54 protein-coding genes, 1 tRNA gene, 1 pseudogene and 1 riboswitch (2 of these 57 only partly in view) are annotated in these 56,380 nt (G+C 73.3%); of the genes and pseudogenes, 29 read left to right on the forward strand and 27 right to left on the reverse strand.

Annotated elements, in window-relative coordinates; translation table 11 throughout:
* Together dnaK and ABZ478_RS12305 are read right to left on the reverse strand one after the other, a co-directional pair.
* Positions 1-60 carry the start of a molecular chaperone DnaK gene (dnaK, locus tag ABZ478_RS12300; protein WP_359547931.1) on the reverse strand. The gene continues 1,779 nt to the left of window position 1, outside the view, so 60 of the gene's 1,839 nt are visible here — the first part of the coding sequence; it begins with the start codon at positions 58-60; its stop codon lies beyond the left edge, outside the window.
* 94 nt (positions 61-154) lie between these two features.
* Complete coding sequence (locus ABZ478_RS12305; RefSeq protein WP_359547933.1) at positions 155-1,174, reverse strand: MraY family glycosyltransferase; 1,020 nt, start codon at positions 1,172-1,174, stop codon at positions 155-157.
* 193 nt (positions 1,175-1,367) lie between these two features.
* Between ABZ478_RS12305 and ABZ478_RS12310 the strand changes: the two genes are divergently transcribed.
* The 5 genes from ABZ478_RS12310 (at position 1,368) to ABZ478_RS12330 (ending at position 8,506) form a co-directional block, all read left to right on the forward strand.
* Complete coding sequence (locus ABZ478_RS12310) at positions 1,368-3,650, forward strand: (Fe-S)-binding protein (protein ID WP_359547936.1); 2,283 nt, start codon at positions 1,368-1,370, stop codon at positions 3,648-3,650.
* A 180-nt stretch (positions 3,651-3,830) separates the two neighbouring features.
* Positions 3,831-5,129, forward strand: coding sequence for a VCBS repeat-containing protein (locus tag ABZ478_RS12315; protein ID WP_359547939.1), 1,299 nt, complete (start codon positions 3,831-3,833; stop codon positions 5,127-5,129).
* Between the two features lie 196 nt (positions 5,130-5,325).
* On the forward strand, positions 5,326-6,798 hold the full coding sequence (locus tag ABZ478_RS12320; protein WP_359547941.1) for an FG-GAP and VCBS repeat-containing protein: 1,473 nt from the start codon (positions 5,326-5,328) through the stop codon (positions 6,796-6,798).
* A gap of 24 nt (positions 6,799-6,822) precedes the next feature.
* Positions 6,823-7,848 (forward strand): Yip1 family protein, encoded by a 1,026-nt coding sequence (locus tag ABZ478_RS12325; protein ID WP_359547944.1) that lies wholly within the window; start codon positions 6,823-6,825, stop codon positions 7,846-7,848.
* 202 nt (positions 7,849-8,050) lie between these two features.
* Positions 8,051-8,506: a hypothetical protein gene (locus ABZ478_RS12330; protein ID WP_359547946.1), complete on the forward strand. Its 456-nt coding sequence runs from the start codon at positions 8,051-8,053 to the stop codon at positions 8,504-8,506.
* Between the two features lie 73 nt (positions 8,507-8,579).
* On the opposite strand, the gene ABZ478_RS12335 is transcribed toward ABZ478_RS12330, so the two are convergent.
* Positions 8,580-9,089 carry a phosphoribosyltransferase gene (locus ABZ478_RS12335; RefSeq protein WP_359547949.1) on the reverse strand — a complete coding sequence of 170 codons (510 nt, stop codon included), beginning with the start codon at positions 9,087-9,089 and terminating at the stop codon, positions 8,580-8,582.
* 13 nt (positions 9,090-9,102) lie between these two features.
* On the reverse strand, positions 9,103-9,678 hold the full coding sequence (gene dcd / locus ABZ478_RS12340; protein WP_359547952.1) for a dCTP deaminase: 576 nt from the start codon (positions 9,676-9,678) through the stop codon (positions 9,103-9,105).
* Between the two features lie 523 nt (positions 9,679-10,201).
* On the opposite strand from dcd, the gene ABZ478_RS12345 reads away from it, so the two are divergent.
* A tRNA-Gly gene (locus tag ABZ478_RS12345) sits at positions 10,202-10,275 on the forward strand.
* Positions 10,276-10,470: 195 nt separating this feature from the next.
* Here ABZ478_RS12345 and ABZ478_RS12350 read toward each other — a convergent pair.
* Positions 10,471-12,441, reverse strand: coding sequence for an Ig-like domain repeat protein (locus tag ABZ478_RS12350; protein WP_359547954.1), 1,971 nt, complete (start codon positions 12,439-12,441; stop codon positions 10,471-10,473).
* 483 nt (positions 12,442-12,924) lie between these two features.
* On the opposite strand from ABZ478_RS12350, the gene ABZ478_RS12355 reads away from it, so the two are divergent.
* Complete coding sequence (locus ABZ478_RS12355; RefSeq protein ID WP_030736617.1) at positions 12,925-13,128, forward strand: cold-shock protein; 204 nt, start codon at positions 12,925-12,927, stop codon at positions 13,126-13,128.
* Between the two features lie 90 nt (positions 13,129-13,218).
* On the opposite strand, the gene ABZ478_RS12360 is transcribed toward ABZ478_RS12355, so the two are convergent.
* A complete protein-coding gene (locus ABZ478_RS12360) occupies positions 13,219-13,962 on the reverse strand; it encodes a DUF4232 domain-containing protein (protein ID WP_359547955.1) in 744 nt (247 codons plus the stop codon).
* Between the two features lie 213 nt (positions 13,963-14,175).
* On the opposite strand from ABZ478_RS12360, the gene ABZ478_RS12365 reads away from it, so the two are divergent.
* The 5 genes from ABZ478_RS12365 (at position 14,176) to ABZ478_RS12385 (ending at position 19,626) form a co-directional block, all read left to right on the forward strand.
* The gene (locus ABZ478_RS12365; RefSeq protein WP_359547957.1) at positions 14,176-15,621 is read left to right on the forward strand and encodes a helix-turn-helix transcriptional regulator; all 1,446 of its coding nucleotides are present in this window, start codon (positions 14,176-14,178) and stop codon (positions 15,619-15,621) included.
* Between the two features lie 129 nt (positions 15,622-15,750).
* Positions 15,751-16,335, forward strand: a complete 585-nt coding sequence (locus ABZ478_RS12370) for a sigma-70 family RNA polymerase sigma factor (RefSeq protein ID WP_359547960.1) — start codon at positions 15,751-15,753, stop codon at positions 16,333-16,335.
* Positions 16,336-16,358: 23 nt separating this feature from the next.
* Positions 16,359-17,084 carry an anti-sigma factor gene (locus tag ABZ478_RS12375; RefSeq protein ID WP_359548329.1) on the forward strand — a complete coding sequence of 242 codons (726 nt, stop codon included), beginning with the start codon at positions 16,359-16,361 and terminating at the stop codon, positions 17,082-17,084.
* A gap of 149 nt (positions 17,085-17,233) precedes the next feature.
* Complete coding sequence (locus tag ABZ478_RS12380; RefSeq protein WP_359547962.1) at positions 17,234-18,904, forward strand: sulfite oxidase; 1,671 nt, start codon at positions 17,234-17,236, stop codon at positions 18,902-18,904.
* 68 nt (positions 18,905-18,972) lie between these two features.
* On the forward strand, positions 18,973-19,626 hold the full coding sequence (locus ABZ478_RS12385; protein ID WP_359547963.1) for a fasciclin domain-containing protein: 654 nt from the start codon (positions 18,973-18,975) through the stop codon (positions 19,624-19,626).
* 164 nt (positions 19,627-19,790) lie between these two features.
* Here the strand turns inward: ABZ478_RS12385 and ABZ478_RS12390 are convergent, their stop codons facing one another.
* Together ABZ478_RS12390 and ABZ478_RS12395 are read right to left on the reverse strand one after the other, a co-directional pair.
* A complete protein-coding gene (locus ABZ478_RS12390; RefSeq protein ID WP_359547966.1) occupies positions 19,791-20,078 on the reverse strand; it encodes a hypothetical protein in 288 nt (95 codons plus the stop codon).
* 110 nt (positions 20,079-20,188) lie between these two features.
* A complete protein-coding gene (locus tag ABZ478_RS12395) occupies positions 20,189-20,338 on the reverse strand; it encodes a hypothetical protein (RefSeq protein WP_359547969.1) in 150 nt (49 codons plus the stop codon).
* A 262-nt stretch (positions 20,339-20,600) separates the two neighbouring features.
* Here ABZ478_RS12395 and ABZ478_RS12400 point away from each other — a divergent pair, with 262 nt between their 5' ends.
* Positions 20,601-21,659, forward strand: a complete 1,059-nt coding sequence (locus tag ABZ478_RS12400) for a helix-turn-helix domain-containing protein (protein WP_359547972.1) — start codon at positions 20,601-20,603, stop codon at positions 21,657-21,659.
* A gap of 63 nt (positions 21,660-21,722) precedes the next feature.
* Here ABZ478_RS12400 and ABZ478_RS12405 read toward each other — a convergent pair whose 3' ends face one another.
* The 3 genes and pseudogenes from ABZ478_RS12405 to ABZ478_RS12415 form a co-directional block, all read right to left on the reverse strand.
* A complete protein-coding gene (locus ABZ478_RS12405; RefSeq protein ID WP_359547974.1) occupies positions 21,723-22,928 on the reverse strand; it encodes an FAD-dependent oxidoreductase in 1,206 nt (401 codons plus the stop codon).
* Between the two features lie 93 nt (positions 22,929-23,021).
* On the reverse strand, positions 23,022-23,966 hold the full coding sequence (gene sigJ, locus ABZ478_RS12410) for an RNA polymerase sigma factor SigJ (protein WP_359547977.1): 945 nt from the start codon (positions 23,964-23,966) through the stop codon (positions 23,022-23,024).
* A gap of 77 nt (positions 23,967-24,043) precedes the next feature.
* Positions 24,044-24,175 (reverse strand): annotated as a pseudogene (locus ABZ478_RS12415) (DNA-binding response regulator); the annotation flags it as partial.
* Between ABZ478_RS12415 and ABZ478_RS12420 the strand changes: the two are divergent.
* Entirely contained in the window at positions 24,135-24,278 is a 144-nt protein-coding gene (locus ABZ478_RS12420) for a hypothetical protein (protein WP_359548360.1), read from the forward strand. The pseudogene ABZ478_RS12415 and the gene ABZ478_RS12420 sit on opposite strands and share 41 nt — an antisense overlap.
* A 33-nt stretch (positions 24,279-24,311) precedes the next feature.
* Here the strand turns inward: ABZ478_RS12420 and secD are convergent, their stop codons facing one another.
* The 4 genes from secD to ABZ478_RS12440 all read right to left on the reverse strand — a co-directional run bounded on the left by secD (position 24,312) and on the right by ABZ478_RS12440 (position 28,896).
* Entirely contained in the window at positions 24,312-26,543 is a 2,232-nt protein-coding gene (gene secD, locus ABZ478_RS12425; protein WP_359547980.1) for a protein translocase subunit SecD, read from the reverse strand.
* 114 nt (positions 26,544-26,657) lie between these two features.
* On the reverse strand, positions 26,658-27,185 hold the full coding sequence (locus ABZ478_RS12430) for a hypothetical protein (RefSeq protein ID WP_359547982.1): 528 nt from the start codon (positions 27,183-27,185) through the stop codon (positions 26,658-26,660).
* A gap of 95 nt (positions 27,186-27,280) precedes the next feature.
* Positions 27,281-27,940, reverse strand: a complete 660-nt coding sequence (locus tag ABZ478_RS12435; RefSeq protein ID WP_359548330.1) for a response regulator transcription factor — start codon at positions 27,938-27,940, stop codon at positions 27,281-27,283.
* Between the two features lie 2 nt (positions 27,941-27,942).
* Entirely contained in the window at positions 27,943-28,896 is a 954-nt protein-coding gene (locus ABZ478_RS12440; RefSeq protein ID WP_359548332.1) for a sensor histidine kinase, read from the reverse strand.
* Positions 28,897-29,201: 305 nt separating this feature from the next.
* On the opposite strand from ABZ478_RS12440, the gene ABZ478_RS12445 reads away from it, so the two are divergent.
* The 5 genes from ABZ478_RS12445 (at position 29,202) to ABZ478_RS12465 (ending at position 31,976) form a co-directional block, all read left to right on the forward strand.
* Positions 29,202-29,528: a TraR/DksA C4-type zinc finger protein gene (locus ABZ478_RS12445; protein WP_359547985.1), complete on the forward strand. Its 327-nt coding sequence runs from the start codon at positions 29,202-29,204 to the stop codon at positions 29,526-29,528.
* A 114-nt stretch (positions 29,529-29,642) separates the two neighbouring features.
* Positions 29,643-30,014 carry a TraR/DksA C4-type zinc finger protein gene (locus ABZ478_RS12450; protein WP_359548338.1) on the forward strand — a complete coding sequence of 124 codons (372 nt, stop codon included), beginning with the start codon at positions 29,643-29,645 and terminating at the stop codon, positions 30,012-30,014.
* On the forward strand, positions 30,011-30,835 hold the full coding sequence (locus tag ABZ478_RS12455; RefSeq protein ID WP_359547988.1) for a rod shape-determining protein: 825 nt from the start codon (positions 30,011-30,013) through the stop codon (positions 30,833-30,835). Before ABZ478_RS12450 ends, ABZ478_RS12455 begins: the two co-directional genes overlap by 4 nt.
* A gap of 44 nt (positions 30,836-30,879) precedes the next feature.
* Complete coding sequence (locus ABZ478_RS12460; RefSeq protein WP_359547991.1) at positions 30,880-31,506, forward strand: hypothetical protein; 627 nt, start codon at positions 30,880-30,882, stop codon at positions 31,504-31,506.
* 149 nt (positions 31,507-31,655) lie between these two features.
* Positions 31,656-31,976, forward strand: a complete 321-nt coding sequence (locus ABZ478_RS12465) for a GYD domain-containing protein (RefSeq protein WP_359547994.1) — start codon at positions 31,656-31,658, stop codon at positions 31,974-31,976.
* 21 nt (positions 31,977-31,997) lie between these two features.
* Here the strand turns inward: ABZ478_RS12465 and ABZ478_RS12470 are convergent, their stop codons facing one another.
* Complete coding sequence (locus tag ABZ478_RS12470) at positions 31,998-32,690, reverse strand: TNT domain-containing protein (protein WP_359547996.1); 693 nt, start codon at positions 32,688-32,690, stop codon at positions 31,998-32,000.
* 218 nt (positions 32,691-32,908) lie between these two features.
* A complete protein-coding gene (locus tag ABZ478_RS12475) occupies positions 32,909-33,682 on the reverse strand; it encodes a VOC family protein (RefSeq protein ID WP_359547999.1) in 774 nt (257 codons plus the stop codon).
* A 134-nt stretch (positions 33,683-33,816) separates the two neighbouring features.
* Here ABZ478_RS12475 and ABZ478_RS12480 point away from each other — a divergent pair, with 134 nt between their 5' ends.
* The 3 genes from ABZ478_RS12480 to ABZ478_RS12490 all read left to right on the forward strand — a co-directional run bounded on the left by ABZ478_RS12480 (position 33,817) and on the right by ABZ478_RS12490 (position 38,631).
* Positions 33,817-35,370, forward strand: a complete 1,554-nt coding sequence (locus tag ABZ478_RS12480) for a M1 family metallopeptidase (protein WP_359548001.1) — start codon at positions 33,817-33,819, stop codon at positions 35,368-35,370.
* A gap of 172 nt (positions 35,371-35,542) precedes the next feature.
* On the forward strand, positions 35,543-37,477 hold the full coding sequence (locus ABZ478_RS12485; RefSeq protein WP_359548003.1) for a peptidoglycan recognition family protein: 1,935 nt from the start codon (positions 35,543-35,545) through the stop codon (positions 37,475-37,477).
* Positions 37,478-37,641: 164 nt separating this feature from the next.
* Positions 37,642-38,631: an NAD-dependent epimerase/dehydratase family protein gene (locus ABZ478_RS12490; protein ID WP_359548006.1), complete on the forward strand. Its 990-nt coding sequence runs from the start codon at positions 37,642-37,644 to the stop codon at positions 38,629-38,631.
* A gap of 38 nt (positions 38,632-38,669) precedes the next feature.
* Here the strand turns inward: ABZ478_RS12490 and ABZ478_RS12495 are convergent, their stop codons facing one another.
* Positions 38,670-39,782: a HAMP domain-containing sensor histidine kinase gene (locus tag ABZ478_RS12495; protein ID WP_359548009.1), complete on the reverse strand. Its 1,113-nt coding sequence runs from the start codon at positions 39,780-39,782 to the stop codon at positions 38,670-38,672.
* 1 nt (position 39,783) lies between these two features.
* Positions 39,784-40,521 (reverse strand): response regulator transcription factor, encoded by a 738-nt coding sequence (locus ABZ478_RS12500; protein ID WP_359548012.1) that lies wholly within the window; start codon positions 40,519-40,521, stop codon positions 39,784-39,786.
* A 105-nt stretch (positions 40,522-40,626) separates the two neighbouring features.
* On the opposite strand from ABZ478_RS12500, the gene ABZ478_RS12505 reads away from it, so the two are divergent.
* The 3 genes from ABZ478_RS12505 to ABZ478_RS12515 all read left to right on the forward strand — a co-directional run bounded on the left by ABZ478_RS12505 (position 40,627) and on the right by ABZ478_RS12515 (position 42,749).
* A complete protein-coding gene (locus ABZ478_RS12505) occupies positions 40,627-41,346 on the forward strand; it encodes a glycosyltransferase family 2 protein (protein WP_359548015.1) in 720 nt (239 codons plus the stop codon).
* A gap of 63 nt (positions 41,347-41,409) precedes the next feature.
* Entirely contained in the window at positions 41,410-42,021 is a 612-nt protein-coding gene (locus ABZ478_RS12510; RefSeq protein WP_359548018.1) for a TIGR04282 family arsenosugar biosynthesis glycosyltransferase, read from the forward strand.
* Positions 42,018-42,749 carry a methyltransferase domain-containing protein gene (locus tag ABZ478_RS12515; RefSeq protein WP_359548020.1) on the forward strand — a complete coding sequence of 244 codons (732 nt, stop codon included), beginning with the start codon at positions 42,018-42,020 and terminating at the stop codon, positions 42,747-42,749. Before ABZ478_RS12510 ends, ABZ478_RS12515 begins: the two co-directional genes overlap by 4 nt.
* Before the next feature lie 346 nt (positions 42,750-43,095).
* Here the strand turns inward: ABZ478_RS12515 and ABZ478_RS12520 are convergent, their stop codons facing one another.
* Positions 43,096-44,331 (reverse strand): molybdopterin-dependent oxidoreductase, encoded by a 1,236-nt coding sequence (locus ABZ478_RS12520; RefSeq protein WP_359548022.1) that lies wholly within the window; start codon positions 44,329-44,331, stop codon positions 43,096-43,098.
* Positions 44,332-44,528: 197 nt separating this feature from the next.
* On the opposite strand from ABZ478_RS12520, the gene ABZ478_RS12525 reads away from it, so the two are divergent.
* On the forward strand, positions 44,529-45,830 hold the full coding sequence (locus ABZ478_RS12525) for a hypothetical protein (protein WP_359548341.1): 1,302 nt from the start codon (positions 44,529-44,531) through the stop codon (positions 45,828-45,830).
* Between the two features lie 46 nt (positions 45,831-45,876).
* Here the strand turns inward: ABZ478_RS12525 and ABZ478_RS12530 are convergent, their stop codons facing one another.
* From ABZ478_RS12530 to ABZ478_RS12555, 6 genes are all read right to left on the reverse strand, one after another.
* Complete coding sequence (locus ABZ478_RS12530; protein ID WP_359548025.1) at positions 45,877-46,821, reverse strand: MIP/aquaporin family protein; 945 nt, start codon at positions 46,819-46,821, stop codon at positions 45,877-45,879.
* Positions 46,822-46,922: 101 nt separating this feature from the next.
* Positions 46,923-47,588: an SDR family NAD(P)-dependent oxidoreductase gene (locus ABZ478_RS12535; protein WP_359548026.1), complete on the reverse strand. Its 666-nt coding sequence runs from the start codon at positions 47,586-47,588 to the stop codon at positions 46,923-46,925.
* A gap of 84 nt (positions 47,589-47,672) precedes the next feature.
* The gene (locus ABZ478_RS12540; RefSeq protein ID WP_359548028.1) at positions 47,673-48,389 is read right to left on the reverse strand and encodes a DUF4328 domain-containing protein; all 717 of its coding nucleotides are present in this window, start codon (positions 48,387-48,389) and stop codon (positions 47,673-47,675) included.
* Between the two features lie 26 nt (positions 48,390-48,415).
* Positions 48,416-49,708, reverse strand: coding sequence for a hypothetical protein (locus ABZ478_RS12545; RefSeq protein WP_359548030.1), 1,293 nt, complete (start codon positions 49,706-49,708; stop codon positions 48,416-48,418).
* Positions 49,709-49,762: 54 nt separating this feature from the next.
* Positions 49,763-50,260, reverse strand: coding sequence for a SigE family RNA polymerase sigma factor (locus ABZ478_RS12550; RefSeq protein ID WP_359548033.1), 498 nt, complete (start codon positions 50,258-50,260; stop codon positions 49,763-49,765).
* Positions 50,261-50,569: 309 nt separating this feature from the next.
* On the reverse strand, positions 50,570-51,256 hold the full coding sequence (locus ABZ478_RS12555) for a DUF6445 family protein (protein WP_359548035.1): 687 nt from the start codon (positions 51,254-51,256) through the stop codon (positions 50,570-50,572).
* Between the two features lie 284 nt (positions 51,257-51,540).
* On the opposite strand from ABZ478_RS12555, the gene ABZ478_RS12560 reads away from it, so the two are divergent.
* Entirely contained in the window at positions 51,541-52,296 is a 756-nt protein-coding gene (locus ABZ478_RS12560) for a DUF4142 domain-containing protein (RefSeq protein ID WP_359548343.1), read from the forward strand.
* Here ABZ478_RS12560 and ABZ478_RS12565 read toward each other — a convergent pair.
* Positions 52,293-53,939: an alpha-amylase family glycosyl hydrolase gene (locus tag ABZ478_RS12565; RefSeq protein ID WP_359548036.1), complete on the reverse strand. Its 1,647-nt coding sequence runs from the start codon at positions 53,937-53,939 to the stop codon at positions 52,293-52,295. The two genes, ABZ478_RS12560 and ABZ478_RS12565, sit on opposite strands and share 4 nt — an antisense overlap.
* A 258-nt stretch (positions 53,940-54,197) precedes the next feature.
* Here ABZ478_RS12565 and ABZ478_RS12570 point away from each other — a divergent pair, with 258 nt between their 5' ends.
* Both ABZ478_RS12570 and ABZ478_RS12575 read left to right on the forward strand, forming a co-directional pair.
* Positions 54,198-55,130, forward strand: coding sequence for an LAETG motif-containing sortase-dependent surface protein (locus ABZ478_RS12570; RefSeq protein WP_359548039.1), 933 nt, complete (start codon positions 54,198-54,200; stop codon positions 55,128-55,130).
* Between the two features lie 137 nt (positions 55,131-55,267).
* Positions 55,268-55,473, forward strand: a riboswitch (cobalamin riboswitch).
* Positions 55,474-55,501: 28 nt separating this feature from the next.
* On the forward strand, positions 55,502-56,380 hold the 5' portion of the coding sequence (locus ABZ478_RS12575; protein WP_359548041.1) for a HoxN/HupN/NixA family nickel/cobalt transporter. Its footprint extends 207 nt past the window's final position; only the first 879 of its 1,086 coding nucleotides appear in the window; its start codon is at positions 55,502-55,504; its stop codon lies beyond the right edge, outside the window.

Consider the following 56,380-nt stretch of genomic DNA (forward strand, 5'->3'; position numbering starts at 1 on the left):
CTCCAGAACGCTGACGACGGAGTTAGTCGTGCCCAGGTCGATGCCGACCGCACGTGCCATGGTTGATTCCTCCAGCTGACTTGAGTGGAACAGGCTCAAGTGTGCATGAGCGGGCCCGCGCGGTCAACAGACCTGAGTCAACAGGACTCAACTCTTATCCGTTCCTTACACGCAACCGCCCGCTGACCTGCGTCGATACCGTCCGCCGGGGCGGCTGGACAGGGATGCGAAGGAGTACGACGACGGCGAAGACCACCCCGCCGACCACCCACAGCACCGCCCCGTCCCCGGTCCACCCCGTGTGCACGAGCACCCCCACGAGCACGGAGGAAAAAGACCCGGCACCCAGCAGCACGACCGCCCCCGGCGGGGTCGGCCCGAGCCGTCGCAGCCGGTGAGCCAGATGGTCCGGGCCCCGCCTGAGCAGCGGGCGGCGGGAGGTGAGCCGGGCGAGGACGACCAGCAGGAAGTCCGCGGCGGCCACGGCGCTCAGGCTGAACACCACACCCGCGCTCTGCTCGAGCCCGTACCCCGCGCGCGTGAAGACAACGGCCGAGGAGAGCAGGAATCCGGTGAAGAGCGATCCGCAGGCCCCGAGCCCCACGCGCGCGGGATGCCAGTTGTGCATCAGGAAGCCGGTCAGCGCGGCGGCGAACACACTGAGCAGCACCGCGAGCCCGTCCATCAGCTCCGCCGCGGCGCAGACCCCCGCCCCGAAGGCGGTGACCACCCCCACGGTCCCGGCCAGCCCGTCGGCGTGGTCGAGCCCCTTGAAGGCGAGGGTGGCGAAGACGATCCAGCCCACGGCCAGGAGGCCGCCCCAGGCGCCCGTCTCGTCGTACGGCACCACACAGGCCGCCGCCACGGCCGCGCCGGCGACCACCACCCGCGCGCGCAGCCGCCACACGTCGGCGACCAGCCCCAGTAAGGCGATCCCGGCGGCGACGGCCAGCAGCCGGCCGACCCCGTCCCCGAACGGCGCGACCCCGAGCCACTCCCCCGCCCAGGCGACCAGGCAGGTGACGGCCACGACGGCCACTCCGCCGAGCACCGGAAGGGGCCGCTGCCGCCGCCGGTCCACGATTCCCGCGCGCAGCGCGGGCATCCGGAGCAGCGCCGCGAGCACGGCGGTGAGGAGGAGGGCGGCGCAGGCCGCGGCGATCCCGTAGAGCACGGCTCTAAGTTAGGCGCGAAAGTAGCAATTCGGTACGAATAACACGATCAGATTGCCACTCGGCTGAGGCACACCTCAGCGATCCAGATCACCTCGCGCCTGGCTACAGTGCGAGTAAAGATGCGGGTAGTCTCGAACGGACTGCATAAGTTACCGCTTAGTAATTTCCCTCGCAGGCCCGAGGAGCCCCGAAATGCAACTCGCCGCGATCATCGTGTCGCTGGTTCTGATCGTGGTCGGCGTGGCCCTGTTCGCCCGCGCCCTCCTGCAGATCTACAACTTCATGCGGCTCGGCCAGAACGTGCCCGCGGGCACCCGAACCGACGAGCCCGGCCGGCGCACCGTCACCGTGGTCAGGGAGTTCCTCGGCCACACCCGGATGAACCGCTGGGGCATCGTCGGTGTCGCGCACTGGTTCGTGGCGGTCGGTTTCTTCTCGCTGCTGCTGACGATCGTCAACGCCATCGGCCAGCTGTTCCAGGCCGACTGGATCCTGCCGGTCATCGGCGACTGGGCGCCGTACAACGTCTTCGTCGAGTTCATCGGCACGATGACGGTGCTCGGCATCCTCGCCCTGATCGTCATCCGGCAGCTCAGCCACCCGCGCAAGCCGGGCCGCAAGTCCCGCTTCGCCGGCTCCAACTTCGGCCAGGCGTACTTCGTCGAGGCCGTCATCCTCATCGTCGGCGTCTGCATCTTCATGCTGCACGCGCTGGAGGGCGCCCAGCACCACGTGGACGGCTACGAGGCCTCGTTCTTCATCTCGTACCCGGTCGTCCACTGGCTCGAGGGCATGGACGTCTCCACGCTCCAGAACCTCACCTACTTCTTCGCGGGCCTGAAGATCGCGACGTCCTTCATCTGGATGATCACCGTCGCCCTGAAGACCGACATGGGCGTGGCCTGGCACCGCTTCCTCGCCTTCCCGAACATCTGGTTCAAGCGCAACGCCGACGGCGGGACCTCCCTCGGCGCCCTGCTCCCGATGACCTCCGGCGGCGAGCCGATCAACTTCGAGGACCCGGGCGAGGACGACGTCTTCGGCGTGTCCCAGGTCGAGCAGTTCTCCTGGAAGGGCCTGCTGGACTTCTCCACCTGCACCGAGTGCGGCCGCTGCCAGTCGCAGTGCCCCGCCTGGAACACCGGCAAGCCGCTCTCCCCGAAGCTGCTGATCATGTCGCTGCGGGACCACGCGCACGCCAAGGCGCCGTACCTGCTGGCCGGCGGCGGCAAGACCATGGAGGGCGAGGAGAAGGCCTCCGAGGAGCAGCTCAAGGACGTGCCCGCCGCCGCTCTCGCGGAGGCCGAGCGCCCGCTGATCGGCACCGCCGAGGAGAACGGCGTCATCGACCCCGACGTCCTGTGGTCCTGCACCACCTGCGGCGCCTGCGTCGAGCAGTGCCCCGTCGACATCGAGCACGTCGACCACATCGTCGACATGCGCCGCTACCAGGTCATGATCGAGTCGGCGTTCCCGTCCGAGGCGGGCACGATGCTCAAGAACCTGGAGAAGAAGGGCAACCCCTGGGGCCTGGCCAAGAAGCAGCGCCTGGAGTGGCTCAAGGAGCTCGACTTCGAGGTCCCGGTCGTCGGCAAGGACATCGAGGACCTCACCGAGGTCGAGTACCTCTACTGGGTCGGCTGCGCCGGCGCCCTGGAGGACCGCGCCAAGAAGACCACCAAGGCCTTCGCCGAGCTGCTGCACATCGCGGGCGTGAAGTTCGCGATCATGGGCGGCGACGAGAAGTGCACCGGTGACTCCGCCCGCCGCCTGGGCAACGAGCCCCTGTTCCAGGAGCTCGGCATGGAGAACGTCATGGCCCTGAACACGGCGTTCGGCGAGGAGCTGGACGACGACGGCAAGGTCACGGCGGAGTCCAGGAAGCCGAAGTCGGCGAAGCGGATCGTCGCCACCTGCCCGCACTGCCTCAACACCCTCGGCAACGAGTACCCGCAGCTCGGCGGCGACTACGAGGTCATCCACCACACCCAGCTGCTCCAGCACCTGGTGGACGAGGGCAAGCTCGTCCCGGTCACCCCGGTCGAGGGCATCATCACCTACCACGACCCGTGCTACCTGGGCCGCCACAACAAGATCTACACGCCCCCGCGCGAGATCATCGGCAAGGTCCCGGGCCTGCGCAACGAGGAGATGCACCGCCACAAGGAGCGCGGCTTCTGCTGCGGCGCCGGCGGCGCCCGGATGTGGATGGAGGAGCGGATCGGCAAGCGCATCAACAACGAGCGCGTCGACGAGGCCCTCTCCCTCAACCCGGACATCGTCTCCACCGCCTGCCCGTTCTGCCTGGTCATGCTGACCGACTCGGTCAACGGCAAGAAGAACGACGGCAAGGCCAAGGAGTCCATCCAGGTCGTGGACGTCGCCCAGCTGCTCCTCGACTCCGTCAGGACGCCGGTCGACCCGGCGGGCGAGGCGGAGACGGAGAGCGAGCCGGAGCCCGAGCCGGTGAAGTGACCACCCGCTGAACAGCCCACGGCGCCCCGCGGACCGCACGGCGGTCCGGGGGGCGCCGTGGTGTCCGCGGACCGCCGCGGCCGCACCGCCGTGGCCGATCCGCCACCCCGCCCCTCACCCCGCCTCTCGAACGCGTGCATGATTGCGAGGTTGTCGTCGGAGAGCCGGGAGAGGTGCGCGGTGCGCGTGCGCAGACGTGGGATCGGTACCGCGGCCACCGCCGTCCTCTGCGGCACCCTGCTCCTCGCCGCCTGCGGCCCGGGCGGCGCCGACGGCGGGACCGGGCCCACACCCGCCCGGATCGCCGACGCCCCCGCCGAACGCCCCGTCCCGCACGGTGAGGGGAGCGACGTCCCCGACGACTTCAACGGCGACGGCCACCGCGACCTCGTCCTCGACGACCTCGTCAAGGAGGACAGCCACGCCGACGACGCGGGCATCGGGATCGTCTACGGCGGCCCGCGCGGACTCACGCCCGGCGCACGGCAACTGCTCACCCCGAGGAAGCAGGCAGCCCCCACGAAGGGACGGCCCCCGGCCGTCTTCGACGCGGAGGAGGGCTGCGACCTGGACGGCGACGGCTTCACCGACCTGATCGTCTCCACCGACCCGCCCTACGACGGCCAGGGCCGGCCCCCGGTGCCGCTGCAGGTGCTGTTCGGCTCTCCCGCCGGACTGACCGGCCGCGCCGTCGAGCTCACCGTCCCGGCCCGCGCCCGCTTCGGCAACGACTGGCCGGACCAGCCGGTCTGCGGCGACTTCGACGGGGACGGCAGGAAGGACCTGGTGCTGCACGCGTCCGGGGGCAGGCTGTCGTACCTGCGCGGCCCGTTCAGCCGGACCGGCGCCCCGCACGCGGCCGGCGCGCCGGTCCCCTCCCCCGGCGAGGTACCCGCCGGCCCCGCGGCCGACGTCGACGGCGACGGCTACGACGACCTCGTGGTCCGCGCCACCGAGGGCACCGGCACCGCCGCGGTCGTCCTCGGCGGCCCGGCCGGCCCCGTCCGCACCGGCACCCGCCTGCCCGCCGGCGTCGACGTGGCCCTCGGCCGCTTCGGCCGCGGCAAGGCGCTGGACGCGGCGGTCGGCGGCACGGCGGAAACGTCCCTGCGCTACGACCTCCCGGCCCCCGCGGCCCGGGTGGCCCTCGCCGTGCCCGGCTCGATGCTGGACGCCGCGGACTTCGACGGCGACGGCCGCGACGAACTCGTCTCAAGCGGCTCCCGGCTGCGTGTCCTGCGGGCGGGCACGGCCGGGCTGTCCGGAAAGGACGCGGTCACCCTCGCGCCGCCCGGGCCCGGCACCACCCGGGTCCTCACGGCCGGCGACTTCGACGGGGACGGACGGGCCGACCTGGTCGTGCGGACGCACCGGGGCGGGACGAAGGACACCGTCGCCGTGTACCGGGGCTCGGTGAAGGACCTGCTCGACCGCGAGCCCGCGGTGACCTTCTCCAGCTCGGAGTTCCTGGCGATGTGATCCGGGCCGGCGCGGTTCCCCGGCGGCCCCGGAAAGTGACAGGGCTCACGCACAACCCTTGCGCCCCGAGGCAGGTCTCCTCTGCGCCGAACGCTCCGTGAACCGCGGGACAACCCGCGGCGAACCCGGACGGTCCGCACCCCATCGACTGCGGATGCCCGCCAGGCGTCCCCCGCATGCAGCAGGAGAAACCCGCATGCACAAGCCTCTGCGACTCGCCCTCGCGACGGCCACCGCCGCCGCGCTGACGGGCGGGCTGCTCACGTTCTCGGCCGTGACCGCCACGGCCGCGGACTCCACCGTCGTCCCGCAGGCCGACTTCAACAACGACGGGATCGGCGACACGGCCTTCTCCGCGGACGGCGCGTACGTCAGCGGCAAGAAGGGCGCCGGCCAGCTCGTCGTGCTCTACGGCTCCAAGAGCGGCGTCTCGTCCGCCAAGCGCTCCACGATCAGCCAGAACACCGCCGGCAATCCCGGCTCCGCCGAGACCGGCGACCACTTCGGCTCCGAGACCGCGTACGCCGACTTCAACAACGACGGCTACGACGACCTCGCCGTCGGCACCCCCGGCGAGGACGTCGGCGGTGACACCGACGGAGGCGGCGTCGCCATCCTGTGGGGCTCCGCCGCCGGCATCACCGGCAAGGGCGTCTCGGTCGCCGACCCGGCCCCCTCCGCACACGACTACTGGGGCAAGAACCTCGCCGCCGGCGACTTCGACGGCGACGGCCGGGCCGACCTGGCCGTCGGCAGCTCCACCGCCACCATCTACGTCCTCAAGGGCGGCTTCAACACCTCCGGCACCCCCGGCGGCAAGTACACGGTCAAGCCCCCGATCATGGGCACCGACGCGAACGGCCCGCTCAACCTGACCGCCGGCGACATCAACAACAGCGGCCAGACCGACCTGGTGGTCGACGGTTTCGAGACCGGCACCGCCGACGGCTGGAACCGCAACTACTACATTCCGGGCGGGGCGAGCGGCCTCCACATGTCCGAGGCCATGCCCCTGAAGCCGGGCGTGATCACCGCGATCGGCGACATCAACGGCGACCACTACGGGGACATCGTCAGCGGCGCCTACTGGAACACCACCACGGAGACCGGCACGGCCGTCCCGGACTCCGGCAAGGGCGGCAAGGTCTGGGTGACCTACGGCTCCGACGGCGGCCCCTCCAACGCCACCGGCATCACCCAGGACACGGGCAACGTCCCCGGCACCGCAGAGGGCAACGACTTCTTCGGCTACGAGCTCGACCTCGGAGACGTCAACGGCGACGGCTTCCTCGACCTCGCGATCGGCGTGGCCGGCGAGAACATCGGCAGCGCCGCCAACACGGGTACGGTCACCGTCCTCTACGGCACCCCGGACGGCCTGAACACCAACTCCGGCGCCCAGTCCTTCGCCCAGTCCACGGCGGGCGTGCCCGGCAGCGACGAGGACGACGACTACTTCGGGCAGGACGTCAAGCTCGACGACGTCACCGGCGACGGCAGGGCCGACCTGATCGTGGGCTCCAGGGAGAACGCCGACAACGGCGCGGTGACCTACCTTCCCTCCAACGGCACCAAGATCTCCACGACCGGCTCGCGCGCGATCGCCCCGAGCACCTCGGGCGTCTCGACCACGGGCACGCCGTTCTTCGGATCCAACTTCGCCGACTGACCGACCCTGACGGTCCCTTAGGGGATGTCACAGGTCGGCCGCAAAGCCGGGCCCGGACGCCCGGGCCCGGCACGTCGGTCCCCGGGACCAGGTACGTTCGATGACGTGGCTGGATTCAGGAGCGGACGTGGGGGCCGAGACAACCGCACCCCCCAAGGACAGCAGGCGCCGCAGGGACCGTCGTACGGACAGGGGCGGCCCGGCGGGCCCTCGCAGGGGCGGCAGGGACCGCCGCACGGACGGGCCGCGGGCCCCTCGTACGGCTATCCGGCGGCACCGCAGCCGCCGTACCCGCAGCAGGGGCAGCCGTACGGGTACCCGGGGCCGGCCGGCGACGGTCCGGAGTACTTCGGCGACGGCGGCCACCCGGGCGCCGGACCCGGCGGATACGACCCGTACGCGGCGAACAACCCGGGCCACACCCAGGCGTTCTCGGTCGACGAGGCCGCCGGCTACACCCAGGGCTCGACCTACCACGCCGGCGCGGCCGCGCCGTCCGGCCCGATCGGCCCGCCCCTGCACTGGAAGGAACTGCTGAAGGGCGTCGTCCTCGCCCCGAACCGGACGTTCCTGCGGATGCGGGACTACACGATGTGGGCCCCGGCCCTGATCGTCACCTTCCTCTACGGCCTGCTCGCCGTCTTCGGCTTCGACGGGGCCCGCGCGGACGCGATCAACGCGACGCTGTCCAACGCGATCCCGATCGTCCTGGTCACCGCGGTGGCGATGGTGCTGAGCGCCTTCGTCCTGGGCGTGGTGACCCACACCCTGGCCCGCCAGCTCGGCGGCAACGGCGCCTGGCAGCCCACGGTCGGCCTGTCCATGCTGATCACGTCCCTGACGGACACCCCACGCCTGGTCTTCGCCATGTTCTTCGGCGGTGACGCCGGCTTCGTCCAGCTGCTCGGCTGGGCCACCTGGATCGGCGCGGGCGCCCTGCTCACCCTGATGGTGTCCCGCTCGCACGACCTGCCCTGGCCGAAGGCGCTGGCCGCGTCCGCCATCCAGCTGATCGCACTGCTGTCGATCGTGAAGCTGGGCACGTTCTAGCCGGCCCGTCCGCTTCCGGAAGGCCCCCGCGCGGTCCCCCGCCGGGGGCCTTTCGCGCGCACCCGGCGCATTTCCCCGGTGAGGCTGTCCGGGGGAAAAGAGAGGCACCGCAGCGTGCCCGGTGATCGTTCGCCGCCCGCCGTGGCCATCCTGTCCACCGAAGCCAGGAATTCGGCATCAGGGACGACGAAAGGTTGGTCGAGTGAAGTTCGCCAAGCGATGTGCCGCGGTCAGCGCCGCTGTGACGGCGGCGGTTCTCTTCAGCGCCGGCGGCGCCCAGGCAGACGGTGTCGGGGACGCCCTTCCGCTGTTGCGCAACGTGACACTCCTGCAGATCTCCTACCCCTCGATGGACCAGGTCCGGACGGGCGACGCCGCCACCAGGGCGCTGAAGGCCGCCAAGGACGACGACCCGGGCACGATCACCGTCAACTGCAACCAGCAGCAGCAACAGCAGCAACAGCAGGCCGCCGCGGACCCCGCCGCCGCCAAGGCGCTGAAGACCACCAAGGCCACCAAGAACGCCAAGGCCACCAAATCCACCAAGTCCACCAAGTCCACCAAGGCCCTGAAGACGGTCAAGAAGGACGACGGGAACACGGTCACCATCGACTGCAACCAGCAGCAGCAACAGCAACAGCAGCAGGCCGGGCAGTGACGACGGCGCTCTGACGGCACGGTCCGGCGCCCGGCGGCACGAGCCCCCGGGCGCCGGACCGTTCACCGGTGTCCTAGAGGGCGTCCTTGGACGGCGTGATCGGCACACCGGCCTTCCGGACCGGAGGCAGCACGGACCACGGGAAGTTGATCCAGTCCTCGGTCCGCCTCCAGACGTACTCGCACTTCACCAGGGAGTGGGACTTCTCATAGATCACCGCGGAGCGCACCTCGGCGACGGTGTCGAGGCAGAAGTCGCGCACCAACTTGAGCGTCTTGCCGGTGTCCGCGACGTCGTCGGTGATCAGCACCTTCTTGTCGGAGAAGTCGATCACGTTCGGCACGGGCGCGAGCATGACGGGCATCTCGAGCGTGGTGCCGACGCCGGTGTAGAACTCGACGTTGACCAGGTGGATGTTCTTGCAGTCGAGGGCGTAGGCCAGCCCGCCCGCCACGAACACCCCGCCCCGCGCGATGCTCAGCACGATGTCGGGCTCGTACCCGTCGTCCGCGATGGTCTGCGCCAGCTCGCGGATCGCGGTGCCGAACCGCTCGTAGGTCAGATTCTCCCGCGCTTCGCTCATGTCGCCGCCGCCCTCACACCTGGGTCCGGTGGAAGTTCAGGAAGGACCGCGAGGCGGTCGGCCCGCGCTGCCCCTGGTACCGGGAGCCGTAGCGCTCGCTGCCGTACGGGTGCTCCGCCGGCGAGGTCAGCCGGAACATGCAGAGCTGGCCGATCTTCATGCCGGGCCAGAGCTTGATCGGCAGGGTGGCGAGGTTGGACAGCTCCAGGGTCACGTGACCGCTGAACCCCGGGTCGATGAACCCGGCGGTCGAGTGCGTGACGAGCCCGAGCCGGCCGAGGGAGCTCTTCCCCTCGAGACGCGAGGCGAGGTCGTCGGGGAGCGTGATCACCTCGTACGTCGACGCGAGCACGAACTCCCCGGGGTGCAGGATGAACGGCTCGTCGCCCTCGGGCTCGACCAGCCGGGTCAGATCGGCCTGCTCGACCGAGGGGTCGATGTGCGGGTACCGGTGGTTCTCGAACACCCGGAAGTACCGGTCCAGCCGGACGTCGACGCTCGACGGCTGCACCATGGTTTCGTCATAGGGATCGATCCGTACCCGCCCGGCATCGATCTCGGCCCGGATGTCCTTGTCTGAGAGAAGCACGCCCCGAGGATACGCAAGGCGCGCGGAGCCCCGACAATCGTGACGGCTCCGCGCGCCTGTGTCCGTGTGCTGGTGGTCCCGGCTACCGCTTCTCCAGGGCGACCGGCACCACACTGCGGAGCCGGGCACACCGCGGACACCTCACGAGCCGGCCGGGGCCCAGCCGCTCGGCCTTCTGCATCGGGAACGAAGTGGCGCTGAAGACGTGCCCGTCCGCGCAACGAACGACGGTGCGATCCATCAAATCCCTCAAGTCCCTTCCCCAAGAGCCTCATCGCCCTGCTGCTCTGACGACGAAAGCCACATTACGGGATCAAAGAGACGACTCTCCAGGCGGCACTCCGGCCTCGCCCGGCCCCTCTCCCACCCCGCCACGGTACGCCCCAACTCCGTTCCCCCGCAGCGGTATCCCATGCCCCGGACGCACGTGGACCCCCGGGTCCGGGCACCGGGGGTCCACGATGGGGTACAGTGAGCGAGCGTTCGGGCATCGACTCCGCGGAGCCGATCCGCCCGAAGTTACGCGGGTGTAGTTTAATGGTAGAACATCAGCTTCCCAAGCTGAGAGCGCGAGTTCGATTCTCGTCACCCGCTCCAATGTGAAACCCCCAGGTCAGAGACCCGGGGGTTTTTTGCTGCCCGGCCCCGGGGCGCGGGCTGCGCACCACATCCGCGCCGCGCGATATCCGGGCCGGCTCCGCCGAGGTGGCGAGTCCGCTGCTGCGCGGGCTCGGAGCGTGAGCGGCGACCGGACGGAGAAGGCCTCGCGGAGGCCTTCTCCGGCCGGGAGGGTCAGTTGGTGAAGGCGAAGTACTTCCAGGCGCCGTGCGTCGTGGAGTTGACGCTGTCGCCGGAGGAGCCGTTGACGTACGACGAGCGCATGCGGGCGCGGACGCCGGATGCGCCCGCTGCCTCCAGACGCACGGCCGACTTGCCGTTGGTTCCCAGGGCGAAGTACTGCGAGCCGGAGTCGCGCCAGGAGCCCTGGTAGTAGACCTGGAGCTGGAAGCGCTGCTTGCGTCCGCCGTAGTAGCTCATGGTGGTGGTGAACACCGGGTCGGTGTTCTTGTGGAAGTAGTAGTACTTCGTGGAGCCGATCCGGCCCGTCCTGTAGTGCTTGGAGACGGTGGTGGAGACCTTCACCTGGGCGTACCCCGTGGACTTCACGGTCTTCGACGCATAGCGGGCGTCCCCGGCGAAGACCGCGGTGACGGCGGTGTCGCGGGTCATGTCGACGGTTGCCGACAGGTTGCCCCTGGAGTCCACCTTGGCCGTCTTCAGCAGCTTCTTCGGCTTGTCGGAGCCGAAGGGGTCCGCGTAGATCGAGACGGTGCGGTTCTTGTACGTCGTGCCGAGGTGCGCGGTGAAGGTGACGTCCTTGCCGTACGTGTACAGCTTGCCGTTGTTGTTCAGGCTCAGCGCCGTCGCCTTGCGCGAGACGTCCACCGCGTCGGAGCCGGAGGCCGGCGCGTGCGTGGCGTCGCCCGCGTAGGAGACCTTGTACGTGACCTTTCCTCCGGCGGGCGGGGTGTCCGTGAAGGAGAATCCGCCGTCCGCGTTCGTCCTGACGGTGGCCAGCGCCTTGCCGTTCGGGGAGTCGACGTCCGTACGGGTCACCTTCAGGACGGTCCCGGCGGCCAGGGGCGTCCTCGAGGTCAGCCTGCCGGTGACGGTGAGCTTCTTGCCCCGTTCCGACTTGCCGGGGGCCGACACCTTGAGGGTGGGCAGCTCCTTGGTCGGGTCGGTCAGGGCGCGCAGCGTGTACGTGCCGTACGAGTTCTCGGACACGGCGAAGACCCGGCTCGAATCCGGCGCCCAGGCGAGCGCTCCGTCCACGAGGGTGTCGGCGCCGCTGCTGTTGCCGGTGTTGGGGAAGTCGTACTCCCGTACCGGGACCGGGTCGCCGGGCCGGTGGATGTGGACGTCGGGCTCGTACCAGGAGGAGCTGCCGCCCGCGACGCTGCCGTCGGGCGCGACCCGCACGGCGTTCGGGTAGGCGTCGATGGGGTAGCCCGGCCGCTCGGTGAGATCGGTGGTCGAGTAGGCGCCGAGACCGTAGCCGTGCTCCGGGTCGCCCCACGAGGTGAGGACCTGCTCGCCGTCGGGCGTCAGGTCCAGCTGCCGCACGGCGGTGTCCATGTCGCCCTTGACCCGCAGTGCGGCCCCGTCGGCCGAGACGTCGTACACGGCGAGATCGCCACCGTTGCCGGCCACCAGGACGCCCGGCACGGCCGGGTCGGACGCCAGGAACATGCCGAAGGCCCCGGAGAAGCCGACTTCACCCCGCTGGGCGAGGTGAACGACGGGTTCAGGGCCGGAGATGTCCAGCGAGCCGAAGTCCGTACCGTGGGCGAACCAGATGCGGCCGTCCACCACCTCCAGGTCGCCGGGAGCGACGCCCACCGGATAACCGGCGGTCTGGGTGTACGTACTCGTCTCGAACGAGACGATCCGGTCGCCGTTCTTGACCGCCGCGTACACCTGTCCGGAGTCGGCGGACAGCGCCAGGCCGGTCACGCCGGAAAGGCCGGTCAGTGTCGCCTTGACCGTGCCGCTGTAGTCGGTGACGACGATCTTGCCGCCGGCCGGATCGGAGACGTAGACCCGCCGGTGGGCACCGTCCACGACGATGTCGCCGACCGCCTTCACCGGAAGAACCTTCGCCGAGTCGGCCGACGCCGGACTCGCCACGCCGGCTACCAGGGACGCGGAACCGAGGACGACCGCGAGTGCCGTCGCGATCGAGATGCTGCGCCTGCGCACAGTGCTGTGACCCCCCACAGAAGAAGCCCGGTGCTCTCCGGGCGGTAAGGAAGGGGCGGCGCGTCCCCCCTGGCCCCTGCGACGGGTGCCCGGACGCTGCCCGAGACGCAGCGTATGGCATGTCAGTGACAACCGGGGACCCGATTACCGCGGCCGGGTGAGGGGGCCGACGGGGCAGCCGTGCCCCTCGGCGCACCCGTGTCCGGCCGCTCGCCCGGCGTCCTCCGGGCCCTCGGCGAAACCTGGCTCGTCACCCCGGCCGCCCGTACAGGGCCACGGACGACGGCCGGACGACCCGACGCTCCGGAAAATGCTCAGGTGCCGCGACCCGCACCTGTGTTAGCTTGGCTACCGGTTGCAGTTTTGGTTGCCAGAGATTTTTTCTTTGCACAGCTTTCCGGATCTTTCCGGAGGGGTGATCATCGCGGCCACTCGGTTCCGTAAAGTGCGGATCCGGCACTGCCCCTCTTAGGGAGATTCAATATGGCATCTGGCACCGTGAAGTGGTTCAACGCGGAAAAGGGCTTCGGCTTCATCGAGCAGGACGGCGGCGGCGCTGACGTGTTCGCCCACTACTCGAACATCGCCACCACCGGCTTCCGCGAGCTTCAGGAAGGCCAGAAGGTGACCTTCGACGTCACGCAGGGCCAGAAGGGCCCGCAGGCGGAGAACATCGTTCCCGCCTGACGCTGACGCGAATCGTCGCGAACCCATGGTTCGCGCACCGCGTGGCCGGGGCCCGCACCCTTGAGGTGCGGGCCCCGGCTCGTTCGCGTGTCACCAGTTCAGGGCGTCGCCCATCGTCGACTGCCAGTACGTGACCTGGATCGAGTCGTCGACGTACACGCCCTTCGCGGGCAGCGCCGGGTGGGCGGCGGCCTTCGCGCTCGTGTCGAAGTAGACCTCCAGGGACCTGGCCGTGTAGCCGTGGGAGCCGCTGCCGTCCCCGGCCGAGAGACGGACGCCCGCATAGCCGGACTCACCGGGTGCCAGCGTGACGACCGCCTGCGGCTTGGAGTCCTCGTAGGCCGCCGGGACGGACTGGGCCTCCCCGAACCGGACCGCCGGGTAGTAGAGAAGGTCGCAGTTCTTCGAGCCGGTGTTGGTGACGGTGAGGAGCATGTGGTTCAGGGGGCGGGAGACCACGGTGGCGGTCGTCCGGGTGGCGGAGACGGAGCACCGGGAGATGGCCCCCGACCCCTTCGACCCCGACGACCCGTCGGCACCCTTCGAGTCCGTGGACCCGGACGAGCCCTTGGAACCGGACGAGGCCTGGGAGCCCGTGGTGCCGCTCGAAGCGGCCGCACCGCCGGCCGAGCCGTCCGCCGAGCCGTCGGAGGTCCCCCCGCCCGCCTTGGCCGAGGACGTGGCGGAGGCAGTGGGCGCCGACGTGGACGCGGTTCCGGCCGACGCCCCCTCGTCGTGGACGTCCTGTCCGTCGTTGCACGCCGTCAGTGTCAGCGCGGTGACGGCGAGCGCGGAAGCGAACAGCAGACGGGTGCGGCGGGTACGAGTGGACATGTGATCCCCCTTGTGCGGTACGGGTGTGACGTGGGCCGCTCGTCCGGGATCCGGGAGCGGCGTGCTTGGATGGCCCAAGCTTGTGCGGTGATCCGTCCCGGTCGCCAGGACTGCCGGGACATCCGGGACGCTGGAACGCTCGCAACAGCTCTGAGCTGCTGAAACGACCTCCCCCTGGAACGGGGGCGCGGGACGCCTGGAGGGGACGGAACGGTGACGGGGGACGATTTCCCGGAGCTGCTGGGCCGGTTGAAGGAACGGTCCGGGCTCAGTTACGGGGTGCTCGGGAAGCGGCTGCACACGAGTGCGTCCACGCTTCACCGGTACGTCAACGGGGATGCCGTACCGACGGACTACGCGCCCGTGGAACGGTTCGCACGGCTGTGCAGGGCGACGCCCGAGGAACTGGTGGAACTGCACCGGCGGTGGGTCCTGGCGGACGCCCGGCGCCGGCAGCGGGCGAGCGGGGCCGCGGAGGCCGGGACCGGGGCAGCGGTGGCCGAGGAGCCGTCCACGACCGGGCCGGAGGGGACGGGGAGCGGGGCAAAAGCGCCGTCCACGGCCGGGACGGCGGAAGCGCCGGTCGCGGCCGCTGCGGCGGAGGCGGAAGCACCGGCCGTGTCCGCTGCGGCGGAGCCCGGGGCACCGCACGAGACCGGAACCGCGGAGCCCGGGGCGCCGCGCGCGGCCGGGTCGGCGGGGGCCGGGGCCCGGGCCGAGGGTGAGGTGCGGGGTTCGGCGGGGGCTCCCGTGGCGCGGCGGCGGGCCGTCGTCCTCGCCGGAGCCGGTGTGGCCGCCGCCGTGGTGTCGGCCGCGCTTGTGGCGAACCTCCTGTCCGGCGAGAGCGGGGGCGAGCTCCGCCGGGCCGGTGACCCGTCCACGGGAACGATGGCCTCTCAGCCCGTCTCCGGGGGTGCCGGCGCCCCGACGGGCGGCGCGAAGAGCGGTTCGCCCGCGCCGTCCGCCTCCCGGGGCGCGAGTCCCCCGGCTTCCGCCTCCGCCTCCGCCACCCGTGGCGGCGGGGCCGGGGCGGCACGGGGCGGCGGTTTCGAGGACGGGGCCACCGCGCCCGCCGTCGCCGTCGATCCGTACAAGTGGGAGGACCCGTGCAGCCAGCACTACCTGGTCGACCGGCAGCCCGAGCAGGTGCCTCCGCCGCCGGGTGAGCCGGACGCGCGCGGGTGGGTCACCGCGCTGGGCGGGGTCGCCGGCGGACAGCAGATGCTCGCGCTGACCGTGCAGGGGACCGGCAGGGCCACCGTCGTCCTGGAGGACCTGCATGTGCGGGTGGTGGAGAAGAGCGCGCCGCTCGCCTGGAACGACTTCGCGATGGGCGTCGGCTGCGGTGGTGGTGTGGGAACGGCGGCGTTCGGGACGGACCTCGACGCCGGGCGGCCCGCGCTCACCCCGAGGGCCGGTCAGCGCGACTTCCCCTACAAGGTGAGCGAGTCCGACCCCGAGGTGTTCTACGTCTTCGCGGACGCGCGGGCGCACAACGTGAGCTGGTACCTGGAGCTGGACTGGTCCAGCGGCGCCCGGCACGGCACCGTACGCGTCGACGACAACGGCAGGCCCTTCCGCACCAGCGGGAACGTGGGCCGCCCCGCGTACAGCCATCCGCTCGGCTCCTCGGAGTGGGGGGCCTCGCAGCCGGGGTGACGGCGGGCCGACGACGGGGCGTCGGACCGCTCTCTCGGGGTATGCGCGCTCCTTCACCGCCGGGACCAATCCGCCGCCGCTCCTGGACCGGATTACGTCCGGAGATGTCGCAACCCGCGGAGGCCCCTTGTGAGAGAAGCCGTGTACACCGGCGCGAATCCCTCGTCCGAACCTGATCTGCAGGAGCTGATGAGCCGCGTCGCCATGGGCGACGAGGACGCGTTCGCCTCCGTCTACGACGCCGTGGCCGGTCCCGTCCTCGGGGTCGTGCAGGCCGTGCTGCGTGATCCGGCTCAGTCGGAGGAAGTGGCGCAGGAGGTGCTGGTGGAGGTCTGGCGGACCGCGCCCCGCTACCGGGCCGAGATCGGCACCGCCCTCAACTGGGTCCTCACGCTCGCGCACCGCCGCGCGGTGGACCGGGTGCGCTCGGTGGAGGCCGCGGCGGTCAGGGACCACAAGGCCGCCCTGCTGGCGCGGACGCCCGATTTCGACGAGGTGACCGAACAGGTCGAGGCCAGGCTGGAGCGGGAACAGGTCCGACGGTGCCTGCGCACGCTGACCGAGATCCAGCGGCAGGCCGTCACGCTCGCCTACTACCGCGGGCTGACCTACCGCCAGGTCGCGGAGGCGCTCACCCTCCCCCTCGGCACGGCCAAGACCCGGCTGCGGGACGGCCTCATCCGGCTGCGTGACTGCCTGGGGGTGACCGCGTGACCACCACCGCCGACCTGCACCGGATGACCGGCGCCTACGCCGTGCATGCCCTGTCCGACGAGGAACGCGCCGCGTTCGAGCGTCACCTGGCCGACTGCGAGCCCTGTGCGCAGGAGACCGCCGAGCTGTCCGCGACCGCGGCCCGTCTGGGGCTCGCCGCCACGATGACGCCTTCGACTGCCCTGCGCGCGCGGGTCCTGCGTCACATCTCCTCCGTCCGGCAGGTGCCGCCCGGCACGGCCGGGGCCCGTACGGGCCGGCCCGGAAAGCGGGCGCGGCTGTTGTCCCGGTGGTCCCTGGCCGCCTGTCTCGCGGCGGCCGCCACACTCGGCGGTACGACGGTGTGGCAGCACCAGCGGGCCGAGGACGCCCTGCGCCAGGCGCGCAGCGCCCGGCAGGGCACCGCCGAGATCGCCGCCGTGCTGGCGGCACCGGACGCGCGGACCCGGACCGCCGCCCTGGGCGACGGCGCCACCGGCAGCATCGTCGTCTCCCGGGTACGGGACAAGGCCGTGTTCGTCGCCTCCGGGATGGCCCGGCCCGTGGGAGGGAAGGTCTACCAGCTCTGGTACGACGACGGCGGCACGATGCGGTCGGCCGGTCTCATGGATCCCGGCCGCACCGACCAGGCCGTGCTGCTGCGCGGCGGTGTGGACGGCGCCTCGGGCATGGGGGTCACCGTGGAGCCGGCGGGCGGCTCCACGAAGCCGACCTCCGCGCCGGTCGCCCTGCTGGGCTTCCCCGCCTGACGGCTGGTCCCGGCCCGAGGGCGGGCCCGGGCAGGAAGGGCCTTTTTCTTTGATCCGTAGCGGCGTGGCACGCGGATTGGTGCGGAGAAAGGTTTCACTCGATCGGGTGGACGACCAATCCGGAACCCCTGTGGAACCGGATTCCCCACGTGACCGACGACGAGAAGAAACCGCACCGGCCCTCGGGGCCGCTCCGCGTGACGGCGGGCGCGCTCGCCGGTGCCGTGGCGGGCTTCGCCTCGCTCGCCCTGGCCGAGCTGGTGTCGGCGGCGGTCCGTCCGCAGGCGGGGCCCGTCGTCGCGGTGGGAGGGGCGGCGATCGACCGCACCCCGGCCACCGTGAAGGACTGGGCCGTCCGGAATTTCGGAACCGACGACAAGCTGGTTCTGCAACTCGGAATTCTGGCGGTGCTGGCGCTTTTCGCATTCGCCCTCGGAATCGCCGCGCTGCGCTTCCGGAAGGCCGGCGCGGCGGGGGTCCTGTTGTTCGGCGTGGTCGGCGCGCTGGCGGCGACCGGCCGGCCCGACTCGCGCGGCCTGTCCGACGCCCTGCCCTCGCTCGTGGGCGCGGGCGCGGGAGCGGCTGTCCTCCTCGTCCTCGCGGGCCGGCTCGCGCGGCGGGAGCCGGGTTCCGCCTCGCCGGCCGGCCCGGCCGACGGCGAGGGGTTCGCGCCGGGTTCGGCCGGGGACCTGGCACCCGGCGAGGGAGCCGGGCCGGGTTCCGGCGGCGACTGGGACCGGCGCGGGTTCGTGATCGCCGCCACGGCCGCCGCCGTCGCCTCCGCCGGGGCCGGCGCGCTGGGCCGGTCACTGAACGGTGCGAGCGGCAGGGACGCGGTCGCCTCCCGCGACCGGCTGGTGCTGCCGGCGCCCGGCTCGCCCGCGGACGCCGTTCCCCGGGGCGCCGGTCTGCGGATCCCCGGTGTGAGCCCCTTCATCACCCCCAGCGGTTCCTTCTACCGGGTCGACACCGCGCTGGTGGTGCCGAAGGTGGACGCCACGACCTGGCGGCTGCGCGTCCACGGCAAGGGCGTGTCCCGGCCGGTCGTGCTCTCCTTCGGTGATCTCCTCCGCCGCGACCTGGTCGAACGCGACATCACCCTCACCTGTGTGTCCAACGAGGTCGGTGGCCCCTACGTGGGCACCGCGCGCTGGACCGGCGCCCGGCTGGCCGACCTGCTGGCCGAGTGCGGGGTGCGGCCGCCCTCGCGCGGCGGTCCGGCCGACCAGTTGGTGGCCCGCTCGGTGGACGGCATGACCATCGGCAGCCCGGTCGAGGACGTCATGGACGGCCGGGACGCGCTGCTCGCCGTCGGCATGAACGGGGAGCCGCTGCCGTTCGACCACGGCTTCCCCGTACGGATGGTGGTGCCGGGGCTCTACGGGTTCGTCTCCGCCTGCAAGTGGATCACGGACATCGAGCTGACCACCTTCGACGCCTACGACCCCTACTGGGTCAGGCGCGGCTGGGCCCGCAGGGCGCCCGTCAGGACGCAGTCCCGGATCGACACCCCCAAGCCCTTCGCCCGGCCGGCGGCCGGTCCGGTCATGGTCGCCGGGGTCGCCTGGGCGCAGCACCGCGGCGTCGACAAGGTCGAGGTCCGGGTCGACGACGGGCCCTGGCAGGAGGCCCGGCTGGCCGCCGAGGACAGCCGTGACACGTGGCGCCAGTGGTCCTTTCCCTGGCGGGCCACCAAGGGCGGCCACACGCTCACCGTGCGCGCCACCGACCGCTCCGGCCGGGTGCAGACCGAGAGACGCACCCGGACCGTCCCCGACGGCGCCAGTGGATGGCACTCCGTCGTGGTCACCGTCGAGTGACCTTCCGAACCAACCCTTTTCCCTCAGGACAGGCAGCTCAGGCTGCCGCTACCACCAGGAGAGATCCGATGAACAGCCGTATCCGCCGTACCGCCGTGACCCTGGCCGCCGCGGCCGTCCTGCCGCTCGCGCTCAGCGCCTGTTCCGACGGCGGCAGCGACTCCGCCAAGTCCGACTCCGCCCCGAAGGCGTCGGCGTCGGCCGGCGCCTCGAACGACGGCATGGGCAGCTCCGCCTCGGCCATGGACGAGCCCTTCGGGCCCGCCTGCTCCTCGGTGCCGAAGAGCGGAGCCGGTTCCTTCGACGGCATGGCGAAGGACCCGGTGGCCACCGCCGCCTCCAACAACCCGGCCCTGTCCACCCTGGTCTCCGCCGTGAAGAAGGCCGGCCTGGTCGACACGCTCAACAACGCGCAGAACATCACCGTGTTCGCGCCGACCGACGACGCCTTCAAGAAGATCCCCAAGGCCACCCTGGACAAGGTCCTGGCCGACAAGGCCCAGCTGACGAAGATCCTGACCTACCACGTCGTCGGCCAGAGGCTCGCGCCCAAGGACCTGGAGAACGGCTCCTTCCCCACCCTGGAGAAGTCGCAGCTCGCCACGTCCGGCTCCGGTGAGTCCTACACCGTCAACGACTCCTCGAAGGTCGTCTGCGGCAACGTCAAGACCGCCAACGCCAACGTGTACATCGTCGACACGGTGCTGATGCCGTCTTCCTGACGGTGCGCCCGACGGGACCCGGACCGCGCGGTCCGGGTCCCGTCCGCGTTCCGCAGGACTCTTACGCGAACGCCTCGGTGAAAGGACCGCGCGGGTGATCCGGAACGGGCCGGAGGACGGACGGCCCGCGGTGCCGTCCGGTTCACCGCCCGGGCCGGGGCCGCCTACGCCCGGGCGGTGAACCGCCGGCGCACCAGGACGAGGGCGATCCAGCCGGCCAGCATCACGGCGCCGCCCAGCGGGGGCCACTGGCCGCCCACCAGGACGCCGAAGGCCGCCAGGGAGGCGCCGGACAGGACGACGGCGGCCACCGCCGACTCGGCGCGCAGCCGGCGGGCCGGGCGCGCGCTCGGCAAGGATCTGACGAACCGGCGGCCGAGGAAGGCCTGCGCTGCGTTGATCACGGCCAGCAGGGCCGCCAGGACGCCGAGAGAACCGAAGGCCAGGGACATGGCGTGAAGCTACACCGGCCGGGTGCACGCCGGGCGAGAAGGGTGCCGGCGGTGCCGTGGGCCAGGAGCAGGGCGCCGTCACGGGCGTCGTGCCGGCGCCGCTCGACCCGTCAGCTGCCGGACGGGCGGGGGGTGGAGCGGGTGTTCCGGGCCTCGGCGGACGGCGTCATCCGGCGGCGGTCCCGGCGGATCAGTACGGCCGTGCAGAGGGCCACGATCAGCGCGGCGGTGGCGGGCGGGATCAGGAACGACGTCATCATCGGGCCTCCCGGGTACGAACGTTCGCGGCCTTCGCGCCGGCCGGCGGCGCGGGCGGCACGGTCGACGGCGTCCGATTCCGGCCCGGTGCCGGGCACCTGCCGGTGTCCGGCACCGGCGCCGTCCGTGGTGCTCCCCGCACGCCATGCTGCCCGACCGGCGCCGGCCGGCGCATTGCCGGTTCCCGGCAATTTTCACTAGGGTCTGAATGCCGGGGGGCAACTGAGGAGCCGTCACCGGGACTACGGGATACGGGGGGACGGCGTGCCGGACCGGGAGATTCCCGAGCACTTTCTCGAGGGGTACGCCCACATCCTGGCCGAGGTGTCGGCCACCGGGCGGCGTCTCACCCGGTCCGAGCTGGAGTCCCGGCGCGCCCTGGGGGAGCAGGCCGCCGAGGCCGGGTACGGGCTGCGCGCCCTGGTCGGCGCCCACCTCGCCGCGGCCCGGGCCGCCTGGCCGCGGTCACCCGGCTCCGCCGACAGCGCCCTGGCCGCCGTTCAGCAGGTGACGGACGCCTTCGCCGAGGGGTACGAGCGGGCCCAGCGTCTCGCCGTGCGCCAGGAGGAGGCGGCGCGGCGGGAGTTCATCGACGACCTGCTCTTCGGCCGCAGTGACCTGGGCAGGCTCGCCGAGCGCGCCGAACGCTTCGGCCTGCGGCTCTCCCACGCCCACGCCGTGGCCGTCGCCCAGGGCCCCACCGGCTACGACGAGGGCGATTCGGTGCCCCGGCGGGTGGAGCGGGCGCTGATGGCCCGCTTCGGCCATCGCGATGTCCTGCTGACCACCAAGGACGGCCGGCTGCTGTGCATCGCCCCCGGCCACGAGAAGGAGGTCCTGCCCTACTTCGCCGAGCAGGCGCACGCCGCCACCGACGGCGGCCGGGTCGCCGTCGGCCGCCCGCAGCCCGGCCCCGGCGGGGTGGTCCAGTCGTACGAAGAGGCCCTGAACGCCCTGGAGATGGCCGAGCGCCTCGGTCTTGACGCACCCGTGCTGTACGCGGCCGACCTGCTCGTCTACCCGGTCCTCGCCCGTGACCGCCAGGCCCTGACCGACCTGGTCCTGGGCGCCCTCGGCCCGCTCACGGCTGCCCGCGGCGGCGCCCGGCCGCTCCTGGACACCCTCACCGCCTACTTCGACTCCGGCTGCGTCGCCGCCGAGGCGGCCCGCCGGCTGTCGCTGAGCGTGCGGGCCGTGACCTACCGCCTGGACCGCATCCGGGGGCTCACCGGCGCCGACCTCTCGGACCCGGCCCACCGCTACATGCTGCAGACCGCCACGATCGGCGCCCGCCTGCTGGACTGGCCCGCGACGGAGCTGTGACGCACGGCGTCCGGCGGCGGGCCCGGGCGCCCTCACCGCGAGGACGCCCGTCCCGCGCCCCGGTCAGACGACCGCCTCGGCCACCTGGTCCGGACGGCCCGGCCGGTCCGGCCGCCGCACGACGCGGCGGCGCCGGCTCGGGACGCCGAGCGTCGGGTTGGCGACGCCCCAGGCGGCGCCCTTGCAGACCAGCTCCTTGTAGAAGGCCGCCAGCCGTCCGGTCAGGGCCGCACGGACGGCCCGGTCGTCGCCGGTGACGTACTGGATCAGGCCCTCCCCGCGGCCCAGCGAGACGCACTGGTTGAAGTAGCGCAGCGGCACGTTCGGCACCTTGCCGCCGGTCAGGCGGGCCGCGATGGCGTCGGCGGCCTGCCACGCCATGGGCACGCCCGAGGCGCAGGACATCCGCAGCGGCCGGCCGGCGACGCCCGTCGCCATGGCCGCGTCGCCGATGGCGTACACGTCCGGGTGGGACACCGAGCGCATGGTGCCGTCGACCACGATCCGGCCGGTGTCCGTGACCTCCAGGGTGGTGGCCCGCGCGATCGGGTGGACGGCGAAGCCGGTGGTCCACACGGTGACCGCGGCCGGGACGGACCCGCCGTCGGCGGTCACGACCCGGTCGGCCTCGACGGCGGTGACGGTGGCGTGCTCGTGCACGGTGATGCCGAGCCGGCCGAAGACCTTCCGCAGGTGACCGCGGCCCTTGGGCGAGAGCCAGTCGCCGAGACCGCCGTTGGCGGCGAGGGCGACGTCGAGGTCCGGGCGTGCCTCGGCGATCTCGGTCGCGGCCTCAACGCCGGTGAGCCCGCCCCCGACCACCACCACGGCCCGGCCGGCCTCCAGGCGGGCCAGCCGCTCGCGCAGCCGGAGCGCGCCCGCCCGGCCGGCGATGTCGTGGGCGTGCTCGGCGGTGCCGAGGACGCCCTGGTCGCTCCAGCCGCTGCCGAGGGCGTACACGAGGGTGTCGTAGGCGAGTTCCCCGGCGCCGTCCGCGGTCTCGACGGCCACCGTGCCGCGGTCGGCGTCGACGCCGGTGACCTTCGCGAGGCGCAGTTCCACGCCGGTGCCCGCGAACATCTCGGCGAGGGGCCGGGGCCGCAGGTCCTGGCCGGCCGCGAGCTGGTGCATCCGGACGCGTTCGACGAAGTCGGGCTCGGCGTTGACGAGGGTGATGGCGACGTCTTCGGGGCGCAGCCGCCTGGCGAGGCGTCCAGCGGCGATGGCCCCGGCGTATCCGGCTCCGAGGACGACGATGCGGTGCTGCATGTCCCTGCTCCTGTCTTCAGCGGATTCGCCCCTTGAACCGGGCGGCCCGCCGTTTCCTGACAGGTGACTGATGTGAAGCGCGTCACATGCGGGTCAGAAGGCCCTGAGCTGGGGTTCTCCGTGATCGGTGGCCGCCCAGCGCCTGGTCGCGCGTTCGAGCTTGTCGGGGTTGACCTGGCTGCGGAACGCGGCGATGCCGTCGGCGGTGATCTCCAGGCACAGGACGCCGATGATCCGGCCCTCGACCAGGGCCACGATGGCCGGACCGCCGTTGGCCGTCGTGACGTGGACCTCGAGTGGGCCGCCGGCCAGGTTCCGCTGGGCCGTGCCGGGCTTGAACAGGCCGCGCATGAACTTCGCGACCGCGAGCGCGCCCTCGAACGCCTTGGCGCGGGCCGGGACCTTGCCGCCGCCGTCGCCGATCGCGACGGCGTCCTCGGTGAGCAGCCGCACGAGAGGCTCGGTCCGGCCGCTGGTGGCGGCCGCGAGGAACTCCTCCACGATCCGCCGGGCGGCCGCCCCGTCGATCTCGGCCCGGGCCCTGCCCTCGGTGAGGTGCTTCCTGGCACGGTGCAGGATCTGCTGGCTGGCGGCCTCGGTGAGGTCGAGGATCTCGGCGATCTCCCGGTGCGGGTAGTCGAACGCCTCCCGCAGCACGTACACCGCGCGCTCGTTGGGGGACAGCCGTTCCAGCAGGGTGAGGACCGCGTACGAGAGCGACTCGCGCTGCTCGGCGGTGTCGGCGGGTCCGAGCATCGGGTCCCCGGAGAGCAGCGGCTCGGGCAGCCACTGGCCCACGTACGTCTCGCGCCGCGCGCGGGCGGAGGTGAGCTGGGTGAGGCACAGGTTGGTGAGCACCTTCGTCAGCCAGGCCTCGGGCACCACGATGCTGCCGACGTCGGCGGCCTGCCAGCGCAGGAACGTCTCCTGCACGGCGTCCTCCGCCTCGCCCGCCGAGCCGAGCAGGCGGTAGGCGATCGCCTCCAGGCGGGGCCTGGACGCCTCGAACCGGTCCACGTCGTGCACGGTCAGCGCCATGGACCCGGATCCTAGCCCGTCCGGCACACGGACGAACCGGAGGGACGCGAGCCGAGGCCGCGGCACAGGGCCGGCTGCAACCAGCCCCGCTCGCGCGCGAGCCGGGCCGCTGCGTGGCGGTTCTCCGTGCCGAGCTTGGTGATGGCCGAGGACAGGAAGTTGCGCACGGTGCCCACGGCACTGCGCGCCTGCGCCACCGACCCGACCGGAGTCTCGCCCGCGGTCGGCATGGCGCTGCCCACCGACGGCAGCCTGGACGCCGACGCCCGGCAACCGGTCGCCGTGTCAAAGGTGTTGCGGACGGCGCCCTGAGGCGGGCGGCCGGGTGACCTCGGGGCCGTCCGGTCAGGGCGTGCTCCGCTTCCGCCGAGGACTCCGGTCCTGGAGTTCGATCGCCACGGGCGCCGCGACGAAGACCGAGGACCAGGTGCCGACGACGAGGCCGATGAGCAGGGCGAGGGCGAAGTCCGTGAGGGAGTCGCCGCCGAGCACGGCCAGGGCGGTGAGGATGAGCGCGGCTCCCATGCCGGTGTTCACGGTGCGGGGCAGCGTCTGCAGGATGGCCTGGTTCGTGACCTGGGGCAGCGGTGCGGCGCGCGGACGCCGGCGCAGTTCCCGGATGCGGTCGAAGACGACGACGGAGTCGTTCACCGAGTAGCCGATGACGGTGAGCAGGGCGGCGAGGAACACGCCGTCCACCGGCTTGCCCAGCCAGGCGAAGACGCCCAGCAGGACGAGTACGTCATGGGCCAGCGCGGTGACCGCGGCGGTGCCGAGCGCCCAGCGGAAGCGGGCCGCCAGATAGAGGAGCTGGGCGCCGAGGGCCAGGACGAGCGCGATCAGGGCGTTGCGGCGCAGTTCCTCGCCGAGGCTGGGGCCGATCAGTTCGTCGCGGATCCGGTCCGCCCCGCCCCCGACGGCGCCGATCGTCCGGGTGACCTCGGCCGACTGCGCTTCGCTCAGCGCTCCGGTGCGGACCGTCAGCCGGTCGTCGCCGGAGGACTGGACGACCGCCCGGGGGAATCCGGCGTCGGCGAGCGCGGCGCGGGCCTTGTCCGGGTCGACCGGGGCACCGGTGGTGTACTCGACCAGCCGTCCGCCGGTGAACTCGACGCCGAGGTCCAGGCCGCGCAGCGCGATACCGGCCCCGGCGAGCACCAGGAGCACGGCGGAGGCGGCCAGCCAGCGGCGGGGCCGGCGCATGAGCTGCGGGTCGCGGCGCAGCAGACGGTCGCGGACCGGGCCGGTGGTGGCGATGCCGCTGAGCTGCGGACGGGCGCGCAGCCAGGGGCGGGACGCGGCGCGGTCGGCGAGCACCCGGGTGATGAGCAGGGCGCTGACCATGGAGGCGAGGACACCGATGCCGAGGGTGACGCCGAAGCCGCGTACCGGTCCCGAGGCGAGGAAGAACAGCAGGGCCGCCGCGATCAGGGTGGTGATGTTGGAGTCGGCGATCGCGCTGAAGGCGTTGCGGAAGCCGGCGGTCAGCGCCGAGCGCGGGGTGGGGCGTTCCCGGGCGGCGTGCTCCTCGCGGGCGCGTTCGAAGACGAGCACGTTGGCGTCCACGGCCATGCCGATCGCCAGGACGAACCCGGCCAGGCCCGGCAGGGTCAGGGTGGCGCCGAGGGCGGCCAGGGCGGCGTAGGAGATCAGGCCGTAGCAGAGCAGGGCGAGGGCCGCGAGCATGCCCATGAGCCGGTAGACGGCGATGACGAACAGCGAGGTCAGGGCGGTGCCGATGACGGCCGCCCAGGTGCTGGCCGCGATGGCCTCGGCGCCCAGGGTGGGGCCGACGGTGCGCTGCTCCACAGTCTCCACGGCCACCGGCAGGGCACCGCCCTTGATGAGCAGGGCCAGTTCGCGGGCCTCGGCGTCGCCGAAGGAGCCGGTGATCTGCGTGGAGCCGGCGGTGATGCCGGTGCCGCAGGCGACCGAGGGGTCGACCTCCGGCGACGAGATGATCTTGTCGTCGAGGACGATGGCGACACGGCGCCCGGGGTCGCCCACCGGCTTGCAGGCGGCCTCCCCGGTCAGCCGGGCCCACTCGGCGCGGCCGGTGCCGCCGAAGTCGACGGTGATGTGCCATCCGGCGCCGGACTCCTGGTCGAAGCGGGCGGCGGCGTCCTTGACCTGCTGTCCGGTCAGGGCGGCTTCCCGCAGGCGCAGTTGCCCGCCCGAACCGTCGGGCAGGACCCGCTCCCCGGTCCGCTCCCCGCCGGCGGTGGCGGCGCCGGCCACGGGGTGGATCGTGAGCTGCGCGGTGCGGCCCAGTACCTCGGCCGCCTGCTTCGGGTCCCGGACCCCGGGGAGTTCGACGATGATCCGGTCGTCACCGGAGCGGACGAGGCTGGGTTCGGCGACGCCGAGCGCGTCGACGCGGCCGCGCAGCACCTCCAGGGTGCGGTCGGTGGCCTCGCGGTCGGCGGTGGCGGTCGGGGTGGAACGCGTCTGGAGCACGATCTGGGTGCCGCCGCGCAGATCGAGTCCGAGACGGATCGGCACGGTGAGGGCGATGTACAGCGACACGGCGATCACGGTGAGGGCGAGCAGCGCCCTCACCCGGGCGGAGCGGATCAACACGGGCCTCCGGCGGGCATGCCACGGCTGCGGCCGTGCGGCCGCGGCGGATCGGCACGGGTGAATGGGGGAATGGCTGAACGGGTGAGTGGGCGACGGGCGGCGGCGCCGGTTTCAGGCGCGGGCCGCCGCGGGCGGTGGCGCTCGCCCGCGATCCGCCGCCGTCCGGTCGGGCCGGGAGGGCGCGGCCGGCCGCGGCCCGCCGTCCGGTTCACCGCCGGGTGGGACCGCTTCCGTACCGGGCACGGCCACGGCGAGCGGTCCGTGCGGGGCCGAGCGGTCCCTGTGGGCCTCCTGCCGGACGGCCGCCCGGGCGGCACGCACACCGGCGCACGGCTCGTCGGTGTGCGGGACGGCGGCGTGCGGGACGGCGCGGCTTTCACCGGCCGAGTGGCCGGGGCGCGCCGTCGAGGACCTGGCGCCGCCATCGACGGCCGACGGGTCGGAGGCCGGCCCGGAGGCCCCGGCGGGGCCCTCACCTGCCGAGGGGGCGGAGTGCGCCGTGAGAGCGAGGAGGGCCGTCGGCGGCGCGGGACGGGCGGTGTCCACAGGGCCGTCGAGCAGGGTGAGGGCGCCCAGCAGGAGGGCCAGCAGAGCCGTGAGGGCGGGCACGCGAAGGGGGGTGCGCGGTGCTGGGCGCATGTGCCTGCCCCCTTTCGTGGCGGTGTCGGTGACATGGGGCCCGGGCCCGGCCGGGGAGTTGGCGGCCGGGGCACCGGGCGGCCGGTGGGCCGGGGTCAGGGTTCGACGAGGCCGGCGCGGATGGCGTAGCGGGTGAGTTCCAGGCGGTCGTGCAGACCGAGCTTCTGCAGCAGGTTGGCGCGGTGCCGCTGCACGGTCTTGACGCTGATGAAGAGGATCTCGGCGATCTCCTTGGAGGAGTGCCCCTCCGCGACCAGCTTGAGGACCTCCTCCTCGCGCGGGGTGAGGATCTGGTCCGGCGTCTCCTCGCCGTGCCGCACCCGGTCCAGGTAGTTGCGGATGAGGGCGGTGACCGCCCCGGGGTAGAGGAAGGGCTCGTCGCGCATCGCGGCCCGGCAGGCGGCGACCAGGTCCCGGTCGGCGACGGACTTCAGCACGTACCCCGAGGCACCGGCCTTCAGGGCCTGGAAGAAGTACTGCTCGTTGTCGTGCATCGTGAGCATCAGGACGCGCAGCCCCGGTTTCAGCGCGATCAGCTCCCGGGCGGCCTGAAGGCCGGTCAGCCGGGGCATGGAGATGTCCAGCACCGCGAGGTCGACGTCGTGCGTGCGGGCCATCGCGATCGCCTCCGCGCCGTCGCCCGCCTCGGCGACCACCTCCAGGTCGGGCTCCTGGTCGAGGATGAGCCGCACTCCGCGCCGGACCAACGCGTGGTCGTCGGCGAGCAGGATGCGGATCGGGGTGGCTGCGGGCATGGTCACGGCTGCTTCCTGGGAACGGGTGCGGTGAGCCGCACCTGGGTGCCCGCACCGGGCGCGGGGGTGATGTCGATGCGGGCCCCGATGAGCAGGGCCCGCTCGCGCATGCCGCGGATGCCGGCGCCCTCGCGGGCGGCTTCGATGCCGCAGCCGTCGTCGGTGACGGCCAGTTCCACCCTGCCCTCGGCGTGCCGCAGGGCCACGACGACGCGGTCGGCCTCGGCGTGCCGGGCGGCGTTGGTCAGGCTCTCCTGGGCCACCCGGTAGAGGACCAGCTCGGTCTCCGGCTCCAGGGCGGGCAGGTCGGCGTCGAAGCGGCGCTGCACCTGCAGCCCGGTGTGCGCTGCGAAGTCCTCGGTGAGCGAGGTCAGCGCGCTGACCAGGCCCAGGTCGTCCAGCACGCCCGGCCGCAGCCGGCGCACCAGGCGGCGCACCTCGTCCAGGCTCTCCCGGGTGATCTCCTGCATCTGGTGCAACTCTCCGCGCAGCGGCTCACCGGCCTGGTCGGCGGCCCGTTTCAGGGCGAGCAGGATCGCGGTCATGCTCTGCCCCACCTCGTCGTGCAGTTCCTGCGCGATACGGCGGCGTTCGGCCTCCTGCGCGAACAGGGCGCGGGCGCTGCTGGTGGCGCGTTCCTGCTCCAGCCGCTCCAGCATCGCGTTGAAGGCGCGGATCAGCTCGGCGACCTCGGTGCCGCCGTGCGCGGGCAGCCGCTGGCCGGGACGGAGCAGGTCCACGGTGGTCATCAGCTTCGTCAGCCGGTCGAGCGGGGCCAGGCCCCAGCGCAGCAGGCCGGCGTTGGCGACCAGCATCACCGCCAGACCGCCGAGCAGGATCACGGCCTCGGTCAGCACGACCGGGACGGAGACGGTCACCGGAGCCCACAGCAGCAGTGCCGTGGCCGTGCCGAGCACCACGGCGTTGAGTCCGAAGATCCGCCAGAACAGGGACACCGGGACGTACGCCTCCTTCGCGCGATGCGGCCTGCCTCCACTGTCGGGCATCGGGTGCCCCGGACGGGCCGCTGCCCTGGCCGCCCCCAGCCTGCCCGCCTTCGGCGCGCAGGGGCGATGGGGCGCGCGGCCCATTTTCTCCGCCGCCGCCCACCCATGCCCGGCCCGGGCAGGGTTCGTGACGCTCGGTAAATGGGTTCCGCGCCCGATGGGCAGGGGCGGCGGGATCGGCGAGGGTCGAGGCGATGACGGCGGACCGGCCGTCCGACACCCCGAACCGTCCGGGACCGAGAGAGGGAAGCACCATGTCGATCGACACTCCCGCCGCCGATGGCCACCTGCGCAGCCTCACCGCCCACGAGGCCCGCCGGCGCCTGGAGCACGCGCGCGGCACCCGGCTGGTCCAGCTCGAGGCGGTGAACGAGAACGGGCACCCGGCGGACGACCAGCTGATGTCCGCGCAGCGGACCGCCATCGAGCGGGTGCTGAAGGAGATCGACGACGCCTTCGCGCGCGTCGCTGCGGGGACCTACGGGACCTGCGAGAACTGCGCCAAGCCCGTGCCCGTGGAGCGGCTGGAGATCCTGCCCTACACCCGCTACTGCGTCACCTGCCGGCGCGTCGCTCCCTGAGCCCCGCGCCCTCCCCCGTCCCCCGACCCACCTTCCGTTCCGCTCTGCCCGAGGGGTGAAGTGGTGACCCACCAGATCATCGGCGACCCGGAGACACACGACACCGGCCCGCGCGTGCCGGCGAGGCACGCGCCGCACCCGTATCCGCACCTGTCGCCCGAGGACGTCGCCGCACTGCGCGAGAACCTGCACGAGCAACGCCTGTTCCGCCAGGAGCAGCTGTCGCAGATCGCGTCCGCCGTCCCGTGCCGCACCGACGACCTGCTGCGGCAGGGCGCCGCCGGGCAGGTCGAGGTGCACGTCAAGCTCGCCGCCTCCGCCCGCATGGTCCTCACCGACGTCGTCGCGGCACTCGAGCGCATGGACCAGGGCCGCTACGGCGCCTGCCACCTGTGCCGGCGGCCCATCGACCGCGAGCGGCTGCTCATAGTGCCGCAGGCCCGCTACTGCGCGCGCTGCCAGCAGGTCCGGGAGGCCGGCCGATGACCGCTGTCCGACGCCTCGGCGTCACCGGGCACCGGCCCTGGCCCCGGTGCCGGAAATGCTGCGGGATCGCCCTCGACGTGGGCAGTGCCCGCACCCGCGCCTGGATCGCCGGCCGGGGACTGGTCCTCGACGTGCCCACGGTCACCTTTCCCGGCACCGGCGCCGTCCACCCCGTCCAGCGGGGCACCATCGTGGACACCCCGGCCTGCGCGAGGATGCTGCAGCGCCTGCTCTCGGACCGGCTGCCGCGCCTCACCCGGCCGCTGGTCATCGTCACCGCCCCGGTTCTGGACGGCGTCGCCTACCGGGACGCGGCCCGCACCGCCGTGAACGTGCTGCGCCCGCGCGGCGTGCTGACCGTCCCCAGCGCCCGGGCGGTCGCGCTGGCCGCGGGTGCGGACCAGGCCCGCCCCGTGCTCGTGGTGGACATCGGCGCCCATCTCACCGAGGTGGTGCTGTTGTCCGACGGCGCCGTCGTGGACGCCCGCCGTACCGCTCTGGGCACCGGCGACCTCGACACCGTGCCGCCCGCGGACCTCTGCGACGCGGTGACCGCCATGGTGGCCGCGATGGTGCGGCAGGACCGCTCCTCCGCCACCCTCGACGCGCTGCGCCGCGGCCCCCTGCTGGCGGGCGGCGGCGCGCTGTGGCCCGAGATCACCCATCGGCTCACCGGCCGGCTGGACGTGCCGCTCCGCGTCGTCCCGGCGCCGCACACCGCCGCGGTACGCGGGGCCGCGAGGCTCCTCGAAGCGGCCCACCGCCACCCCGCCACGACCGGTGCCGGCGCCCGCCTGCCACCCGGGCCGCACCCCGGCTAGCCCGCCCTCCCGTGCGCCGTCCCCGCCACCGGAAGGAGGTCGTCTTGGCCGGCCGCGTACCCCCGCCCGCTCAGCCGCCTCCCGGCGACCTTCCCCGGGTCACGCTGTGGCGGCTGCGCGGCAATCCCCTGCGCCGCCGCTCCGATCTGCTCCAGGCGTGGCTCGGCATCGGCCTGCTGGCGGCCGTGCTCGCGGCCGCCCCCGTCGTCGCCCTGCTGGCCGGCGACGCCGCCCGCCGGCACTACGCCCGTACCGCCCTGCACCAGGCCGAGACCCGGCGGCCCGCCACCGCGGTCCTGCTCCGGGACGTGCCGCGCCACCCCGAGCCGGGCTCGGCGGAGGCCGGGCGGACGCGGTACCCGGCGCGGGTCAGCGTCGACGGCCCCGACGGCCGTCCCCGGACGGTGCGGACCGAGGTCGAGCCCGGGCTGCGCGCGGGCAGCACCGTGCGCGTCTGGGCCGACCGGAACGGGGAGATCACCGGGGCGCCGCTGACCGCCGAGGAGATCCGCTCCCGCGTCATGGGCTGGGCGATCTGCGCGGTCCTGGCCACCGCCGGCACCGGCGTGGCCGCGTACGGCACCGCGGCCCTCGCCGTGCGACGGCACAATCTCGCCGCGTGGGACGCGGCCTGGGCCAGGACGGCACCCCGCTGGACACTCTCCCCGTGACGGACGCCGGGTGACGCGCGGTCACCGTGCCCGCAGGCGCCGGCATCACGGACCGCCCAACGGGTGATCCGGCCGCGCCGCGGGAGGCGGCCGGGGCCGGAGCGGGAAGCCCCTTGTGCGTAACCGGTCACCGACGTGCAGGGAGCCTCATGCCCAAGTTCCTCATCCAGGCCAGCTACACCGCCGACGGCACGAAGGGTCTGCTCGACGAGGGCGGGAGCGGTCGCCGCGCCGCCGTCGAGCAGGTCGTCACCGGCCTCGGCGGAAGCGTCGAGGCCATGTACTTCGCCTTCGGTGCGGACGACGTCGTGCTCGTCGTCGACTTCCCCGACCCGGCGGCCATGGCCGCCGTCTCCCTCCATGTGAAGGCCAGCGGCGCCCTGCTCACCCGGGCCACCGCGCTGCTCACCCTGGAGGAGATCGACGAGGCCGCCCGCCGGCAGGTCGCCTTCCGCGCTCCCGGCGGCTGAGCCGGGCCCGCCCTGCGGTCCCTACGCCGCCGGTGTGATCTCCACCAGCTTCTTGCCGGTGATCAGTTCCGGGACGGTCTTCCCCGTCACGTACTGCCGTCCGAGTCCCGGCTGGCCGAACCAGGGCCGGATGGGGCCGGCCTGAACCGTGAAGTCCTCCAGGACGCGGTAGAGGTGGTAGTTGAACGACGGGGCGGCCGTGTCGTACTCGTCCAGGTTGGTCGGCGGGATGGCCCGCTTGGCGTACGGCGTGCCGGCCGGTGCCAGGAAGTTGCCGCGGCCGCTGCCGAAGAGGTCGACGAGCTGCCCCTTGCGGAGCGTCTCCGTCCGCTGCACCGGGCGGCCGTCCCGCAGCACGAACCCGTTGTTGTCCGGGTACCACCAGCCGGACACGTTCTGCTGGCTGGTCTGCCAGTAGCAGCCCAGGAACCAGTAGGAGGACGTGCTGTCCTGCGGTTTCCAGCCCTTGAGCATCCTCGCGACGGGGCCGGTGGTGGGCAGGTGGCTGGGACCCAGCCGCCAGTCGTCGCGGTAGTAGTTCTCCAGCCCCTCGGGCGGCGCCTTGGTCAGGTTCGCCGTCCGGTGGGTGACCGGGCAGGCGCGGCTGTCGTGGCGGAGGTGTGCTCCGGCGGCCTGGGCGGGGGCCGGCGTGACCCCGAACAGCAGGAGCGTCGAGGCGAGCGCGCTCCACAGGAAACGGCGCAGTACGCGCATCCGGGTCCCTTCTCCTCCGGTGCCCTCGGGGCACCGGGTACGCGGGCATGTTCGTGGACGCGCGAAGGGACGGCACAAAGCGGATGCCCCTCACGCGGCACGGTGCATTCAATGCGCGGCGCGGGGACGGAGCGCCGAACTGCGGCGGGAGGGACACCGGAACGGCGTAACACAACACCCCGGGCAGCCGAGGGCCGGCCCGCCCGGCGGGGGACGCCTCAGCCCTGGCGCGGATTCGGCCGCAGGACGGCGAACACGGACTGGTCGGGGGCGCTCAGCCAGGCGATGGTGCCGACGTCCGGGACGTCCACCGCGGGCATGAGCACCGTCGCGCCGTTGTCCCGCGCGGCGGCGACGACGGCCTCCGGGTCGGACACGGCGAAGTACGGCACCCAGCGCGGGTCCCCCTGACCGCCCTGCAGCGGGGCCACACCGCCGAAGGCGCCCTCCTGCTGGTCGCCGTCGGCGATGCTGAGCACCTGGTACGTCATGCCGGGTGCCGTCATCTCCGCCGAGCGCCAGCCGAACACCCCGGCGTAGAACCGGATCGCCGACTCCGGTTCGGTTGCGTGCAGTTCGACCCACACCAGCGCGTTGTCCTCGGACGTCCGCTGGAGCCCCATCGGGGACTGCAGCACCGCGAACCGGGCGCCCTGGGGGTCGGTGAACTGGGCCATCGAACCCTCGCCCACGCTCATCGGCTCGACGCGTACCGTTCCGCCGCCCGCGACCACGTCACGAGCGGTGGCCTGGATGTCGTCGCTGTGGAAGTACGTCGTCCAGGCCGGGGCGGCGCCCGCTTCGGTGAGGCGCCCGAGGGCGGCGACGGTCTTTCCGTCCTTCAGGAAGAACCCGTAGCCGCCCGCTTCCGGGCCGGCGGAGGCGAACTGCCAGCCGAAGACGGCACCGTAGAAGGCGGCGCTGGTGTCGGTGTCCGGGCTTCCGAGGTCGAGCCAGACGGGCGATCCGGTGCGGAAGTCGGTGCCGAGCATGCGTTCTCCTCCTGGGTCCGGTGCCGAGCCGCCCGCCACTATGCCGTAAACGGGGTGAAGAAGTGACAGACAGACATGAAAGTGTTCATAGGAAAATAAGCGGTGATTCATCGCTTTGCTGACATAGTGCGGCCATGAAAATCACGAGGCCCGGCAGCCGTGCCCGCACCGCTCGCCCGCGCGGCCGCCGTACCGCCCTCGTGCTCGCCGGCTCCGCCCTCCTGGCCTGCGCCCTCTCCTGCTCCGGCGGCCACGACGCGCCCCACCCGGCCCGCCGGGCCCCCGGCTCCGGCGCGGGCGCCACCGGTGCGGCCCCCTCCCCGGGCGCCCGGGGCATCGGCGACCCGCTGCTGCCGCTCGACGGCAACGGCGGCTACACCGTGCGCCGTTACGACCTCGCCTTCGACTGGCGGGCGCCGGGCACGCCGTTCGCGGCCGGCGCCACCATCACGGCCACCGCCACCCAGGCCCTGTCCCGCTTCGACCTGGACTTCGCGGGCAACACGCTGCACACGGTCAGCGTCGACGGCCGTACCGCGCGGGCGGAACGCGACGGCGACGAACTCGTCGTCACCCCGGCGCGCCCGGTCCCGGACGGCGCCGCCTTCACCGTGCGGGTCACCTACACCGCCGACCCCGCCCAGCGCCGCCACCGCCGCGACGCGATCGGCGAGTACGGCTGGGTGCCCACCCCCGACGGCACCGTGCTGTACCCGCAGCCCGACGGCGCCAAGATGATCTTCCCGGCCGACGACCACCCCAGCCTGCGGGCGCCGTTCACCTTCCGCATCACCACCCCGGCGGACCGCCAGGCGGTGGCCAACGGCCGGCTCGTCGAGCGGGCTCCGCAACCCGGCGGACGCGTCCGGTGGACGTACGACTCCGAGGAGCCGATCGCGGCCCAGCTCGTCCAGCTGGCCATCGGGAGGTTCACGTTCGCCGACGGCACCGGGCCGCACGGTCTGCCGGTACGGGACGTGGTGCCCGAGGACCTCGTCGCGGACACCGCGGAGCACCGCGCCCTCACCCCGGAACACCTGGCCTGGCTGGAACAGCGGCTCGGCCCCTACCCGTTCCGCCGCTACGGAGTGCTGGTCGCCGACACCGACCTGCCGGTCGCGCTGGAGACCCAGTCGCTGTCCGTCGTGCCGAGGGACAGCCTGCTGGGCGACCGGGTGCACGCCGAACGCGACCTGGTGCACGAGCTGGCCCACCAGTGGACGGGTGACAGCGTCGCCCTGCGGCGGTGGTCGGACCTGTGGCTGAGCGAGGGTCACGCCCGTTTCTACGAACGCCTCTACTCCGATGCGCACGGCGGGGTGTCCCTGGAGGACGCGATGCGGGACGCGTACGAGCAGCACGACCAGTGGCGGCACGACGACGGGGCGCCCGCCGAACCCACCGAGCCGTCCCTCTTCCGGAACATCCGCTACGACGGCTCCGCGCTGGTGCTCTACGCGCTGCGGGAGGAGGTCGGCGAGGAGACCTTCGAGCGGATCGAGCGGACGTGGGTGGCCCGGTACCGGGGCCGGGCCGCCGGCACCGCTGACTTCGTCGCGCTCGCCTCCGGGGTCGCCGGCCGGGACCTGGGACCGTTTCTGACGCCGTGGCTGTACGGGCCGCACACCCCGCCGATGCCCGGGCACCCCGACTGGCGGGTGGACCCCGTCGAGGACGACGGGGACTGAGCGTTCACGCCGCCGACCGGGTGGCCTGGGCGGGGTCACTGGTCCACGCCGGTGACCCTTGGCGCGACGTGGCGCCGTGCGGACGGCAGCGTTGACGGGGTGGCGGTGGAGCATTCGCTCCCCTGGGCAGCACGAGCGCGGTCGGAGGCCCTTGCGTATGTGGAGTCGTGTCATGTCCCGTGTTCCCGGTGCCGTGCGTGGACGCAACGGGCTGATCTGCGCCACCGCCTCGGCGGCGCTCCTGCTGCCGCTGCTGGCCTGGCCGTCCGACGACGGCGGGACGGAGGACCGGCGGCTCCAGGACGACTTCGCGACCGCCGCGCAGGACTACCACGTGCCGGTGAGCGTCCTCATGGGCGTGTCCTACCTCCAGTCGCGCTGGGACTCCCATCCCGGCGTCCCCAGCACCGGCGGCGGCTACGGGCCGATGCACCTGGTGGACGCCGGCCTCACGGGGGCGGCGGGTCCCTCGCCCCGGCCCGCGGCCCGGCCCGCGCGCGGCCGTCCGGAGCAGCAGGCGGCGGACCTGCGCCGGGCCGCCCGTCTGACCGGGGAGGCGACGGACCGGCTGCGGCTGGACGCCGCCGCCAACGTGCGCGGCGGCGCCGCCCTGCTGGCGGCGACCCAGAAGGCGCTCGGCAAGCCGCTGAGCAGGAACCCGGCGGACTGGTGGGACGCCGTGACCCGGTTCTCCGGCTCCAGCGACAGGGCGGAGGCGGCGACGTACGCGCACGACGTCTTCGAGGTGATCCGGCAGGGCGCGCACCGCACCACCGACGTGGGCCAGCGGGTCAGCCTGGCCGCCCGCCCCGAGGTGCGCTGGAACCCCGCCGGCCGGTCCGGGCCGCAGCGGGCGCAGGACCCCGAGTGCCCGCCGGAGCTGTCCTGTTCCTGGCTGAGCGCGTCCTACGACACCACCGACGACGAGGGCGGGTACGGCAACCACGACCTGGCCGACCGGCCCCGGGACCAGAAGATCGACTACATCGTCATCCACGACACCGAGGCGATCCTGCCGAACATGTTCAAGACCGTGCAGGACCCGACGGAGGCGTCCTGGCACTACTCGATCAGCTCCCGTGACGGGCACGTCACCCAGCACATCAAGACCAAGGACGAGGCCTGGCACTCGGGCAGCCAGTTCGTCAACGCCCGCTCGATCGGCATCGAGCACGAGGGCTTCCTCACCCAGCCGGACGCCTGGTTCTCCGAGACGATGTACCGGACCTCGGCCCGCCTGGTGCGCTACCTGGCGAGGAAGTACGGCGTCCCGCTGGACCGGCAGCACATCTTCGGCCACGACAACGTGCCCGCCCCGACCGCCGACTCCATCCCCGACATGCACGACGACCCTGGCCCGTTCTGGGACTGGCGGCACTACTTCGACCTGCTCGGCGCCCCGCTGAAGGCGACGGCGGGACCGGACAGCCCGATGGTGACCGTGCTGCCCGACTACGCCACCCACAAGCCGCGGTTCACCGGGTGCACCGGGAAGGGCGACCCGTGCGCGCCGCACGGCTCCAGCGCCGTGCGCCTGCACACCGAGCCGTCCGACGGCGCACCGCTGATCCAGGACATGGGCCGGCACCCGGACGGCGACGACTCCACGGAGGACGTCAACGACCTGGGCTCGCGGGTCTCGGCCGGCCAGACGTTCGCGGTCGCCGGACGCAGCGGCGACTGGACGGCGATCTGGTTCCAGGGCAACAAGGCCTGGTTCGAGAACCCGAAGAAGCACCCGACGGCCGTAGGCGCGGCCGGCCGGATGGTCACGCCCAAGGAGGGCCTGAGCGAGATCCCGGTGTACGGGCGAGCGCTGCCGGACGAGGACGCCTACCCGGACGGCGTGGACGAGCAGCCCGAGTCGCCGCTGCCGTACGGCCTCCGCGCGGGCCAGCGGTACGTGACCCGGTCCAGCGTGCTCGGTACCTGGGCCGGAAAGTCCTACGGCAGCGCCCCCAACCCGGTGGTGAAGGGCCGCGAGCGCTACTACGAGATCCAGTTCGGGCACCGGCTCGCCTACGTCCGGGAGCAGGACGTGGACCTGGTGAAGGCTCCGTCCGCGAAGGCCCCGGACTCCGGGGCGGCGGGCGGCCCTTCGCACTGACGCGGCCCCCTCCCCGGCGGACCGGCCGGGGCACCAGGGTCCCACCGTCCTCGTCGCCCGCCGGGCACGTCCCGTCCCGGACACCGGTGACGGGCTTCTTACGGACCCGTGACGCGCCGTCCGCCGGACGGGGCCGGGACCGGACCCGGGCCTAGCGTGGGCGTATGCGCGTACTGGTCACCGGCGGTGCCGGGTTCATCGGGTCCCATGTCGTCGACGCCCTGCGGGCGCGCGGGCACGAGCCGGTCGTCTACGACGTCCGGGACGATCCCGCGGCCGACGTGCGCGACCCGGCGGCGGTCGCCCGCGCGCTCGCCGGGGTGGACGCGGTCTGCCACCAGGCGGCCATGGTGGGCCTCGGCGACGGCGTCGCGGACGCGGCCGACTACGTCGCCCACAACGACCTGGGCACCGCCGTCCTGCTCGCCGCGATGGCCCGGGCGGGCGTACGGCGGCTCGTGCTGGCCGGCTCGATGGTGGTGTACGGGGAGGGCCGCTACGAGTGCCCCGCGCACGGCGTCGTACGTCCCGGCCCGCGCGCCGAGGCCCGGCTGGCGGCCGGCCGCTTCGAGCCGGACTGCCCCTCCTGCGGCGCCGAACTGGCCCCGGGACCGGTCGCCGAGGACGCCCCGGCCGACCCGCGCAACGTCTACGCCACCACCAAGCTCGCCCAGGAGCACCTGTCCGCCGCCTGGGCGCGCTGCACCGGCGGTACGGCCGTCTCGCTGCGCTACCACAACGTCTACGGCCCCCGGATGCCCCGCGACACCCCGTACGCCGGGGTCGCCTCCTTCTTCCGCTCGGCCCTCGAACGCGGCGAGCCGCCACGGGTGTTCGAGGACGGACGGCAGCGCCGGGACTTCGTCCACGTGCGTGACGTGGCCGCCGCCAACGTGACCGCGCTGGAGGCCGGGGCCCGCCCCGGAACGCTCACCGCGTACAACACCGGCAGCGGTGAGCCGCACACGGTGGGCGAGCTGGCCCGCGCCCTGGCCGCCGCACACGGCGGCCCCGAGCCGCTGGTCACCGGCGAGTACCGGCTGGGGGACGTCCGCCACATCACGGCGGACTCCTCCCGCCTGCGCGCGGAACTCGGCTGGCGGCCGGAGACCGGTTTCGCGGCGGGGATGCGGGAGTTCGCGCGGGTCCGGTGAGCACCGGGCCTCTTCGAGTGCCGCCGCCGCGTCCCCGCCTACCCTCCGGCCGCCGGGAGGGTCACCTCGAAGCGGCAGCCGCCCGGGATGTTGCGCACCGAGGCGTGGCCCTGATGCGCCTCCACGATCCCCCGTACGATCGCCAGGCCGAGACCCGCCCCCGCCGGGGGCGTCCGGGCGTCCGTGCCGCGCCAGCCGGTGTCGAAGACGCGGGGCAGGTCCTCCTCGGGGATGCCGCCGCAGCCGTCCGTCACCGACAGCACCACCCCGCCGGGCGCGCGTTCGGCGGCGACGGCGACCGTGCCGTCGGCGGGGGTGCGGCGGATGGCGTTCACCAGCAGGTTGGCCAGCACCCGGCTCATCTCCTTGCCGTCGACCTCCACCGGCACCGGCTCCACCCCGTCCCCGACGAGCCGTACACCGTGCTCGCGGGCGAGCGGTCCGACGCCCGCGATGGCGTCGCCGACCAGGTCGTACAGGGAGACACGGGCCGGGCTGAGGGGGAGCGTGCCGGCGTGGATGCGGGAGAGCTCGAACAGGTCGCCGACCATGTCGTTGAGGCGTTCCACCTCGGTGCGGATCTGCTTGAGGTAGCGGTCCGGATCGGTGGCCACCCCGTCCTCCAGCGCCTCCGACATGGCACGCAGCCCGGCGAGCGGGGTGCGCAGATCGTGCGAGATCCAGGCGACCAGCTCGCGCCGGGAGGTCTCCAGCGCCCGCTCGCGGTCCCGGGAGGCGGCCAGCCGGGCGCTGGTCGCGGCCAGCTCGCGGCTCAGCGCGTCCAGTTCGGCGGTGGCCGGGACGGCGGGCGCGGCGAAGGCGCCGCCGTCGCCGAAGTGCCGTGCGGCCTCGGTGAGTTCCCGGCTGCGGGCGACGACCCAGCGGCCCAGCAGCAGTGCGGTGGCCAGGGAGACGACGGCCGCCATCGCGACGACGGCGGTGACGACCCGCAGATCGTGGGCGGACAGGAACATCGCCCGGGCCACGGCCATGGTCCCGGCGAGCATGGCCACCACCCCGACGGCGGCCACCACGGCGAGCGAGGCGGTGAGGGAGCGTCTGCGGATCAGGCGCAGCACGGCCGCGCCGGCGAGGCCGGTGGCGGCGGCGCCGAGGAAGGCGTAGAGGGCGATGAGGAGGTTGTCGCGCACGTCAGACCGTCTCCTTCCCCGTGGCGTCGAAGCGGTATCCGACGCCCCACACGGTCTGGATGAGGCGGGGCCGGGCCGGATCGTCCTCGACCTTGCCGCGCAGCCGGCGGACATGGACGGTGACGGTCGACAGGTCACCGAAGTCCCAGCCCCACACCTCCCGCATCAGCTCCTCCCGGCCGAACGCCCGGCCCGGATGCCGCAGGAAGAAGGCGAGCAGGTCGAACTCGCGCAGGGTGAGCAGCAGTTCGTCGCCGTCCTTGGTGGCGCGGCGGGCCTGCGGGTCCACGGTCAGGCCGGCCGCGCCGAGCCGGCCGCGCGGTGCGGCGGGCCGGGCGCGGCGCAGCACCGACTCCACCCGCAGCACCAGTTCGCGCGGGCTGAACGGCTTGGTGACGTAGTCGTCGGCGCCGACCTCCAGGCCGAGGACGCGGTCGTCCTCGTCGCCGCGCGCGGTGAGCATGACGACCGGCACCGAACCCCGCTCGCGCAGCCGGCGGCACACCTCCAGGCCGTCCATGCCGGGCAGCATCAGATCGAGCACCACCAGGTCCGGCCGGTGCTCGGCGGCCCGGTCGAGGGCGGCGGGCCCGTCACCGGCACGGTCCACGGCGAACCCGGCACGGTCCAGATAGCCCGCGACGACCTCGGCGACGGTCGGGTCGTCGTCCACGACGAGGATCCGGCCCCGGCTGTCCGGCCGCCGTCCGGTGTCCGGCGATACGTATGGCTGCTGCATGTCTCCCACCCTGGCACCGCGCCGCCGCCCCGGCCCGGTCCCGGCTGCGACGTCCGGGTTTCGTAAGGAGCGGATGTCCGGTTCGTCACGGTTCGGCTTCGTAGGGTGAACGCCGTGACCACCTCACCGTGCCCCACCGGCGTGGATGTCGTCCTGCCCTGTCTGAACGAGGCCGCGGCCCTGCCGTGGGTGCTGGAGCGCGTTCCGCCCGGCTGGCGCGCCCTCGTCGTCGACAACGGGTCCACCGACGGCTCCGCCGGCCTCGCCCGCGCCCTCGGCGCCACCGTCGTCACCGAGGAACGGCGGGGCTTCGGCGCCGCCTGCCACGCGGGGCTGCTGGCCGCCACCGCCGACGTGGTGTGCTTCTGCGACTGCGACGCCTCCCTCGACCCCGCGCACCTGGTCCCGTTCGTCCGCGAGGTCCAGGGCGGCGGCGCCGATCTGGTCCTCGGCCGGCGCCGCCCGCAGACCCGGGGCGCCTGGCCCGCCCACGCCCGGGCCGGCAACCTGGCGCTGGCCCGTCTGCTGCGCCGCCGCACCGGGCTGCGCCTGCACGACCTCGGCCCGCTGCGCGCCGCCCGCCGGGAGGCCCTGCTCGCCCTGGACCTCACCGACCGGCGCAGCGGCTATCCCCTGCAGATGGTGGTGCGCGCCGCCGACGCCGGCTGGCGCGTCACCGAGCACGACGTCCCCTACCTCCCGCGCACCGGCACCTCCAAGGTCACCGGCACCTGGCGCGGCACGTGGCACGCCGTGCGGGACATGAGCACGGTCCTGAAGGAGCCGCCCGCCGTCCGCCCCCGGCCGCCGGCCGGCGGTGGCTGACCGCGTGGTCCCCCGCGCCCCCGAGGACTCGCACCACCCCGCGCCGCACAAGGAGACCGAACCGTGATCACCCTCCTGGTCATCGCCAAGGAACCCCGCCCCGGCAGGGTCAAGACCCGCCTCACCCCGCCCTTCACCCCCGCCCAGGCCGCCACCCTCGCCGAGGCCTCCCTCACCGACACCCTGCGCGCCGTGGCCGGGACCCCCGCCGCCCGCAGGCTCCTCGTCCTGGACGGCCGGCCCGGCCCCTGGCTCCCGCCCGGCTTCGACGTCGTCCCCCAGTGCGCCGGCGGCCTCGACGACCGCCTCGCCGGCGCCTTCGCCCACTGCCCGGGCCCGGCCCTGCTGATCGGCATGGACACCCCGCAGGTCACCCCCGCCCTGCTCACCGTGGACTTCGCGGACTGCGACGCGTACTTCGGCCCGGCCGAGGACGGCGGCTTCTGGGCGCTGGGCCTGGCCCGTCCCGAGCCCGCGCTGCTGCGCGGAGTGCCCATGTCGACGCCGATGACCGGGGCCGTGCAGCGGGAGCGGCTGGTGGCCGCCGGGCTGCGGGTGCGGGACCTGCCCAGGCTGCGGGACGTCGACACCGCCGCCGACGCGCGCGCCGTCGCCGCCCTGGCCCCGCACGGCGCCTTCGCCGCACGGCTCGCCGGCTGCGCGGCCGGCCGGTGAGCGCGGCCGGCGCCCCGCCCGCCTGGGCGGCCAGCGATCCGTACGCCGCCGCCGTGCTCAGCGGCCGGGGCCCGCTGTTCCTGCGCCACGCCGACGGCCGGCTGCTGCCCCTGGAGGTGGAGCGCTGGTGCGCGGACGCGGACGCCGTGGACCGGGCGGTGCTGGCCCGCTGCGAGGGCGCCGTCCTGGACGTCGGCTGCGGACCGGGCCGGCTGGTGGCGGAACTCGCCGCCCAGGGCCGCACCGTGCTCGGAGTCGACGTCTCCGGGGCCGCCGTCACCCGCACCATCACCGTGGGCGGCCAGGCGCTGCGCCGCTCCGTCTTCGGCCCGCTGCCCGGCGAGGGCCGCTGGGGGACCGTCCTGCTCATGGACGGCAACGTCGGGATCGGCGGCGACCCGGCCGCCCTGCTGCACCGGATGGGACAACTGCTGTGTTCCGGAGGCCTGCTGATGATCGAGACCGACCCGGCGGACCTCGACGAGCGCGCCGAGGTGCGGGTCGTGCGCCATGGCCGGGAAACGGACGGCGAACCCTTCCCGTGGGCCCGGATCGGCACCCCGGCCCTGCTCCGGATCGCGGACCGGGCCGGGTGGCGGACGGCCGCTCAGTGGACGGCCGGTGAGCGCCGCTTCGTCGCCCTGCGCACGCCGAGCCCCCGCAGCACCAGCAGCAGCGCCGAGCCGCCGAAGAGCACGGCCGTGATCAGCAGCCAGCGGCCGAGGTAGACGTCGGCGGACATGCCGGTGGCCGCGCGGTAGCGCCGGTCCACCAGGTTCAGGATCAGCGGGCACCACACGAGCAGCAGCAGTCCCGACAGCACGGCCGGCACCCGCACGTACAAGGTCCACCCGCGCCGTCCGGCGGCGCCGAGCCCGCGGACGACCGCCCGGTCCGCCGCCGAGTACAGCGGCAGCAGCACCAGGTCGTGCAGCAGCGCGGCGCCCACGATCCACAGCGCGATCCCGCGCCAGTCACCGGCGAACAGCCGCACCCCCGCGTACCCGGCGAGCGCGAACGTGCAGCCGAACAGCAGCAGTTGGAACGGGCTTCCGACCGGGAAACGGCGCCGCATCACAGGTCTCCGAAGGTCAGCCGGGCCACCCACTTGGTGTTGAGCACACCGGGCGCCGCGGGCACGATGATCCGCGCCGGGTATCCGTGGTCCATGGACAGGTCCTCACCGTTGACGGACAGGGCGAGCAGGGAGCGGCCGTCGGCCACCTGATTGGCGCGCAGGGCCGCGCGGCGGAAGGCGCCGTGCCGCTGCAGGGACTCCACGAACACGTCCGGCACCTCCCCGTCGTACCCGGCGAGCGCCGCGAGGTCGCGCAGCCGCACCCCGCGCCACCACTGGTCGGCGGTCGACCAGCCCTCCACGCAGGCGATGGGCAACGACGAGCTGTGCTGGGGCAGTCGCAGCAGCTCGGCTCGGCTGAGGCGCACCGTGCCGGTCCGCCCGGTGACGACGAGCCGCCACGCCTCCTCACCGGTCTCCGCCGCGTCGATCCCGGCGTACCCGGCCGTCTTGTTGATCTGGAAGCCGTTGGGGCCGCCGCCCGGGTCGGGCCCGCCGTGCGGCGCGAGCAGCGCGGTGCGGCGGAACGGGCCGCCCAGGCTCTGCCCCACCGTGGTCAGGAACAGCAGCAGCGAACCGCCGCCGACCAGCCACAGCGCCCCGCGCCGGGAGACGGTGGGCGGGTCGGGGCGCGGTGCGGACAGATCGCTCTCCGGTTCCTCGCGCCGTCGCCGTACGGTGCGCACGGCCGCCGGCGCCTTCAGTACGGCGTGCGCCACGAACGCGGCGAAGAACACCCAGGCCCCGTAGAAGTGCAGCGGGTAGAAGGAGCCCGGGAAGACGTAGGCGAGCTGGACGTTGAGCACCCCGGTGGTGAACTCGAACAGCCCGCCGCCGACGAGCAGCAGCAGGGAGAGCCGCTCCAGCGCGTGCGCGAGGGAACGGGCCGGCGGCAGGGTGAACAGCCGGGGCACCACGGACCACAGCTTGGCCAGCAGGACCGGGACGAGGGTGACACCGAGGGTGACGTGGACGCCCTGGGTGAACCGGTACAGCCACACCGGGCCGACCGGCCAGGCGAAGAGGTAGAAACCGAGGACGCCCTTGTCCGGCGTGGTGTCGTTCACCGGGGACAGGTCCGGGTTGTAGGCGGCGTACGACACCAGACCGGTCACGAACAGCACGGTGATGCCGGCGAGCAGCACGAGGCCGAGCACCGAGGTGAACCAGGGCCCGCGCAGGGGGCTGCGCCAGAAGCCGGGGGCGGTGGGAAGCCGGGGATGGTCGCGCATGTGCCGACGGTAGGCCGCGAGGGGCCCGGAAAAGGGCCCGCGACCGGTGACGAAACGCTGACGTCCGCCCCGTGCGACGGCTCCGGCACGGCCGAGCGGCCTAACGTGCCGACGTGACCCGCTCCCTCCGCCGTGACGCCGGCCGCGACCTCCGCCGCCCCGCCGGCCGTGACACCCGTCGCGGCCTCCGCCGTGACCTGTACGCCGCCGGGGCCGCCGCCCTGCTGGTGACGGCCGCCGTGCTGACCGGCCGCCACATCCAGTCCACCCGCCACACCCTGTTCGTGCACTGGCCGCCCCTGCTGGCGAAGTGGGACCCGCACCTGGGCCCCGGCACCCCGGCCGCCGTGCTGCTCGCCGCGGCCGGGGTGGCGTACGGCCCGTCGCTCGCCGGCCGCCTGCCCTGGCGGGCGCTGCTCGCGGCGGCCTGGGCGGCGGCGACGGCCTGGATCTTCTCCCTCGCCCTGGTCGACGGCTGGCACCGGGGCGTCGCGGGCCGTCTCACCACCCGTGAGGAGTACCTCCGGGTCATCGGCCGCTTCCACGACGTCCCGGCCGCCCTGCGCGACTTCAGCCACCACATCGTGGCCGGCACCCCCGCTCCCTGGCCGGCCCATGTCGCGGGCCACCCGCCCGGCGCCACGCTCACCTTCGTCCTCCTCGACCGGGCCGGACTGCGCGGGGGCGGCTGGGCCGGGCTGTGGTGCGTGCTCACCGGCGCCACGGCCTGCGTGGCCGTCCTGGTCGCCGTACGGGCCCTGGCCGGCGAGGCGTTCGCCCGCCGCGCCGCGCCCTTCCTGGTGCTGGCCCCGGCCGCGGTCTGGACCGGCACCTCGGCGGACGGCTGGTTCGCGGCGGTCGCGGCCTGGGCGGTGGCCCTGCTGGCCCTCGCGGTCACCCGGCGCTCCCTGCCGTGGGCGGCCGCCTCCGGCCTGCTGTTCGGCCTGACCTGCTACCTGTCGTACGGGCTCACGCTCATCGCCCTGCCCGGCGCGGCCGTGCTGTGGACGGCCCGGGACGGGGTCCGCCGGCGTCCCGCCCTGCTCCTGGCCGTGCTCGCCGGACTGGCCGTCGTACCCCTGGCGTTCACACTCGCCGGGTTCGACTGGTGGACGGCGTACCGCCTGCTGGTGACCCGTTACCACCAGGGCGTCGGCGGCACCCGGCCCTACGGCTACTGGGTGTGGGCCAACCTGGCCTGCACCGTGCTGATCACCGGCCTGGCGACGGCGGCGGGCCTGCGCCGGACCGCCACCGTGCTCGCCCACCGCGCGTCCCCCGCCGCCGTCCGCCTGGCGGTCCTCGTCTGCGCCGCCCTCCTCGCCCTGCTGACCGCCGACCTGTCCGGGATGAGCAAGGCCGAGACCGAGCGGATCTGGCTGCCGTTCGCGATGTGGCTGCTCCCGGCGTGCGCGTACCTGCCGCGCCCCCGCGTCTGGCTCGCCGCGCAGACGGCGCTCGCCCTGCTCCTGAACCACCTGCTGCTGACCGGGTGGTGACGGGCGAGGGCGAGGGAGCCGGTCCACAGGCTGTGGACGGCGGCGTCTAGTAGTCCTCCTCACGCACGGGCCGGGCGCGGCCCGGCTCGGGCAGTTCGGCCATCTCGGCGCGCACCACCAGCACATCTCCGATGAACAGGTCGTAGACCAGGATGCCGATCACGGCGCCGACCAGCGGCCCGACGATCGGGATCCACCAGTACGCGCTGAACGAGCCGGCCACACTGCCCGGGAAGGCGAGACTGTCCCAGCCCGCCGCCCAGGTGAACAGCCGTGGCCCGAAGTCGCGGGCCGGATTGATGGCGTAGCCCGCGTTCGCGCCGTACGACATGCCGATCGCGGCGACGACGAAGCCCACGACCAGTGGTGCGAGGTTGGCCTTCACGGCCTGGTTGCGCAGGTCTAGGACGGCGGCGATCAGCATCAGCAGGAAGGCCGTACCGACGATCTGGTCGATCAGCGGCCCCCAGATCCCGCCCTGGAAGTACGGGGCCGGGAAGGTCGCGAAGATCGAGAAGGTGGCATTGGTATGCCCGTTCACCTTCGGCCCCGGCACGGCCGCGTCGAAGGCGTTGATCGCCTGGTGGTAGACGAGGTAGACCAGCGCCGCTCCCGCGAACGCGCCCACGATCTGCGCGAACCAGTACGGCAGCACCTTGACCCAGGGGAACCCGCGGCGCACGGCCATGGCCAGCGTCACCGCCGGATTGATGTGCGCGCCGCTGACGCCGCCGGCGACGTAGACGCCGAAGACGACGGCCATCGCCCAGCCCCAGGTGATCAGCAGCCAGTCACCGGCCGCCAGGAAGATCGTCGTGGGGGTGGCGGCACGGCCCGATCCGGGCAGCGCGGCGACCGCCATCGCGACCACACCGCAGCCGAAGGAGATGAGGACGAAGGTCCCCAGGAACTCCGCCAGACACTCGCCCAGCAGCCCTCCCCGGCTTCGCAGCCGGGACGGCTTGATGAGCGAAGGGATTTCCACAGCCATTGAGGCCCCCTAGAAGAGAGCAATGCGGCCAACATCACCATATTGGCCCACAAATGCTCTTCACGCAGGGCAACGTCCGGTACCCCGGCCCGCCTGCGGTTTCAGCCGTCGAGGTCGTCGGCGTAGTGCCGGAATCCGCGCCGGTCGCGGTGCATGGCCCACAGGGTGTCCGCCAGCACGGCCGGGTCCTTGCGCACGTGCCCGGGGGTGATCGACCCCGGGATGATCAGCTGGGCGACGTGGATGCCCTCGCCGGCCAGCCGGTCGTGCAGCAGATGCGCGTACGCGCTCTCCGCGGCGAACGCGATCGAGGTGCCGGCCCGCTCGGGATGGGGCACGGCGGCCGTACCGCCGTTGACGAAGAGGATGGTCCCGCGGCCCAGCTCCCGCATGCCCGGCAGCACCTGCTGCACCGCCGCGACCGGCCCGTACACGGAGAACTCGATCGGCCCGAGCAGGTCCCGGTACCGGGTCTCCAGCACCGGCCGCATGAAGTCCCGGTGCGGCACCGGGCTGTACTGGAGCACCTCCACGGCCCCGAGCGCGCGGCCGGCGTCCTTCAGCGCCGCCGCCAGTTCCTCCGGCCGGCGCACGTCGGCGGCGAAGCCGCGCGCGGTGACCGCGTCGGCGGCCAGCTCACGGACCAGGTCGTCCAGCCGCCCCGGGTCCCGCGCGAGGAGGGCGACGTCGTAGCCCTCCCGCCCGAACCGGCGGGCGACGGCGGCCCCCAGCCCGGGACCGGCCCCGACGACGGCGATGACACTCACGGAAGAAATCCTCCCCGTCCCACGGCCACCTCACCACCCGCACGGCGGACGAGGCCGCCGCACGGGCAGCACGCGGGTTCCCCGTCACCCGCCGACGACGCCCGCGGACTCCTTGTCCACACCCCGGCCCTGCTCCCGCCGGATCCGCTCCACCTGCGCGGCGGTGACGGCCCGCACGGCGAACGCCCCGGCCACGGCGGCCCCGACCACGGCGGCGTCGGCGACGAGCAGCGGCCACACCTGCGCGTAGGCCCGCGCGATGATCTCGTCCGTCGAGTCGTGCGACACCAGTCCGACCCCGCCGAACATGCCGATGAGCAGGAGCACCCACCACACGTTGACGGAGACGGGCAGCTTCCGTTCCGGGGCGGTGGCCCGGAAGGCGTCCGCGACGATCCCGCGCGGGAACCAGAGGTTCACGACGGGCACGATCCACCCGAGGTACACCCAGATCCCGGCGTACTTCGGCGCCCGCCCCGACAGCACCCGCGCGTTGTCCCGCACCCGCCGCAGCCAGGCCAGGAACAGCAGCGCGCACACGAGGGCGACGGCGCCGCCCAGCGAGGTCACGACGTGGTACGAGTCCTCGAGCCCGTTGAGCGGCCGGTGCACCCCGTCCCCCTGGTCCGGCGGCCCCGAAGCGGGCTCTCCCGCCACGGCCAGCCTGATCTCCCAGACCGCCCGCACCGCCCAGGCGGCCCCGGCCGCCAGCAGCGCCCCGCCGGCCAGCCACCCGGCCGTCCGGACGGACCGCGCGTCGAGCCGCCCGCGAGCGGCTTCCTCCCCCATGTCTTCGTTCACGGGCCCATCCTGGCGCATCGGCCCGCTCAGTCCGCGAAGTACCCCTCGTCGAGCGCGATCTCCTGCAGCCGGTCCAGGCTCAGCTCGGGCCGGGGGCGGGTCACCGGGGTGCTCTCCGCGTAGGAGTTGACCTCGCGGGCCGTCACTCGGCGGCCGTCGGGGCGCAGGGTGTCGACCAGCCAGACCTGAGCGGGGCCGCCCTTCTCCGAACGGGTCCTGACCCTCTTGACCCGGGTGCCGTCGGGCAGGGTCCTGGCTTCGCAGTCGCCGGATTCTCCGGCGCAGCCCATGTGGCCGGCGAGCTGGGCGGTCGCGTCGTACTGGACGTCGACCTCCACCATGTTCCTGCCGTGACCGTCGTCGTGGACCAACTGGACCAGGCCGACGCCGCTGTTCAGGTCGGAGACGGTGCCGTGGGGCAGGTGGGACTCGAGAACCGTGGTCAGGCGGGCGCCGGAGGCCCGGTCCGGGTGGCCCGGGGCGGTGGGAGCGGCGTCCGGGACCGGCAGAGCGGTGATCGCCTCGTTCCATGCCGGGCTGCGCACGATCGCCGTGAGCTGGGCGGTCGAGAGCAGGGGGTCGGCTCCGCCGGTGGCGCCCTTCTCGCCGCCACCGCCGAACTCCTCGGCCGTCAGCTGCACCCCGTCGGCGGTCGTCAGGACCACGTACCACCGCTTCTGGCCGGTGTCGCTGCTGGGATAGGTGAAGGACCTGGTCGTGTCGAGCACGGCACCGCCGGGGAGCCTGCGGGTGGTGCATTCGTCGTACGGGCGCGCCTCCACCGGCAGGCACCCGCCCGTGCCCTGCTCGCCGGCGGGGAGGCCGGACGCCAGTCGCGCGATGGTGAGCTCGATGCCGGAGGATCCGGCATCGGTGGAGTACGTGAGCCGGGCACGCGGCCAGACGCCGGAGCCGTCCGACCGGGAACCCCGGCCCGAGGCCCCGGAGACCGTACCGCCGGGCGGCAACAGGCTCTTCAGCGTGCGGAGCATGTCGTCACCGCTGACCGACGCGTGACCGCGGGAGGGGGACCGGCCAACGGACGCGGGGGTGCTCGCCGAGGCGTCGGCACCGAGCCGGCCGTCCGTCCCGCTTCTGGTGCCGAAGGCGTCCGTGGCCATCAGGGTGCCGCCCACGGCGACCACCGTGACGGCCGCCGCGGCGACGCGGGCTGCGCCGAACAGGCGCATCCTGCGGCCCCGGGCGACGGAGCGGGGCACCAGGTCGGCCGAATGGGGCGGGAACTCGTCGGTCGCGCCGCTCATGGCGCGGGTCACCCGTTCCTCGAAGTCGTCGGGGCGGTGCTCGTCACGTGGCATGGGATGGGCTCTCCGTTCGTCTGGGGAGGTGGTCGGGTGGCGGCGCCCGGCCCGTCAGGCGGTCAGATCGGCCAACTGGCCGCCTAGGAGGGTGCGCAGCCGTTGCAGGGCGCGTTTGCTCTGCGCCCGGACGGCCCCGGGGGACATCCGCAGCACCTGTGCGGTGTCCTCCACCGAGCGGTCCTCCCAGTAGCGGAGCACCAGCACGGCACGGTCCCTGGACGTCATCCGCGCGAGGCCGTCCAGCAGCGCCATCCGCAGTTCCGCGTCCCGTGCCGGACCGGCGGCGTCCGGCAGCCGGTCGCTGGGACGCTCGGTGGAGCTGCGACGCCGGCGCTGGGAGAGGAAGGTCCGCACCAGCACGGTGTCGGCATAGGCCACCGGGGAGCCGGCCCGGCTGACCCGCCGCCAGGACCGGAACATCTTGGCGAGGGTCTCCTGCACCAGGTCCTCGGCGAGGTGCCAGTCGCCCGTGAGCAGGCATGCGGTCCGGAACAGCGGTCCGCTGCGGGCGATTGCGAACTCCAGGTAGTCCGCGGGTGCTTCCCTCACCGTGTGTCCCTCCGTGGTCGGACGTCACCCTTTACACGCGATGGGGGCACGGCCGCGTTACGCCCGGGCGCCGGCCGCCGGAAAAAAGAGTGCGGCCCGGACACCGTCGTGCGGGGTCCGGGCCGGGGCATGGCGCGGGAAGGATCAGGTCCTGACCGTGAGGTGAGCGTGGGCCAGGCGCCGACGGCAGCGCCCCGACGCCGGACCGGCGCCCTCACCGGCGGTCCGGCCGGACCGCCCGTCGTCGGCGGATCAGCGCCGCGGCCCTCCCGGCTCCGCCCGGCGCCGGCATGCGCCGGATGCCCGGGCTCAGGCCATCCAGAAGAAGACCGCGGTCATCCGCTTGCGCGCCAGTTCCCCGCCGAAATAACCCGTCGCGCTGTGCACCAGGCAGGCGTTGTAGAGGAGGAGCCGGTTGTACCGGTGCGGAACGCGGACATCCTCCTCGAAGGCGTCGGCGGTCACGAAACGGGTGCCGAGCGCCTCCACGAGGTTGTCGTGCGGTGCCCGGACGACATTGCCGCCGAGCCGGCCGCCGGGCAGGGACTGGCGGTAGAAGCTGGTGCCGCAGTCCTCGGGCACATCCGGGTTGAGGTACAGCACGGCCGCGTACCGGCACAGCGCACGCGAGTCGGTGTGCGGTCGGGGCTCGCTCTCGCCCTCGCCGACCACCTGTACGCAGTTGTGGTTCAGGGTGCCGCCGCCGGGCGCCCGCTGGACCCAGAGCTTCCCGGCCCCGGTCGCCTTCATCACCAGCCTCTCCACAGCGCCGAGTTCGTGCGGTTCGAGGCCGGGCATGGCGCGCAGTCCCGGCCAGGTCTCGGAGGTGTACGGGCGGCCCCGGGTCCAGTCGTCCTTGGCCAGGCACCGCTCCCGTACGGCATCGGGGTCCGGGAGGACGTCGTCCAGCACCCAGTAGTCGCGGCCCTCGGTGGGCTTGCGGTAGGGCAGGACGGGCAGCGCGGCGGGCGTCCTCGGGGACGGTTGCGGGGGCATGCGGCGAATCTAGGACGGCCTCCGGTCTGCCTTCTCCCGGCGGAGGGTCAACCTTCACCCAACCGTCCGTCACGTACATCCATCGATCCCCAACGGATCGCAATCGCGGGGCGCCGCAACCCTGGTGCCGGCCCGTGACAGTTTTTACCCGTTCCACAGAGACGATCGGCCATCGCATCCGTACTGCTGTGCGTACGAACTGCCCGCGTGTCGTCGGGGGCGGGATCCACGACCGGGCAGGAGGCACGGTGCGCTTTTCGCGGAACGCGACGGGAACCATCTTCGTGGGCGGTGCGATGGCCCTGACACTCGGCGCGCTCGCCTACCCGAGCATGCTCGGGCTGAACACCGTCTCCACCTCGCAGACCCAGATCATCGCCCAGACGCAGTGGGGGCCGCTCACCGAGGGCGACCGGGACTTCGTGGTCAAGGTGCGGGCCGCCGGCCTCTGGGAGTACCCGCTCGGCCAGATCGGGCTGCAGAAGGGCTCCTCGAAGGGCGTCCTGGAGGCGAGCAAGCACCTGGTCGACGGGCACGCCGCGCTGGACGCGAGCTGCCGCAAGATCGCGCCCATGCTGAACATCACCCTGCCCAACATCGCGAGCCCCCAGCAGGAGGGCTTCGTCACCCAGCTCAAGGCGGAGAGCGGCAAGTCGTTCGACACCGACTTCGCCAACATCCTGCGGATGACCCACGGCTCGATCTTCAACACGATCGCCAAGATCCGCTCCACCACCAAGAACTCGCTGGTGCGCGCCCTGGCCGACCAGGCCAACAACACCGTGCTGGACCACATCACGGTGATGGAGAAGACCGGTCTGGTCGACTTCGACCAGACCATCTTCCAGCAGACCACCCCGCCGAAGCTGCCCTCCGACAACCTCACCCCGCCCCCGCCGCCGGCGGGCCAGCCGGAGGTGGTGCTCACCCCGCCGCCGAACGCCACGTCCACCCCGCTGAACCTCGGCGGCCTCACCGGCGACGGCGGCGGCTCCGGCGGGAACGCCCCGGCCCCCACCCCCAGTCCGACCGTGGGCTAGCCGAGCCACACCGTGGTGTCCGGCGGGAGCGATCCTGCCTCCGCGAGCGGGGTGCCGGCGAGCAGCACCTCGCCCGGCGGCAGCGGTACGGACCGCTCGGTGAGGTTGGTGACGCAGCGCCAGTTCTCGGTGCGGGAAAAGTCGAGGACACCGGCCGGGGCGCCGGGCGTCCAGGTCAGCGTCTCGCCCTCCAGCAGCTTCCGGCGCAGCCGCAGGGCGGTGCGGTACAGCTCCAGGGTGGAGCCCTCGGCACCGGCCTGCGCCGCGACCGCGTACGAGGCGAAGAACTCCGGCTGCGGCAGCCAGGCGGCCCCCGGACCGAAGCCGTACGACGGCCCGTCCGGTGTCCACGGGAGCGGCACCCGGCAGCCGTCGCGGCCCTTGCGGACATGGCCGGTCTGCTCCCAGATCGGGTCCCGCAGCACCTGGGTGGGCAGGTCGGCGACCTCGGGCAGGCCGAGTTCCTCGCCCTGGTAGACGTAAGCGGAGCCGGGCAGCGCCAGCATCAGCAGGGTCGCGGCCCGGGCCCGGCGCAGACCGGCCGCCTGGTCGACGGCCGGGGCCCTGCCGCCGGACAGCAGCCAGGCGTTCTCGTCGGTGCCGGGCGGCAGCAGCAGGCGGGACGCGTGCCGTACGACGTCGTGGTTGGAGAGCACCCAGGTGGCCGAGGCCCCGACGGTGCGGGCGGTGGCGAGCGAGCCGGTGATGACCTCACGCAGCTCGTCCGCGTCCCAGGAGGCCTGCAGATACTCGAAGTTGAAGGCCTGGCCCAGTTCGTCCGGGCGGGCGTACAGGGCGCGACGGGTGTCCGGGACCCAGGCCTCGGCGACCGCGGTGCGCGGCGGGGTGTAGGCGTCGAAGATCTTGCGCCAGTCGCGGTAGATCTCGTGCACCTCGTCGCGGTCCCAGTACGGGTGGCTGCCGGGCGCGACGCGCAGCAGGGCCTCCTCGCCCGTGGCGCCGATGCCGCCGATGTTCCGCAGCGGCTCGGCGAGGTCCTTGGCGAGGCCGTGCGCGACGTCGACGCGGAAGCCGTCGACGCCCCGGTCGGACCAGAAGCGCAGGGTGGTGCGGAAGTCGGCGCGGACCTCCTCGTTCTCCCAGTTCAGGTCGGGCTGTTCGGGGGCGAAGAGGTGCAGGTACCACTCGCCGTCCGCGACCCGCCGCCAGGCGCTGCCGCCGAACACCGACTGCCAGTCGGTGGGCGGGAGTTCACCGTGCGTGCTGCGGCCGGACCGGAAGACGTAGCGGTCCCGGGCGGCGGAGCCGGGGCCGGCCCGCAGCGCCTCCTGGAACCAGGGGTGCTGGTGCGAGGTGTGGTTGGGGACGATGTCGACGACGACCTTCAGACCGAGCCGGTGCGCCTCGGCCACCATGGCGTCGAAGTCGTCCAGGGTGCCGAGGCGGGGGTCGACGTCCCGGGGGTCGGCGACGTCGTAGCCGCCGTCGGCCAGTTCCGAGGGGTAGAAGGGGCTCAGCCACAGCGCGTCGACGCCGAGCGTGGCGAGGTGGTTCAGGCGCTGGGTGACTCCCCTGAGGTCACCGAGTCCGTCGCCGTCGGCGTCGGCGAAGCTGCGCGGATACACCTGGTAGACGACGGCCTGGCGCCACCAGTCGGGGTTCCGGGACGAGAGGTCTGCCATACGGGCTCCCTTCGGGGAAGGACGACAGTACAGAGACTGTCCACATTGCCCGGAAAGGGAACCTTCGGACGATGAGGAGTGGATCATTCCTCGTGTGATGAAGTTGTGACGGCTTCATGAACGACCTCTGTATTGCCGCAGGTTGACAGGTTTCAACAGGGCCGATCACCATGGCCTCACACTGTGGCGCATATGACCGATGGGCCGCGTGTCTCTTCTGACTTCTTCGCTCACTCGAGCTTCTGCGATGGGATATCCATGTCCATAGCCAGACGTGTCACCGCGCGCCGCCTGCTGGGGACGGGCGCCGCGTCGCTCGCCCTCTGCGCCGCCTCGATCGCCGCCGCCTCCGGCGCCTGGGCCCACGGCACGCACGGCGGTGACGGCTGGACGGCCGGCGGCCACTACACGCCCGGCACCGGCGCCGGCACCGAGACCGGCACCGACCGCTGCCAGTTCTCGCTGGACGGCGTGAACTTCTTCGACTCGGTGAAGGTGGACGACCAGAACCTCAGGCCGACCGAGGACGGCAAGGTCCACGTCAAGGTCCGCGCCGCCGGGGACGCCGCCGGCTGCACCGCCTCGCTCGCCTCCTACCTCGCCCACGGCGCGAGCTTCGCCACCTCCGGTGAGCAGGTCTTCGTCGACTTCGACACGGTGGCCGTCAAGCCGGGCGCGACCGACTCCCTCGACATCTCGGTGCCGGACGCGGGCTGCTTCGCGCAGATCGACCTCTACCGGGGCGCGGTCAAGTTCGACGGCAAGTCCGGCGCGGACGACGGCTTCGAGCACGGGGACCTGCCCAAGGGCCCGGACCACCCGGTCATCAAGGACAAGCTGATCGCGGCCTGGAACGGCGGCACGAAGGACTGCACCAGCGTCCCGGAGGAGCCGCAGTCCCCGTCGCCGAGCGCCCCCGCGGAGGAGTCCGCACCGCCCGCGCCGAGCGCCTCGGAGTCGTCCGCGGCACCGTCCCCGGCCTCCTCGGAGTCCGCGCCGGCCCCGTCCGCCTCCGAGTCGCGGGCCGGCTCGGCGCCCACGCCGGACGGTGGCGGTGACGACGACGGCGACCTCGCGGAGACCGGTGGCGGCGGCAACTCGGGCCTGATCGCGGGCGGAGCCGCCGTGCTGGTCGCGGGCGGCGCCGCGTTCGTGGTCCTCGCGCGCCGCAGGCGGGGCGCCCAGGGCTGACCCTCCGCCTCCTCACGCACACCACGACCCCCGCCGCTCGCGGCAGCCGCGAGGCCTGCGAGACGGCGGGGGTCGTTCCGTATGTGATCTTGAGTACCCGCGCCGATGTGCGGCTGTACGGACGGGCGTTCACCTGCCTACGGTGGGCGGGCCGTGGTGCTCGGGAAGTCGGTGACGGCCCCTCAGGGGTCCATGCCGACGCGGCCCTCGCCACTGTGATCGGGGAGTTCCCGTCCCGTCCGGCGTCCGCCGGGCCACTGGCCGTGTCCACGGCTGGGAAGGCAGGGACGGCGAACGCACCACCCCGTAAGCCAGGAGACCGGCCACGGCAGCTCACGAGATGATCCACGAGGTGCTGGAGCGTGAATCCGATGGCCGATGCCGCTGCCTTCCGATGGCGACGCGAGGACACGATCAGAACGGCGGGGCTGCTGGCGGTGATCGCCGCCCTGCACGTCGTCGCCTTCGGGGTGCTGTTCCTGCTCGTCGCCCCCGGGCACTACAAGGTCGGGCAGGACGTCTTCGGCGTCGGCCTCGGCGTCACCGCCTACACCCTCGGCATGCGGCACGCCTTCGACGCCGACCACATCGCCGCGATCGACAACACCACCCGCAAGCTGATGGCCGACGGCAGACGGCCGGTGTCGGTGGGCTTCTGGTTCGCGCTGGGGCACTCCAGCGTGGTGGTGCTGCTGGCCCTGCTGATCGCGGGCGGCACCCGGCTCGCCGGCCGGGTCATGGACGAGCACTCGCGCACCCACCAGGTGCTCGGCTTCATGGGCACGACGATCTCCGGCACCTTCCTCTACCTCATCGCCGCCCTCAACCTGGTCGCGCTGGCCGGCATCCTGAGGGTGTTCCGGGCGATGCGGTCCGGCACGTACGACGAGCGGGAGCTGGAACAGCACCTGGACTCGCGGGGGTTCATGAACCGTGTGCTGGGGCGGCTGACCAGGTCGGTGTCCCGGCCGGGCCAGATGTTCCCGCTGGGCTTCCTGTTCGGGCTCGGCTTCGACACGGCCACCGAGGTCACGCTGATGGTGATGGCCGGTTCGGGCGCGGCGGCCGGGCTGCCCTGGTACGCGGTGCTGTGCCTGCCGCTGCTCTTCGCCGCCGGGATGAGCCTGTTCGACACCCTCGACGGCACGTTCATGAACTTCGCCTACCAGTGGGCGTTCTCCAACCCGGTCCGCAAGGTGTTCTACAACCTCACCATCACCGGTCTGTCCATCGCCGTCGCCTTCTTCATC

It is taken from the genome of Streptomyces sp. NPDC005706, assembly GCF_040631045.1.
Classification (GTDB): Bacteria; Actinomycetota; Actinomycetes; order Streptomycetales; family Streptomycetaceae; genus Streptomyces.

Coding starts and splice junctions, on each gene's coding strand:
- ABZ478_RS12355 (WP_030736617.1), top strand. CDS start 12,925: ATGGCATCTGGCACCGTGAAGTGGTTCAACGCGGAAAAGGGCTTCGGC.
- ABZ478_RS12375 (WP_359548329.1), top strand. CDS start 16,359: ATGACCGGCGCCTACGCCGTGCATGCCCTGTCCGACGAGGAACGCGCC.
- sigJ (WP_359547977.1), bottom strand. CDS start 23,966: ATGGCGCTGACCGTGCACGACGTGGACCGGTTCGAGGCGTCCAGGCCC.
- ABZ478_RS12310 (WP_359547936.1), top strand. CDS start 1,368: ATGCAACTCGCCGCGATCATCGTGTCGCTGGTTCTGATCGTGGTCGGC.
- ABZ478_RS12490 (WP_359548006.1), top strand. CDS start 37,642: ATGCGCGTACTGGTCACCGGCGGTGCCGGGTTCATCGGGTCCCATGTC.
- ABZ478_RS12475 (WP_359547999.1), bottom strand. CDS start 33,682: ATGCTCGGCACCGACTTCCGCACCGGATCGCCCGTCTGGCTCGACCTC.
- ABZ478_RS12395 (WP_359547969.1), bottom strand. CDS start 20,338: ATGATGACGTCGTTCCTGATCCCGCCCGCCACCGCCGCGCTGATCGTG.
- ABZ478_RS12500 (WP_359548012.1), bottom strand. CDS start 40,521: ATGCAGCAGCCATACGTATCGCCGGACACCGGACGGCGGCCGGACAGC.
- ABZ478_RS12480 (WP_359548001.1), top strand. CDS start 33,817: ATGAAAATCACGAGGCCCGGCAGCCGTGCCCGCACCGCTCGCCCGCGC.
- ABZ478_RS12485 (WP_359548003.1), top strand. CDS start 35,543: ATGTCCCGTGTTCCCGGTGCCGTGCGTGGACGCAACGGGCTGATCTGC.
- ABZ478_RS12405 (WP_359547974.1), bottom strand. CDS start 22,928: ATGCAGCACCGCATCGTCGTCCTCGGAGCCGGATACGCCGGGGCCATC.
- ABZ478_RS12390 (WP_359547966.1), bottom strand. CDS start 20,078: ATGTCCCTGGCCTTCGGTTCTCTCGGCGTCCTGGCGGCCCTGCTGGCC.
- ABZ478_RS12385 (WP_359547963.1), top strand. CDS start 18,973: ATGAACAGCCGTATCCGCCGTACCGCCGTGACCCTGGCCGCCGCGGCC.
- ABZ478_RS12470 (WP_359547996.1), bottom strand. CDS start 32,690: ATGCGCGTACTGCGCCGTTTCCTGTGGAGCGCGCTCGCCTCGACGCTC.
- ABZ478_RS12360 (WP_359547955.1), bottom strand. CDS start 13,962: ATGTCCACTCGTACCCGCCGCACCCGTCTGCTGTTCGCTTCCGCGCTC.
- ABZ478_RS12565 (WP_359548036.1), bottom strand. CDS start 53,939: ATGGCAGACCTCTCGTCCCGGAACCCCGACTGGTGGCGCCAGGCCGTC.
- ABZ478_RS12445 (WP_359547985.1), top strand. CDS start 29,202: ATGTCGATCGACACTCCCGCCGCCGATGGCCACCTGCGCAGCCTCACC.
- ABZ478_RS12570 (WP_359548039.1), top strand. CDS start 54,198: ATGTCCATAGCCAGACGTGTCACCGCGCGCCGCCTGCTGGGGACGGGC.
- ABZ478_RS12465 (WP_359547994.1), top strand. CDS start 31,656: ATGCCCAAGTTCCTCATCCAGGCCAGCTACACCGCCGACGGCACGAAG.
- ABZ478_RS12430 (WP_359547982.1), bottom strand. CDS start 27,185: ATGCGCCCAGCACCGCGCACCCCCCTTCGCGTGCCCGCCCTCACGGCT.
- ABZ478_RS12530 (WP_359548025.1), bottom strand. CDS start 46,821: ATGGCTGTGGAAATCCCTTCGCTCATCAAGCCGTCCCGGCTGCGAAGC.
- ABZ478_RS12325 (WP_359547944.1), top strand. CDS start 6,823: ATGTCACAGGTCGGCCGCAAAGCCGGGCCCGGACGCCCGGGCCCGGCA.
- ABZ478_RS12435 (WP_359548330.1), bottom strand. CDS start 27,940: ATGCCCGCAGCCACCCCGATCCGCATCCTGCTCGCCGACGACCACGCG.
- ABZ478_RS12320 (WP_359547941.1), top strand. CDS start 5,326: ATGCACAAGCCTCTGCGACTCGCCCTCGCGACGGCCACCGCCGCCGCG.
- ABZ478_RS12335 (WP_359547949.1), bottom strand. CDS start 9,089: ATGAGCGAAGCGCGGGAGAATCTGACCTACGAGCGGTTCGGCACCGCG.
- ABZ478_RS12545 (WP_359548030.1), bottom strand. CDS start 49,708: ATGCCACGTGACGAGCACCGCCCCGACGACTTCGAGGAACGGGTGACC.
- ABZ478_RS12555 (WP_359548035.1), bottom strand. CDS start 51,256: ATGCCCCCGCAACCGTCCCCGAGGACGCCCGCCGCGCTGCCCGTCCTG.
- ABZ478_RS12455 (WP_359547988.1), top strand. CDS start 30,011: ATGACCGCTGTCCGACGCCTCGGCGTCACCGGGCACCGGCCCTGGCCC.
- ABZ478_RS12520 (WP_359548022.1), bottom strand. CDS start 44,331: ATGCGCGACCATCCCCGGCTTCCCACCGCCCCCGGCTTCTGGCGCAGC.